Genomic DNA, 55,382 nt, shown 5'->3' with positions numbered 1-55,382 from the left:
GCCGACCAGCTGCAGTGGCAGTAAGCGACGCAGCTTAAACTCGCTGAAAAACTGTCTTGACCGATGGGTCCACTTTACAGATTGGTTACAAGACAGCGGGTGACTGGGCGAACCGCCAAGCGATCCCAGTGGCTCTTGGAGATGACCACAAGGCTGGTCTGACGTACCACTCATTCCGCCATTCCTTGGCTTCGCTGATGCAAGTCAAGGGCGTTTCGACAGTGCACGCTCAGGCTCTTATGGGACACGCCTCGGGGACTATTACGTTTGACACATATGGTTCTGGGGTGCCCGTCGAGGTCATTGCTGAGATGTTAAGTGGTTTGCTTGGCGGACGCTTTGGTGCTCGCTGAGGTTTTCGAGTGTCACTCCTACGTGCAATTCATTCAATTCATAAGGGCCTGACCCTGCTTCATGAGCTTGGGCTGCTTCCTGAGTCACTTGAGTTACGGCTGTTCTTGTTGTCATCCGCTGTACCGAAAAGTGCCTTCGCGGTCAAACGCAAACGTTGCGTGACGTCAACAGTACTAAAGCCACCAATCACAGCTATACCTAACCACCAGAACGAGTCGCTGCCTTGTTGGATTTCAGTGGAGGTTAACAGCTTCGACTTCAGCAATATTACGAGTAGGAACCCGAGTATCGCTCCAACGATTGGACGCGTAGCGTAGAGGGGCCACCAATGCATCAGGTCGAGTTTATCGGTGTAGCAGGCGTGCCCAACGAAGTCGACAAGCGATCTCAGGATGGCGCCGAGAATTCCGCCCATAAACCCAAGAAGCAGCAGTAATTGAATCTGGCCGATCTGCGCAGCGCCTGCTTGGTACGCAAGGTTGTCGATTGCTGCTTGGTACGAACGAATGGTCGTATTGATCGCTGAAGGAGTAATGGATGGCGCAGAGCCCGTGTCACTGGATTCCGAATTAAACTCGAGCAGGTCCCTTAGCAGCAGTTGCTGCTGTGCATCCACCGGTCCACGGTGATTTAGCGTGTGACGTTCTGGATCATAGTGGAAGTTGACAGGGCTATCCTTGAGGTGTGCACCGTTCGGCATTTCCCATGATGTCGAGCTCTCTACGAAGGTGACCTCGTTATAATTCTGGATAGTAAAGTACGCCCAGATGATCATGCCGAGCGCGAGCACAAAATGGGTCCCAACGAGAAAAATCTTCTGCTTTTGAGTAGCCAATTGCGGGGGGCGATTACCTGGTTGAGAAGTTGCTGCAGTCTTCTCGGGCGCCTGGGGTAGGTCCTGCTTTGTATCGGTCATGTTGTGCTCCTTGCGGTCGGGTCAGCAGTTCGCGGCTAATCGCCGCAAGGCCGGTATGATGCCCGGTACGATATGGACCAACGGATCGCGCGGACGCCCGGTTGGTAGTGGTAAGTGCGCATAGCGGCCAAGCCTTAGCGCCCGTAGGAGAGTGTACCAAGCGACGAGATTTTCCTCGTCTTCCGATAGAGTCCGTGGCCAAGCCTGCTGTAACTGTGAGAAGAACGGTTCAGTTCCGTGGACAGCAGCAGCGTAACCCAGTGTCGCAAGTGGGTCTCCGCTCAAACAGCCCTCGAAGTCAATTAGGCCGGCAACACGGCCGTCTTCCCTGACGAGTATGTTGCCGAAATTTATGTCGCCCCACACGAGTCGCTGCGTCGTGCTCGCTTGAGCCGGTGCCCCGGCGCAAATGACACGTTCGATCTCGCTCGTGAGAGAAGGCTCAAGCAGCATATGGTCCTTAATTGACGCCAGACCGGTACACATAGCGTCTTCAACGAAAGTGTCCCACGAGGTGTTTCGTGCTGCCATGCTCGTGACGATCTCCCCTGCCCCCTCGATTGTCAGATCCTGTAGCCGGTAGAGATGCGAAGCGAGATCTTCTGCCGCTACGCGACGACGCGCGTTGTCGAAACTTGGCAGCCTGTCAGCCAGTGTCTCGCCACTGATACGGCGATAGACCACGTAGCTAAGTGGAGCAGACGGTCCTGAGCGCGAGTCACTAATCGGCTTTGGCACCGACATGCCAGCACGATAACAGCGCAGCAATAGGTCGGGTTCCTGAAGCACTATGCCCGACCGGCTCGCGGGGTAAAAACGTACGATTACATCGTCATCGTTCTCGGTGCGCACGCGACATTTGAAGGTCATCATGCCCTGATGCAGGAACTCGACGGCGAATACACGTGTACTCAACAATTCTTCGACGATACGTGCCGCAGCTTTGTTTAGTACGTAAGGCATCGAATTGTCCATTGCTTCAATCATGCATTGTCTCCAGCGCGCTCAAGTCAGGCTGGAAAAAAAGTGATGCAAAGTCGTCAAGCTGCGCTTTGTAATCGCGGCGAGCCCAAAGCCATTCCCGTGTCAGCGGCTCGAGTGCAAGTTTGAGCGAACTTGTGTAGTGAATAATACGGAACCAGAGCACAACATTACGGTTTAGGGTTGCGGATGGTGCGTAGGGCCCTTCAGGGTAATCGAAACGCACCATTTTCATCACGTGTCGAGCTGCATCACGAGCGCCATTCTGTGGGTCGAAAGCTTCGCCGGTTCGCAAGTCGAAGGCGACAGCATTGGCTGTGAAGTCAAACTGGCCGAGGACGTCAACGATGTCTTCGCAAGCCCAGAGGCCGGGGGAAAAATCTGCGACAGGAATTAGATCAGCGTACGTCTTTTCATGACTCGCGGGATACCAGCGTGGTGAGCCGTAAGGAGTAGCTTGCAGGCGACCGTTAAGCCCGAGATAGTCGATCGCATCCTTGACGTGTGTACCCTGCAGGAAGAAGTCGAAGTCCTTGGGGACTGCAGAGATTCCCATTAGTGCGTTACGGACTACTCCTCCTGCCACGTATACCTGCAGGTCCTCAAAGGCTCGCATTGCCTCCACCAGAATGGGGTAGCCGCACCAAAGTTCGAGGCTGCGTTTGATGTCGGCATAAGCGTTAGCGAGAATCATGGTTTTACGTGTCTTCAGCGGAATAGTAGAGCTCAAGTATACAGAGCTAAGGGTTTGTGGCAGGACAGGTGCGTAGACATCCGATGAAGATCTGCGCGAGTGCAGAGATTTAATGATTATTTCTGGACTGTTCTCTGAAACTGAATGTCTTCATGGTTCATCTGACCATTCGCAAGACTGGCAAGTGCAACGCTGAGAAATCCAGCAACCCGATTGCCCAGAGTCTGATCGACCAGCGCCCAGAAGTGATACCTGAGGAGCTCAGAGCTGATTTCGCTGAGATGCCTTAGCGGTCCATGCCAAAGCGTTCCCACGTGAGTTCTGTTCGACTCGCTGGGGCCTGGTCTGGCCTGGCCTTGCTATGCGAGCGTAGGAGCGCGATAGAAACTGTCCGGATGCCTGGAAAACCCGTGTCTACCGGGTCGAAGTTCGTTGTCTAAAAACCCTCACTGTTGCCACCACACAACATGAGGACCTCCCAATGACTGGCATCCCCGCCAACCTGCCACACCGCCATGTCGACCACGAGACCGGGCACATACTTCACGTTGATCCGATCACCGGCGAAATCATCGCTCGCAAGTACATGATCCGGCGCAAGGGTACAGAAGCACAGTATCAGGTATGGGCTGCCCAGCGTCGTGCTGATGCGAACCTGACCACCGACCACGCCACCGCTCAAGCATCCTTGTCGAAGATCGTCCCAGTTGTCGATCCAATTACCAAGAAAAGCCGTGGCCGACCAAAGACCATCTTGAAGAACCCTGCCGCTGCCTTCATGCCGTTTCTTGTTGGACCCTTTGTTGAGCAGCTGACTTGTACTGGCGACAACCAAGATGAAGAAGACGATGACCCTACAGCTACACAGGCTTGGGTGGACGACATCATTCACGGTTCAATCTTGACCAGTGCCAAAACCAGCAACGGGAAGATCAACGTGAAAGCCCGAGCGGTGATCCATGCGCTTTTCCTCTCGGAGATCTCAGCGGAAGCCTGCCAGACCTGCGAGTACACGTTGCGCACTGCCCAGCGCATTGCCAAGGCTGCCCGACATGCTGCCCATGGGATCTCATCGTATGTCGAGAGACACCCGAAGTTGAAATCGGAACTGGTATCCAGTATCGAGGCGGAGGCTCTACTTTAGGCCACTCGGACTTAACGACGGATAATAGAGAAAAACTCTCAGACCACCTTCCAGCTCATCGATACCGGATCGACCAGACCCAGAGGGAGAGGGGTAATTATAAATACAACCCCCCTCCTCGAAAAGTCATCTTAACGATCGTCTCCAAGGAGAACTCATGACCTCTCTCGTCACCTTCCCAGCTCGCTGAAGCCGACCTCATCACCCTGTCATGGGTCTTCCCAGCACCTTCACAACCTCAACCGATTGAGCTTCGCCGTGTCTTACCATTCGAGATGCATCCTTTCGAACTTACGAATCTGGAGTCTTTACCTTCGACAAAAATCGCCGTGCTCCATTAGGTCGTCTTGAAGTACTCCGCAAATACTGTCGAACGGGTATCCAATTTAGTCGCCGATGGAGCCTTTGTTGGCAACTGAGCCAATCAGAGTCAGGGGTTAAGGTGTCGCTTAAATACCCTCACTATTGCCACAGCAACCCTCGACTTCACCATCTCGCCCGTCGCAAGGCAAACCATCCAGCTTGTTGTGATGGTGCCTCTCACGCCACACGGGCTCCCTTATCTGGGGGCGGATGACCGGCTATGGGAGCGACCTGTAGAACGCTACAAAAAGGAGAAAAATAATGCTCATGACCAACACCACTGCAACCACCTTCGAGAGCATCTCAAAGGCTGGAGCGATTAGCCCGACGACTCTCAACGGCATGCCTGGTATGTCGTCATTGGAGATCGCAGAAATCACCGGTAAGCGCCACGACCATGTTCTACGGGACATCCGAAAGATGCTCACAGAACTGGAAACTGACGCCCCAGATTTGGGGAGTGAGATCAAATATGCCGAGACCACTTACCAGACAAACCGAGGTCGGTTCGAGCCTCTCACGGTCCTCGACAAAGAACTGACCTTTACGCTGCTCTCCCGATACTCCTTCAAGCTCTCCAACATGATCGTCAAACGCTGGCTTGAACTGGAAGGCTCAGGCTTTGAACGTGTGTCTATTCAAGACTCTGTGGTCCATCTTGGAGAGCGCGAGAAGGACATCCGCAGTGCTGCTCTCGTGGGTATCAATAGAGGCCGCACCAAGAGATTTCTTAATCTCGCTGAAAAGGAACAACTGAAGTGGATGCGTGAGGCTAAGCGGTACGCGGACGCTAACCCAATGCGCTAAGCGTATGGTGTCCGTGATGGTTGATCTTGTTGCGCTATAGGCGCTGTGCCAACGTCTGGTAATCAGGTAGCCTCCTCAATCAACAATTCCCAAGGAAGGAACAGCCAAACTATGGCAGTCCAGAATGATCTTTTGCATACCATTACTGAAATCCTTCAATCACCTTGGTTTACGATCGTTTTGCTGCCTTTAGGCTACGGCATGGGCCGTTTAATACAGCACGCTATTACACGCAAAATGGAAGGGAAGCCTGAAAGTGAGAAGCTGGATCAATACCATAAATTGGTAGATCTCCACGAAAAGCTTAAAAAGGCCGGGGCGTCTATGGCTGATCTTGATGCTCTCCGCGCGCATGCTTTCGGTGAGGTAGCCGATAACGCAATTACCGTAGCGCAAACTTATACAACTTTTGCCCAACGATTGGTCTCTGACTACGAAGCTGCACGGGATAATGACGTAGGCTTACTTGATGGGGCGGATGGCGAGCTTACTCAGGCAGAAATGAATTTGCTATCCGGTAGAAAGGCAGCCCAGGCAGACGACGAGCTTGCTACGGTAATTGCAACAAAGATTAGGGGAATGGATCAACAGACAAGCCAAGCACTGCTTCAGTCGCAAGCCGCTTGGGACTCTTTCCGCCAAAAGGAAGCTTTAAGAGAGTCGCTACGATGGGAAGGAGGTTCTATAAGTCCCCTTATGGCTAACTCAAGGTATGAGGCGCTTACTCGGGAGCGGATAGCCATGCTCTCTTCCGAGGAGGAGGGGGGCGATGGGCAAACTGATATTGTCGTCGTCTCTCCTAAAACGCCGCGTAACCTCTTTGATATCGTTGAGTTATCAGTACCTTTCGAAAAAGTCCGAGAGTGGTTGGGCACTCCCAGCTATCAGCATGGCCGCAGTTGCCAGTATCGGTACGAAGAAACGCAGGTCGAGATTTCATTTGATGACAATAATGCGGTCAAGGAGATGGTCATAGCGCTTATACATGGGCAAGTTTATGAGGGGGCATCACCAGCCTACGCAGTGGATGTTCCTCTCGGCGCATTGACCTTACATGATGTGCTGGCTATTGATGATAACTTGGTCGTCGAGCACTTCTTTAGTGCGAGAACAGAAGAGGTTTCGGTGCGAGGAAGAATGGGCCCGCCTGGGGCGTGGACACCGTTTCGTTTTGGAGCGCTTAAAGTTTTCAGCGGAGCTGGACAACTTCAGGACACCGATTTCGAGTGGGATTACGAGTCGCAAAAACTGCTCACTGACCCGAAAAAGGTGCTCATCAATTGGATGGCCTTCGGTTCTGAGGAGTTTACGGGGTTCAGCTGGTTCATTAGGTAGCCTGCTGCTTTGAGGTTTTGACAGAAAAATCTGAACGACCACCTCATTGTTTAATAACGTGCAGCTTTCCCCCGGTACGCCCTCGCGTAGGTGACCATTCTGATGCCCATATGGGGTCCTTATCGTGCGTGTGTATGCCACTGTAAGAACCCTTTCGACTGTCACAAACTCTGTACCAACCCCTGTCACAAACCGTTGCCAAACGCCTGCTGGCCTCGTTACGATGTGTCTTCCTTTCTTCCTCCGACGTTCAGTCGTTAAACCGCAGTTCCCGGCTTTCGCCCAGCAACAACGGGCCATTGAGCTCAGTGACCGAACGGATGTAATCCCACAACAGGTTGATCCGCTTGAGCTTGCGCAGGTCCTCCCGGCAGTACATCCAGAACTGCCGGGTAATCTCTATTTCCTGCGGCAGGATCGGTACCAGGCGCGGATCCTGTGCGGCCAGGAAACACGGCAAGATAGCCAGCCCGCGGCCCTGTTGAGCGGCCACGTACTGAGCGATCACGCTGGTGCTGCGCAGGTTGGCGCTGGCTGCGGGCAACAGGTTGGCCAGGTACAGCAGCTCGGAACTGAAGGCCAGGTCATCGACGTAGCTGATAAACGAATGATCGGCCAGATCACTGACCCGTTGAATCGGTGCATGGTTGTCCAGGTATTCCTGGGTGGCATACAGGCGCAGTCGGTAATCGCACAGTTTGCAGCACACATACGGTCCGTGTTCCGGGCGTTCCAGGGCAATGACAATATCGGCCTCGCGTTTGGACAGGCTGATGAAGTGTGGCAGCGGCAGGATGTCCACTGAAATGGCCGGGTAGTGGTCGAGGAAGTGGCTCAACTGCGGGGTCACGAAAAAGCTGCCGAAGCCTTCGGTGCAGCCCATGCGTACATGCCCGGAGAGGGCGACGCCGGAGCCTGAGACCTGCTCGCAGGCCATGTGCAGGGTACTCTCAATGGACTCGGCATAGCTGAGCAGGCGCTGGCCTTCTGCGGTGAGCACGAAACCACTGGTACGTGATTTCTCGAACAGTAATGTGCCCAGCGCCACCTCCAATGAGGCGATTCGCCGCGACACGGTGGTGTAGTCCACGCCCAGCCGCTTGGCTGCGCTGCTGGCCTTGCGGGTACGGGCCACTTCGAGGAAGAACTTCAGGTCATCCCAGTTCAATGAACCGAGGGAGGTGATGTTTTTTTGCATGTTGGACCGGATTTTATGTGCGTTCTTATTAGAAGTTTGCACATCTATACTCCAAATCAGCCCCTTGACCAAGTGCCCGTCGCGCTTGACGCGCCGAAGGCGATCTCTCCCTAACAACAAATTCAGGAGAAGCCCCATGAACGCATCCCTTACGCCCAACCAGACCAAGGTCGACCAGGTTCGCCTGCTGATCGACGGCCAGTGGGTCGAGTCGAAAACCACAGAATGGCGTGACGTGGTAAACCCTGCCACCCAGCAGGTGCTGGCACGGGTACCCTTTGCCACTGCCGATGAAGTCGATGCGGCCATTGCGGCGGCTCAACGTGCGTTCAAGACCTGGCGTGATACGCCGATTGGTGCGCGGATGCGCATCATGCTCAAGCTGCAGGCACTGATTCGCGAGCATTCCAAGCGCATCGCGCTGACCCTCAGTGCTGAGCAGGGCAAGACCATCGCTGATGCTGAAGGCGATATCTTCCGCGGCCTGGAAGTGGTCGAGCACGCATGCTCCATCGGCACCTTGCAGATGGGCGAGTTTGCCGAGAACGTTGCCGGTGGTGTTGATACCTACACCCTGCGCCAGCCGATCGGTGTCTGTGCCGGCATTACCCCGTTCAACTTCCCGGCGATGATCCCGCTGTGGATGTTCCCGATGGCCATCGTGTGCGGTAATACCTTTGTCCTCAAGCCGTCCGAGCAGGACCCGCTGTCGACCATGATGCTGGTGGAGCTGGCCATCGAAGCCGGTGTGCCGGCTGGCGTACTGAACGTTGTGCATGGCGGCAAGCAGGTGGTTGATGCCCTGTGTACTCATCAGGACATCAAGGCCATTTCGTTCGTCGGTTCGACCGAGGTCGGTACCCACGTCTACAACCTGGCGGGCCAACACGGCAAACGCGTGCAGTCGATGATGGGCGCTAAGAACCATGCCGTCGTGCTGCCGGATGCCAACCGTACGCAAACCCTCAATGCACTGGTGGGTGCCGGTTTTGGTGCGGCCGGTCAGCGCTGCATGGCCACCTCGGTTGCCGTGCTGGTGGGCAAGGCGCGTGAATGGCTACCCGAACTCAAAGAGCTGGCGTCCAAGCTCAAGGTCAATGCCGGCAGTGAGCCGGGCACTGATGTCGGCCCGCTGATTTCCAAGCGTGCCAAGGAGCGCGTACTGGGCTTGATCGAGAGCGGTATCCGCGAGGGCGCGAAGTTGGAACTGGACGGTCGCGACGTCAAGGTTCCTGGCTACGAGGAGGGCAACTTCATTGGCCCGACCCTGTTCTCCGGCGTGACCACCGACATGCAGATCTACACCCAGGAAATCTTTGGCCCGGTGCTGGTGGTGCTGGAGGTCGACACCCTTGATGAGGCCATCGCCCTGGTCAACCGCAACCCCTTTGGCAACGGCACTGGCCTGTTTACCCAAAGTGGCGCAGCGGCACGCAAGTTCCAGAGTGAAATCGATGTTGGTCAGGTTGGTATCAACATCCCAATCCCGGTCCCGGTTCCGTTCTTCAGCTTCACCGGTTCGCGCGGTTCCAAGCTCGGTGACCTGGGCCCTTACGGCAAGCAAGTGGTGCAGTTCTACACTCAGACCAAGACCGTCACTGCCCGTTGGTTCGATGACGACAGCGTCAACGACGGTGTGAACACCACCATCAGCCTGCGCTAAGGAGATCGTCATGCGTATTGCATTTATCGGCTTGGGCAACATGGGCGCGCCGATGGCGCGCAACCTGATCAAGGCCGGGCATCAACTGAATGTGTTTGACCTGAACAAGACCATCCTGGCCGAGCTTGCCGAGTTGGGTAGCCAGGTCAGTGCTTCGCCACGGGAAGCAGCAGAAGGCAGCGAGCTGGTGATTACCATGCTGCCAGCCGCCGCCCATGTGCGCAGCGTGTACCTGAGTGAAGATGGCGTGCTGGCGGGAGTGCGTGCCGGTACCCCGGTAGTGGATTGCAGCACCATCGACCCGCAGACGGCCCGTGATGTTGCGGCCGCCGCCGCCAAGCAGGGTGTCGCGCTGGCCGATGCGCCGGTTTCCGGTGGCACGGGCGGCGCCCAGGCGGGCACGTTGACCTTCATGGTGGGCGCGAGCGCTGAACTGTTTGCCACCTTGCAGCCGGTACTGGCGCAGATGGGCCGCAACATCGTTCATTGTGGCGATGTCGGCACCGGGCAGATCGCCAAGATCTGTAACAACCTGCTGCTGGGTATCTCGATGGTGGGGGTGTCTGAAGCCATGGCGCTGGGCAATGCCCTGGGTATCGACACCAAGGTTCTGGCGGGGATTATCAATAGCTCCACTGGGCGTTGCTGGAGCTCGGATACCTATAATCCGTGGCCGGGCATCATCGAGACGGCACCGGCTTCGCGCGGCTATACCGGCGGTTTTGGCGCCGAGCTGATGCTCAAGGACCTGGGGTTGGCGACTGAGGCGGCACGCCAGGCTCACCAGCCGGTGATTCTCGGCGCGGTGGCGCAGCAGTTGTATCAAGCGATGAGTTTGCGCGGTGATGGCGGCAAGGACTTCTCCGCGATCGTCGAAGGTTACCGCAAGCCTGAATAGCAAGCTGCGTTGATCACGGGCAGGCCGGCTCCTATGCAGGAGCTGGCCTGTCGGCTTTGCTTACGCAAAGACGAAGTACTTGCGTACGGTCTCCACCACTTCCCAGGTGCCGCGCATTCCCGGTTCGACGATGAAGATGTCTCCTGCCCGCAGGTGGATCGGCTCTTGGCCATCAGGCGTGATCACGCAGTAGCCTTCCTGAAAGTGGCAGTATTCCCACTTCTCGTAATTGACCCGCCATTTGCCAGGCGTGCAGATCCAGGTACCCATGATCTTGCTGCCATCCTCGCTGGTATAGGCGTTGAGGTTGACGGTGTGCGGGTCTCCGGCGAGTTTCTCCCATTTGCAGGCATCAAGTACCGGTAACGGGTGGGTGTCGCGCAGAACGACGATCGATTTCGACATGAGGGCTCCAGGCAGGCTGAGGAAGTGAACCCGCAGCCTAGCGGGCGGCTCAGCCCCCCGGTTGTCTGGACTCGACATCAAGCTGTCCAGAAGCGCACAAGTCATGAGCCCTGCAATAGATACGCGACTGCAATAATTCGCGTTCAATTCGTGCGCTCCAGTCAAAAGCGTTTTGCCGTCGAGGTGGTTTTTCCGGGCTTTGTTCGTCGTTAACCTGCCCGGCATTCAATTCCATCCGGTTCGCCATCCCAATGGCGTCGACCGGGCACCCGATGAGGCCCCGATGAAAAAAGTCCTGTTGCTCAATGGCGGCAAGAAATTCGCCCACTCCGATGGCCGCTTGAATGAAACCCTGCATGAGGCAGCGCTGGCGTTTCTGGATCGTGCCGGCTTTGACATCAAATCCACCTACATCGACGGTGGTTATGACAATGCTGAAGAGGTGCAGAAGTTTCTCTGGGCGGACGTGATCATCTATCAAATGCCCGGCTGGTGGATGGGCGCGCCCTGGACCGTCAAGCAGTACCTTGATGAGGTCTTCACCGCCGGTCACGGCAGCCTCTATGCCAGCGACGGTCGAACCCGTTCCGACGCGTCGCAGAAGTACGGCAGTGGCGGCCTTGTTCACGGCAAGCACTACATGATTTCGGCCACTTGGAATGCGCCGCAGCAGGCGTTCGATGACCCTGACGATTTCTTTGAAGGCAAGGGTGTGGACGCCGTGTACTTCCCGTTTCACAAGGCTAATCAGTTCCTCGGCATGACGGGGCTGCCGACTTACCTGGCGGTGGATGTGATGAAGCGCCCTAACGTTGCTGCTGCCGTCACTGCGTATGAGCAGCATCTGGCCCGAGTATTCCAGATCCCGGCTTGATGGGTGCTTGCACAAGCCCGTGCAAGCCGCTATCAATCAGCGTTTGGTTGCTGCACAAGGTGTTCGCGTGAAAGCCAGGTCCGATGAGTTACAGGTGTTCGTCTCGGTGATCGAGTGCGGCTCGATTTCCGCTGCGGCCGAGCAGGTCGGGCAGACCCCATCGGCGATCAGTCGAACCTTGTCACGCCTTGAAGCCAAGCTGTGTACCACGCTGATCAATCGCACCACCCGGCGCATGGACCTGACCGAGGAGGGCCGGTTTTTCTTCGAGCGGGCCAAGGCGATTCTTGCGCAGATGGATGAGCTTGAAGAGCGTTTGTCGTTGCACCGTCAGACGCCGTCCGGGCGGTTGCGGATCAACGCGGCGGCGCCGTTCATGCTGCACGCCATCGTCCCGTGGGTGGAGGAGTTCCGTGAGCGCTATCCGGACATCCAACTGGAGTTGAACACGGACGACCTGATCATTGACTTGCTGGAGCAGGGTACCGATGTGGCGATCCGCATTGGCGAGCTGTCAGACTCCAGCCTGCATGCCCGTTCGCTGGGCTGCAGCCCGCTGCAGATCCTGGCCAGCCCCGAGTACCTGGCGCGGCATGGCACGCCACGGCAGGTTGAAGACCTGGCCGGGCACTCGCTGTTGGGCTTCAGCCAGACCGAGACGCTCAACCACTGGCCTTTGCGCCATGCTGAAGGCGATCGTCTACCCATTCGTCCGAGCCTGTCGGCATCCAGCGGCGAAACCTTGCGCCAATTGGCCTTGGCCGGGGCAGGCATCGCGTGTCTGTCGCACTTCATGAGCCACGAGGACGTGCGTGCCGGACGCCTGCAGGTGATCCTTGCCGATGCCAACAGCGGCTATCGCCAGCCGATCCATGCGGTGTACTACCGCAATACGCAACTCGCCCTGCGCATTCAGTGCTTTCTCGATTTCATTCAGCAGAAACTGGCGGTCTACGCCTGCTGAGATTTCTGGCGGCGACAGAGGCTGTCTAAACGCGGCTGTTTTCGCTTCGGTGTTTGATATGTCGTTCGACATCAGCCTTAATGGGTGTTCAACGAAAACAACACTAAGGAAGCTTTCATGCGCGTTGTGATGTTCCGACTCCTGACCCTCAGTGCCGCGATTATCGCCAGTTCTTCGGCCTACGCCGTGACCCTGGACGGTGGTGCGGTCGCCGCGCCCGATCAATATGGTGCACAGGTCGCCGCCGAAGTCCTGAAAAAAGGCGGTAACGCGGTGGATGCTGCCGTGGCTACTGCATTCACGCTGGCGGTGACTTACCCCGAGGCTGGCAATATCGGCGGTGGTGGTTTCATGACCCTGTACATGGACGGCAAGCCCTATTTCCTCGACTACCGCGAGATCGCCCCGAAAGCGGCGAACCGCACCATGTACCTGGACGATAAAGGCGAGGTCATCGAGAACCTCAGCCTGGTCGGTGCACGTGCCGCTGGTGTACCGGGTACGGTGATGGGGTTATGGGAGGCGCATCAGAAATTCGGCAAGCTGCCTTGGGCCGAGCTGCTGACCCCAGCAGTCGGTTACGCCAGGAATGGCTTTAAAGTGGCCTCCAAACAGTACCAGTACCGTGAGGACGCCCTGGGTCTGTTCAAGGACAGCACCAACTTCAATGACTATTTCGGCAGCATGAAGGTCGGCGAAACCTTCAAGCAACCCGAGTTGGCGCAAACCCTGGAGCGTATTGCCAGCAATGGCGTCAGTGAGTTCTATCAGGGCAAGACCGCCGACCTGCTGGTGGCTCAGATGCAGGCCGACAAGGGCTTGATCAGCAAGGATGACCTGAAGGATTACAAGGCTGTCTGGCGTGAGCCGATGCGTATCGACTGGCGCGGCAACACGGTCTACACCGCGCCGTTGCCAAGCTCCGGTGGTATCGCGCTGGCGCAACTGCTGGGCATCAAGGAAAACCGCGCTGCCGACTTCAAGGGCGTTGAGTTGAACTCGGCTCGTTATATCCACCTGCTGGCCGAAATCGAGAAGCGGGTGTTTGCCGACCGTGCCGACTACCTCGGCGACCCTGCCTTCAGCAAGGTGCCAGTAGAGCAACTGGTTGCCAAGGACTACCTGGTCAAGCGTGCCAAGGAGGTCAATCCGACGGCCATCTCTGAGACGGAGAAAGTCCGCCCGGGCCTGGAACCGCATCAGACCACGCACTTCTCCATCGTCGACAAGCAGGGTAACGCCGTCAGCAACACCTACACCTTGAACTGGGACTATGGCAGTGGCGTGGTCGTCAAGGGCGCGGGCTTCCTGCTCAATGACGAGATGGATGACTTCAGTTCCAAGCCTGGCGTGGCCAACGCCTTCGGTGTGGTCGGCGGCGACGCCAACGCCATCGAGCCGGGTAAGCGCATGCTTTCGTCAATGAGCCCAACGCTGGTAACCCGCGACGGCCAGGTCACCCTGGTTCTGGGCACGCCGGGTGGTTCGCGGATTTTCACCTCGATCTTCCAGGTGCTGAACAACCTCTATGACTACAACCTGCCGCTGGAGAAGGCCGTTGCTGCGCAGCGTGTGCATCATCAGTTGCTGCCTAAGGACACTATCTATTACGACGCTTATGCGCCGTTGAATGGCAAGGTGGCCGATGATCTGAAGAAGATGGGGTATACCCTGGAAGATCAGGGCTGGGAGATGGGGGATATCCAGGCGATCCGGGTCAATGGCACGGCGCTGGAAACCGCTTCCGATCCACGTGGCCGGGGTGTGGGTCACGTGGTGAAGTAACCGGCCTTATCGCTGGCACTGTCGACGCCTACTGGTGTCGGCAGTGCCAGCGGTGTTTTTCAGGTCAGACGCGGAAGTGGCTGACCATCATCTGCAACTGGTTACCCAGCCGCGCCAGCTCGACGCTGGACGCCGCGGTTTCTTCACTGGCTGCGGAAGTCTGCTCCGAGACATCGCGTACATTGAGGATGCTGCGGCTTATTTCCTCGGCTACGGCGCTCTGCTGCTCGGCGGCTGCGGCGATCTGCTGATTCATCGACTGGATGTTCGACACCACGCGGGTGATGTTCTCCAGTGATGCACCGGCTTTACGCGTCAGTTCAACGCTGCTGTCGGTCAGGTTACGGCTGTTCAGCATGACATTGGCGACCTGTTGGGTACCGCTTTGCAGGCCTGCTACCAGTTCTTCGATCTCTTCGGTGGATTTCTGCGTGCGCTGGGCCAGGCCGCGAACCTCGTCAGCGACCACGGCAAAACCACGACCGGCTTCGCCTGCGCGGGCCGCTTCGATGGCGGCATTCAGGGCGAGCAGGTTGGTCTGCTCGGCGACCGACTTGATTACGTCCATGACGCTGCCGATCTTCTGGCTTTCCTGTTGCAGGTGCCCCATGGCGTCGGTCGAGCGCTTCACTTCTTCGGCCAGACGTTCGATTTGGGCAATGGCCTGGGCGACGACCTCATCACCCGCACGGGCCTGACCGTCAGCATCGGTTGCCGCTTCTGAGGCCAACTCGGCGTTGCGCGCCACCTCCTGCACTGTCGTCGCCATTTCATGCATGGCGGTTGCCACCTGATCGGTTTCGACCTTCTGGCTGTTGACTCCGGCATTGGTTTCCTCGGTGACCGCCGAGAGTTCTTCCGCTGCGCTGGCGATCTGGGTGACGCCGTCACGGATGCCTGTGATCAAGTCACGCAGGGTGCTGCCCATGCGCTGTATGCCTTGCTGCAAAACGCCCAACTCGTCTCGGCGGGTCACGCGTAGCTCATGGGTCAGGTCGCCTGCAGCGATTTTCTCGACCACCTTGAGGGTGTCTTGCAGCGGGCGGGTAATCTGGCGGGTAATGATAACCGCGGCCATAACGCCGAACAGCAGTGCCAGCAGGGTGCTGATGAGTTGCAGTGCACGCGCCTGGGCGCTTTCGTCATCACGACGATCCAGTTGGATCTTATAGAGCTGATCGCTGTATTTGACGATATCGGCGCCTTGTACGGTCATTTCCTGGCGAGCTACGGCGATCTCGGCAATGGCGCTCTTGAAGGTGAGTACGGCGTCACGGTAGGCGAGGACGGCGCTTTCGAACTGCTTCGCGCGGGTGGTTTCGCGTGGCAGGTGATCGTTCAGTTGGCGCACTTCAGCCAGGGCTGCATCCAGTTGTCGCAGCGCTGCCTGCTCGGTCGAAGTACTGAGGTCGGCAATGTAGCTGCGCACTTCCAGGCGCACCATCATCAGTTGTTCCTTGACCCGTGTAATGGCCTGGAATTGCTCAAGACGACGAGGGTCGCTCTCTGGCAAGGCCAGGACATCGCGGTTGATCGACTCGATCAACTCGATGGCGCTGGCGGCGGCTACACCCATCGCATCTCGGGCGGCCAGGGTGGTTCTATAGCCGTTGCGCATCTTGTTCAGTGATACCTGATACGCGCTGATGGTCTTGGCCTGCTGCTGCAGCAGTTTGATGTTCTCGGGGCTCTTGAAGCTGTTCAGCAGTTTCTGCTGTTGCGCGCTGAACGTGTCGAGTTTGGCTTGAACATTGGCGGCGCTGGTGTCATCGCCGTTGGTCAACATGTATTGCAGGCGCGCAATGCGCATGTTCGTCAGGTCGCTGTTGAGCTGAGTGATGTCGCTCATCCAGTTGCTACGGTCGATCAGGCCACCAAGGCTGGTCCAGCCTGTCAGCGCCAGAAGGCCTGTCAGTAACAGCACCAGGCCGAAGCCCAGGCCGAGTTTCACATTGACGCTGATATTGGCAAACCAGCTGTTCATACCATCCCTCCAGGAACGTTTTACGGTCTTGATCCCGATCGCTGGAAGGTTGTTTTTCTTGGTGCCAGGCGATCCATACGCTGGCTTTATCGGCGGCAGTTCGGGTAGCTGAAACGCTTTTTCAGCAATTCCTACGAAATTGATCAACAAAGTGTTTGGCGCATGTTTCTGCGCCGTTCAGGGCTTCTTCAACGTCTCCTGAATCAAGCCTGCCAGCGCTTGGCCGGTGGAGCCGTGCGTATCCCTTTTCGCCATAGCCTATGAAAATTCTTGGGTTAGGCGACGTGAGCGCGCTGCGCTATACATAACCAATTGGTTATGTTTCCCATGGTTCTTTTCAGTTCCCGTCGAAGCCGTCTTGGCCGACACTGGGTGCTCGCCTGCTCCTCCCGGGCTTTTCCACATCCAATAACAAGGAGAACGGCATGTCCGCCACAGACGACAGTCGCTTCGCTATCCGTGATCGCAATTGGCACCCGAAAGCCCTGACCCCCGACTACAAGACCTCTGTTGCCCGGTCGCCGCGTCAGGCACTGGTGAGCATTCCTCAGTCGATCAGCGAAAGCACCGGTCCAGACTTCTCTCACCTGCAGTTTGGTCAGCATGACCATGACCTGTTGCTGAACTTCAACAACGGCGGCCTGCCGGTTGGTGAGCGCATCATCGTTTCCGGTCGAGTGTGTGACCAGTACGGCAAGCCGATCCCGCATACCCTGGTGGAGATGTGGCAGGCCAACGCCGGTGGCCGTTATCGGCACAAGAACGACCGTTACCTGGCGCCTCTGGACCCTAACTTCGGCGGTGTTGGTCGAGCCTTGACCGACCGTGATGGCTACTACAGTTTCCGCACGATCAAGCCCGGTCCTTACCCATGGCGTAACGGGCCGAACGACTGGCGTCCGGCGCATATCCACTTCTCTATCAGCGGCCCGTCGATCGCTACCCGGTTGATTACCCAGTTGTACTTTGAAGGTGATCCGCTGATTCCGATGTGCCCGATCGTCAAGTCGATCGCCAATCCTGAAGCGGTACAGAGCCTGATCGCACGCCTGGACATGACCAACGCGAACCCGATGGATTGCCTGGCCTATCGTTTCGACATCGTGCTGCGCGGCCAGCGCAAGACGCACTTTGAAAACTGCTAAGGAGCCCCGCCATGCCTACTCAACTGCTGCCGGAAACCCCTTCGCAGACCGCCGGTCCTTACGTTCATATCGGCCTGGCACTGGAAGCCGCCGGTAACCCGACTCGCCCTCAGGAAATCTGGAACCGTATGGCGCGTGCCGATGCCCCGGGCCAACAGATCCTGGTGTTTGGCCATGTATACGATGGCAACGGCCATCTGGTGCGCGACTCGTTCCTGGAGTTCTGGCAGGCTGACCATGAGGGTCACTATCAGCCAGATTTCAACCTGGAAAAGCCATTCAACAGCTTCGGTCGCACAGCCACGACCTTTGATGCGGGCGAGTGGAACCTGCACACCATCAAGCCGGGTGTTGCGCTGAATGCCGCCGGTGTGCCAATGGCACCGCACATCAACGTGAGCCTGTTTGCCCGTGGTATCAATATCCACCTGCAGACCCGCTTGTACTTCGATGATGAAGCCGAGGCCAACGCCAAGTGCCCGGTACTCAACCTGATAGAGCAGCCGCAGCGTCGCGAGACCCTGGTTGCCAAGCGTTGTGAAGTGGACGGTAAACTGGCCTACCGCTTCGACATTCGTATTCAGGGTGAAGGCGAAACGGTGTTCTTCGACTTTTAAGCCTGTAGCGCCATAAAGAAGCCCGCCAATTGGCGGGCTTTTTTATGGGCTGCTGTTTGTAGTGGAGTTACTCGTAGGCTGTTGCGCCGGCAATGTGGCGTCCAGCGATGTAACCAAAGGTCGCGGCCGGTCCCAGGTTTATGCCGCCTGCCGGGTAGTGGCCGCCCATGATGCTGGCCATGTCGGTACCTACCGCATACAACCCGGCAATGGGCTGGCGTTGCTCATCAAGCACCTGGGCGTGCTCGTTGGTCTTGAGGCCAGCGAAGGTGCCGAAGCAGCCCGGTTCGACTTTAACTGCATAGAAGGGGCCTTTCTCGATCGGCGCGACGCAAGGATTGGGGCCATGCAACGCATCCCCTTGTTTACGGTTGTAGGGTGTAGAGCCACGGCCGAACAACGGGTCTTCGCCGTTGCGCGCATGGCGGTTGTATTGCTCGACGGTCGTACTCAAACCCTGGGGTTCGATACCGCAAGCCTGGGCCAGCGCTTCAAGGGTGTCGCCTTTCTTCAGGTAGCCGGAGCGTACGAAGGGTTCGACCGGCAGTGGGAACGGGCGGGAAATCCCCAGGCCATAACGGCGCTGGAAGGCATGGCTGCAGATCAGCCAGGAGGCCACCTCTTCACCCGGCGCCGCAGCGACCATGGCAGTGACATAGTCATAGTAACCGCCGGCTTCGTTGACGAAGCGCTTGCCGTTCGCCAGTACACCGATAATGCCTGGCTTGCCACGTTCGATGATGTGCGGGAAGTGACCGAACGTGCCGTCCATGTATGGCACCCTGGAGACCGGTGCCCAGGCGACCGGGCTGAGCAGGTCGTCAGCCATCCGGCCGCCGACGCTTTCGCCCAGGCGCAGGCCGTCGCCGTTGGCGCTCAGTGGCGGCAAGGCCAGGTGTTCGTTGCCGGTGGGCGTACGCGGGAACAACGCCTTGCGACGTTCGATATCGTTGGGGAAGCCGCCTGCCGCCAGCACTACCGCATGACGCGCGCGGATCTTAACGGGGCCGTTGCGTGTTTGCACGACGGCGCCAGCCACCCGGTTGTTTTCGTGAATCAGTTCGCTGGCCGGGGCCGACTCCCAGAGCAGTACGCCGAGGTCTTCGGCAGACTTGGCCAGCCTGGCCACCAGTGCAACACCATTGACCAGGTGCATGGCCCGACCGTTGAGCGCCAGGTCGAGCAGGTGCCGGCTGAAGCGCTTGGTCACGTGGAGCAGCGAGCGCCAGGAACGGGTCAGGGTCAGGAAGGCCGCGAGGTCTTTGCCGGCCATGATCGGCATGCCCATGAACGAGGTTTCGCGCATGGTCTTGCGCAGGCGTTTGAGCAACTTGCCGACTTCGCGAGCATTGTAGGGGGCGGCGATAACCGAACGTCCGCCCGTTCCGGCACCGGGTGTGTCGCCATGAATATCGGCGATAGCGTTGCCATCGGAAAACTGCAGGGCAGTATGGCGTTCGAAGAACGAGACCATGTGAGGCGCGGCCTCCAGAAACGCATCGATCATTACGGGATCGAAGCGCTCGCCCAGTTCGTGCTCAAGGTAGGTACGGGGCAGTGAACGGTCTTCAATGATACCGGCGCGTTGTGCCAGTGGATTGCAGGGCACCCACATCCAGCCACCGGACCAGGCAGTGGCGCCGCCGAACACCGGGTCTTTCTCGACCACGATGACCTTTTTACCGTGCCAGGCGGCTGTCACGGCGGTGGATAAACCGGCAGCGCCGGAACCGATGACCAGGACATCGCAGTCCACCGTGGTGTGCAAAGAGGTGTCGGCAGGCATTTGAGATCTCACGTTCAGGGTCGAATAGTTTTGTTTTTGGAACTCAATTCCATATTCTATGGTTGCTGTCCGATATCGCCAAGTGCAAAGCGGGCAAAATGGGCGAAGATCGAACAGTGGTTTGCGCTTTCGCCGACGCTCTTTAGAATCGGCAAAATTTTTAGGGACCGTGACCATGGCCGGCAGTCAGATTGAACGTGCGTTAAGCCTTCTCGAAAGCCTCACCAGCGCCCCGCGCGGCCTGCCAATGCAAACGCTGGCTGAGCAACTGGACATCCCCAAGAGTGCTACCCATCGCATGTTGGCCGAGCTGATACGCCTCGGGTATGTGCGGCAAAACCCGGAAAACAGTCGTTATCTGCTGAGTACCAAGCTGGTCGCTTTGGGTTTTCGTTACCTCTCCAGCGCTGGCGCCGATGTGGTTCAACCCGTCCTTGATCAATTGGCCCAGCAAACGGGTGAGCTGGTGCGTCTTGGAGTGATCGACGGCGAGCGCCAAACCTGGATCGCCAAAGCTCAGGGGGCTCGCTCGGGGTTGCGTTATGACCCCGATATGGGCCGGGATGCGCCATTGTTTTACACCGCTTCCGGGCATGCCTGGCTGGCCAGCCTGAGTGATGCGCAGGCCTTGCTGCTGGTGGAGCGCCAAGGGATTGCCCAGCGGGAGGACTTTGGCCCCAATGCCCCGGCTTCCAATGCCGATTTGCTCGAGCGTCTGCGCATTGCCCGTGAGCATGGTTATGCCTGGGTCGTTGAGAGCTCTGCGGTAGGCACCTCGGCACTGGCGGCAGTGGTGCGTCACCCGCTGGACGGGCATGTGGTCGGGGTGCTCAGCGTCGCCGGGCCCAGTGCCCGTATGAGTGAGGCGCGTATGCATGAACTGGCCCCTGCATTGCTGGCTGCGACGGCAGAGTTGTCGGCAGCCTGCCCCGCTTCGGAGTTGTTCCTCTAGCGTTTCTGCAGCGCCATAGCGAATGGCAGCCCTCAGGGCTGCCATTTTTTTTGCTTGCAAGAAAAGTGGAACTGAGTTCTAAATAAAATGCGAATAACAACAACTCACCACGAGGAGCTCGGGCTTGAATCAGCCATTGCGAATTGCCTTGATCGGGGCAGGGGTCATGGGCCGTCAGCACTATCAGCACTTACGAACACTCGACCAGGCACAGCTGTGCGCGGTGGCCGACCCGAATGAAAGTGCGGCTGAGTTTGCTGCCGAGTGCGGTGTGGCGCACTACGCCGATTACCGGCAGATGCTTGCTTTCGCCCGGCCTGAGGCCGTCATCGTCGCCAACCCGAACGCGCTGCATGTGAGTACGGCACTCGACTGCCTGGCGGCAGGGGTGCCTGTGTTACTGGAGAAACCGGTAGGGGTGCAGGTAGGGGAAGTGCGCGAACTGGTCGCGGCCTCGAAGGCTACCGGGGTGCCGGTTCTGGTTGGGCACCACCGTCGACACAATCCCTTGATTGCCCGCGCCCATGAAGTGATATCGCGTGGCGTTTTAGGGCGTTTGACCACCGTCACTGCGCTCTGGCAGTTGCGCAAGCCAGACAGCTACTTCGATATCCCGTGGCGGCGCGAGGCTGGCGCGGGGATGTTGCTGACCAACTTGATCCACGACCTCGACCTGTTGCGTTACTTGTGTGGCGAGGTTCGCCAGGTGCAGGCGATCACCAGCAACGCGGTACGCGGCTTTGGCAATGAGGACTGCGCGGCGGTGTTGCTCCAGTTCGATAACGGCGCGCTGGGCAGCCTGACCGGCTCTGATGCCGTGGCCGCGCCCTGGAGCTGGGAGCTCGACAGTGGCGAGAACCCGGTCTACTCGCGTCAGGCCGATCAACCCTGCTACCTGTTGGCAGGTACCGCGGGTGCCCTGAGCATTCCTCAGCTCAAGCGCTGGCACTACGCCGAAGCCGGGGAGGGTTGGCATCAACCACTGCTGCAGGTACAGGAGCCGTTCACTGCCGATGAGGCCCTGCGCCTGCAACTGCTGCACTTTATCCAGGTCGCCCGTGGCCAGGTTCAGCCGCTGGTCAGTGCGGCTGATGCTGGGCGTACGCTGGCACTGATCGAAGCCATTCGCGAGGCTGCGCGTACTGGTCGCGCCTGCGCCCCTGCCTGTCTTTAATCCCTGAAGGAGTCATCATGAATCAACGCGTTATGTCGCTGGCGGCCTTGACGGTGCTGGAGTTGTCCCCGGTGCAGATGGTTGAAGTGGCCGCACGGGCCGGTTACAGCCATGTTGGCTTGCGCCTGGAGCCCGCCACGCCAGAAGAGCACCATTTTCCCTTGGTGCGTGACGCCGAGCTGCGTCGTCAGACCGCTGCACGCCTGCGTGACAGCGGTATCAAGGTGCTGGATGTGGAAATCCTGCGGCTCAAACCCGATACCCGTGTCGGGGATTTTGAAGCCTTGCTGAGCGTTGGCGCCGAGTTTGGCGCCACGGAGCTGCTGGTGGCCGGTAACGATCCCGATGAGCAGCGCCAGACCGATAACTTCGCCGCCCTGTGTGACCTTGCCGCTCGCTATGGCCTGCACCCCCATCTGGAATTCATGCCATGGACTGATGCGAAGAACCTTACCCAGGCGCGGCGCATTGTCGAGAACGCTGGGCGCGATAATGGTTGCGTGCTGATTGACGCCTTCCACTTCGATCGCTCGGGGTCGTCACTGGAAGCGCTGCGACAACTGCCGCGTTCACGCATGCGCTATGCCCAGTTGTGTGACGTGGCGGGGCCGCGCCCTGACGATATGGCTGAAATCCTGCGTCAGGCGCGTAACGAGCGGCGCTTTCCGGGCGATGGCGATTGCGATCTGCAAGGGTTGTTGCGCTGCTTGCCCAGTGACCTGCCGCTGAGCCTGGAAATTCCTACACGGCAGTTGCTTGAGCAGGGCGTCAGTGCTCTAGAGCGTGCAACGCTGGCGCTGGAAAAGACCCTTCAGGTGTTGAGCCTCCGTTGACCTGCGAGCATTGTTGATGACCCGTCCCGCTGCATTAGGTGATGTCACTCGGCCGTTGAAAGGCATTGTTTTGGTTGTGGTGGCGACGTTTCTGTTTGCCAGTCACGATGCTTTGTCGAAGTACCTCTCAGGGTTTTACCCGATTCTATGGGTCGTGTGGGCTCGCTACCTGGTTCATACCCTGTTGATGATGGCCATTTTCCTGCCGCAGTCGGGGCTGCGCCTGTTGCGCACGCGTCGACCGGCGCTGCAGGCACTACGGGCGCTGTGTCTGCTGGCGACCAGCCTGCTGTTCACCACGGCACTGCAGTTCATCCCGCTGGCCGAAGCGACTGCGGTGAACTTCCTGGCGCCTTTGCTGGTGACGGCGCTGTCTGTGCCGTTGCTGGGGGAGCAGGTTTCCCGAGGGCAATGGCTGGCCGTTCTGGTCAGTTTTGTCGGGGTGTTGGTGATCGTTCATCCGGGAGGCAATCTGTTTACGCCTGCGGTGTTGTTACCGTTCTGTTCGGCGCTGGGTTTTTGCTTCTATCAATTGCTGACGCGCAAGCTCAGTGAAGTCGACAGCCCTAGCGCCAGTAACTTCTTTACCGGTGTCGTGAACACGTTGGTGATGAGTGCGTTGGTGCCTTTCTTCTGGCACACGCCAACCTGGGAGCATGCTGCGCTGGCCGTGGTGCTTGGCGCGTTCGGAATGATTGCGCACCTGTTCCTGACCCAGGCGTTCAGGCATGCAGCACCGGCCATGCTGGCTCCGTTCAGCTACTGCCAGGTGGTGTTTGCGGGCGTATTGGGGTTTGTTCTGTTCGGACACAGCCCGGACAAGGCCGGGCTGGTGGGGATTGCACTGATATGCCTGAGCGGGCTGTGCGCTGCGTGGTTGCAGCGCAAACCCTAGATGCCCTTAGTCAGTGACGGTAGGGATCTTGCGTGGCGCCATGAAGTACATCCACAGCAGGGCGCAGAAGTACATGGCGGGGATCATGGTGAACAGTACGGTGTAGTTGTTTTGGGTGACGGTCAGAACGTAGCCCACCAACTGCGTCATGAACATGCCGCCGATGGCTGCACACATGCCGCCGAAGCCGAACACCGTGCTCATCATGTGCTTCGGTGTGTAGTCCATCACCAGGCTCCAGATGTTGGCCGTCCAGGCCTGGTGTGCGGCGATGGCCAGGGAGATGGCCAGTACCGCGACCCACAGGCTGCTGGCGCCCGCGGCGAAGATCACGCTGACGATGGTGCCGGCGAACAGCAGCATCGAGAGCAACCGCGCCTTGATGGGGGCCATGCCGCGACCAATCAGGAACGAAGACAGGATGCCGCCACCGACACTGCCGAAGTCGGCACTCAGGTAAATCACGATCAACGGGATACCCATTTGGGTCACGTTGATGCCCAGGCTGTACTGCTGATTGAGAAACGGTGGCAGCCAGTACAGATAGAACCAGAACACTGGCGCGGTCAGAGAGTAGGCCAGGGCAAAGGCCCAGGTGCCACGCATGCGCAGGATACGAGAGAACGGCACGCGGGCTTGTTCAGGCTCGGTAGCATTCTGGATGTAGGCCAGTTCGGCCTGGCTGACTGTCGGGTGGTTTTCCGGGTTGAAGTACTTCAGCGCCCAGAATGTCACCCAGACCAGCCCGAGCATGGCCATCGCGATAAATGCAGCCTGCCAACCCCAGACGCTCAGGATCAGTGGCAGTAGCATCGGCGTGAGCATTGCCCCCACGTTGGTGCCGGCATTGAAGATGCCGGTAGCAACGGCGCGTTCGCCAGCCGGGAACCACAGGCGTGTGGTCTTGACGCAGGCCGGGTAGTTGGCCGCCTCGGTCAGGCCGAGGATGAACCGGCAGACCATGAAGCCGACAGCAGAGGTCGCCAGGCCATGTGCGCCTGTCGCGATACTCCAGAGGAGTACGGCGCAGAAGAACACACGCTTGACGCCGACCCGGTCAATCAGCCGTCCTTGCAGGACGAAACCGATGGCGTAGCCCACCTGGAACCAGAAGTTGATGTTGGCGTAGTCCATCGCTGTCCAGCTCATTTCCTTGGCCAGGATGGGCTGCATGACACCGAGTGCGGCGCGGTCGATGTAGTTCAGTGTGGTGGCGAAGAACACGAGGGCGAGCATGTACCAGCGGGTCTTGCCCACGGCCATGGCGCCACGAATCTTGTCACCGATACCAGCATGCGGGGTGTTGCCCAGAGGCTGGGCCGAACGGGAGCTTTGTGTGTGGATCATTGTGGGTTACCCGTATTTTTTATGTTTATGGTCAAGCCAGGGTATTGGGTGACGCGCGGCGGTCGCCGAAGTACGCGGCGGTCGATTGATTGGCAGTGGTCGAGAAGCTTTTGGCTTTTTGAGCACGACTGCCCCGTGACGAAATGGTGCGCTACTGCCCGAAAATGGGTCAATTCGTCGAATGCTAATTTGTTCGATAATCGAACACAAAACTAACCAGTTCGTACCTTTTGTGTTGAGCTGCTAAAGTGGGTTGCCAATAATTCGTTCATTGCGCCATGCCTGCCTATCGGAGCCAGAAAATGCAGCGTTCGATTGCCACCGTATCCTTGAGCGGTACCCTGCCGGAAAAACTTGAAGCGATTGCCGCCGCCGGTTTCGATGGCGTCGAAATATTCGAAAATGACCTGCTCTATTACGCCGGCAGCCCTCGCGAGATTCGTCAGCGATGCGCTGATTTGGGGCTCGCGATCACGCTGTTTCAGCCGTTTCGGGACTTTGAAGGGTGCCGCCGCGATCGCCTGGCGCGCAACCTGGACAGGGCCGAGCGCAAGTTCGACCTGATGCAGGAACTGGGCACCGACCTGGTGCTGGTCTGCAGTAACGTTGCCAGTGACTCGTTGGGCGAGCGGCAGATACTGGTCGATGACCTGCGGCTGCTGGCCGAACGTGCGGGGGCTCGTGGCCTGCGTATCGGCTATGAGGCGCTGGCCTGGGGCCGCCACGTCAATACCTGGGAGCAAGTCTGGGATATCGTCAGGGAGGCCGATCATGCCAGCCTGGGGATGATTCTCGACAGTTTCCATACCCTGTCGCTCAAGGGCGACCCACGGGGTATTGCGCAGGTGCCGGGCGAGAAGATTTTCTTCGTGCAGATGGCCGACGCGCCAATCCTGGCCATGGATGTGCTGGAGTGGAGCCGTCATTTCCGCTGCTTCCCTGGGCAAGGTGAATTTGATTTGCCGGGGTTTCTTGCTCCGATTCTTTCGACAGGGTATCGCGGTCCGCTGTCGCTGGAGATCTTCAACGATGGCTTCCGGGCTGCGCCGCCACGGGCCAATGCGGCCGATGGCTTGCGTTCGCTGTTGTACCTGGAAGAGAAGACGCGGCTGTTGCTTGAGCAGTCTGGCCCGTTGCCGGATGACAACCTGCTGTTCACGCCGCCAGCGGCCAGTGCCTACGACGGCATCGAGTTTCTTGAGTTCGCGGTGGATGACGCACTGGGCGCCAAACTCTCGCATTGGCTGGAGCGCCTTGGGTTTACCAAGGCCGGTGAACACCGTTCGAAGAATGTCAGCCTGCTGCGTCAGGGCGATATCAACCTGATCCTCAATGCCGAGCCTTACTCCTTTGCGCACAACTTTTTCGAGAGCCATGGGCCTTCGCTCTGCGCTACGGCCATTCGAGTAAAAGACAGCACGCAAGCGCTGGCACGGGCGGTGGCGTATCACGGGCAGCCTTACCGCGGCCTGGTAGGCCCCAACGAGCGCGAGTTGGCGGCGGTGCGTGCGCCCGATGGCAGCCTGATCTATCTGGTCGACCAGGATGCCGAAGGGCGGACTATCTACGACACTGATTTCAGCCTGGTGCAGCAACCTGCCACGTCCCTGGGCCTGACCCGTATCGATCACATGGCGCTGGCGTTGCCGGCCGATGGCCTGGACAGTTGGGCGCTGTTTTACAAGAGCCTGCTGGACTTCAGTGCCGATGACGAGGTCGTGCTGCCCGACCCTTACGGCCTGGTCAAGAGCCGTGCGCTGCGCAGCCGTTGCACTTCGATCCGCTTGCCCTTGAACATCTCGGAGAACCGTAATACCGCGATCTCCCATGCCCTGTCGCATTACCGTGGTTCGGGCGTGCATCACATTGCGTTCGATTGTGATGACATCTTTGCCGCAGTGAAGCAGGCCAAGGAAGCCGGTGTTGCCCTGCTCGACATCCCGCTCAACTATTACGACGATCTGGCCGCACGCTTCGACTTCGATGACGAGTTCCTCAGTGAACTGGCCTATTACAACGTGCTGTACGACCGTGATGCCCAGGGCGGTGAACTGTTTCACGTGTACACCCAGCCATTTGAAGAGCGTTTCTTCTTCGAAGTGCTGCAACGACGCAACGGATACAGTGGCTACGGTGCGGCCAACGTAGCGGTGCGTTTGGCGGCGATGGCCAAGGCACGCAGCGGCAGCCAGGCACAAGTTAAACTTTAGGGGAACAGGCTTCGACTTCCTTCTCAGGCATGCGGGCCTCATAATCACGATGTTCACAGATGGCCATGAGTCCCGTATGACGACAACCCCAGCACTTTGCGCCGCCCCTACCGAGGCGGTGCGCAGAAGCCGCAAGAACAACCCTGAAAAGACGCGGGAGAGCATTCTTCAGGCGGCAATCTGCGAGTTTGTCCAGCAGGGGCTCGCAGGGGCCAGGGTCGATGCGATTGCCGAGCGCACGCATACCTCGAAGCGCATGATCTACTACTACTTCAGCAGCAAGGAGCAGTTGTACATCGAAGTGCTGGAAAAGCTCTACGGCGACATTCGCAGCACGGAAAGCAGTTTGCACCTGGCAGAGCTGGAGCCGCGTCAGGGCATTCGTCGGTTGGTCGAGTTCACCTTCGATCACCACGACCGCAATGTCGACTTTGTGCGAATCGTCTGTAACGAAAACATGCACCACGGTGACTACGTCAAACGCTCATCGGCCATCAGCTCGATGAACAAGACGGTGCTGATGGCGCTGGATGAGATTCTGCGCCGCGGTGCTGCTGAAGGGCTTTTCCGCCAAGGCCTGGAAGCCCTGGACGTGCATTTGCTGATCAGTTCGTTCTGTTTCTATCGGGTCTCGAACCGACATACGTTCGGTGAGATTTTCCAGGTCGATTTCGAGGACAGCGCAGTGAAGGCGCGCCACCGCGAAATGATTTGCGAGTCGGTGCTGCGCTACCTGCAGGCATGAGCCAGGTGCCGCTGCCGGTTGGCAGCGGCTACACGGATCAGTTCTGAAAACTGCTGAAGTGCTCGATCATCCGCTGGGCATCGGCCGGTACGCCGCTGAACAGCTCAAACGCCTTGACCGCCTGAAACACGGCCATCGTTCCGCCGTTCAGTGTCTGGCAGCCCAGCGCTCGAGCTTCGCGAAGTAAATCGGTCTCCAGTGGGAAATACACGATTTCAGCTACCCACAGGTTGCTGCGCAGCAGCGCTTTGGGCACCGGCATGCCGGGTAGTTTGGCCATGCCCATCGGCGTGGTGTTGACCAGGCCGTCGGCCTCTGCCATTGCCGCTTCCAGGTCATGCCCAACACGAGCGGGAGCTCCGGGGAAATGCTGGTTGAGGTTATCCACCAGCGCCTGGGCTCGAGCGGCCTCGACATCGAAGATGACCAGTTGCGCAACGCCTTCGCCCAGCAAGGCATGAGCCACTGCGGCGCCAGCGCCGCCAGCACCCATCTGCACCACCAGCCGACGCTGTACACCTGTGAGGCCACGGCGAAACCCTTCGGCAAAGCCCAGGCAGTCGGTGTTGTGGCCGATGCGTTTACCGTCCTTGAGCAGCACGGTGTTGACCGCGCCAATGCCCCGTGCCTCTGGCGACAGTTCGTCGAGCAGCGGCAAGATGGCCTGTTTGCACGGGAAGGTGATGTTCAGCCCGGTGAAGCCCATGTGCTCGGCGGCTGTCAGCAGTTCTTCAAGGGCACTGCTGTCGAGCTTCAAGACGTCAAGGTCGATCAGGCGATAGAGGTAGTTAAGACCTTGTGCCGCCCCTTCATGCTCATGCAGTGCAGGGGTGCGTGAAGCCTGGATGCCGGCGCCGATCAGGCCGGCGAGAACGCTGGGTTTACGGTTCATGCCGATTGCTCCTGAGTCGACAGCCATTGAGCGAGATGTTCCAGGGCCAAGCGGTAGCCGTTGATGCCGAAACCGCAGAGCACGGCAACAGCAATGGACGAGACATAGCTGTGATGGCGGAACGACTCACGGGCATGCACGTTGGAAATGTGTACTTCGATAACCGGAAGCTCCACGGCTACCAAGGCGTCGCGGATGGCGACTGACGTGTGGGTCCAGGCTGCCGGATTGATCACGATGGCCGCATATCGACCACGGGCCTGGTGAATCCAGTCGAGTAGTTCGCCTTCATGGTTGGTTTGGCGAAAATCGACTTCCAGCCCCAGTTGGGCGGCACTGCGGCTGCACAGGGCGGACACATCAGCCAGGGTTTCGCGGCCATAGGTAGCCGGCTCTCGGGTGCCTAACAGGTTGAGGTTGGGACCATTGAGGACCAGGACGGTACGACTCATCGGTGGGCTCCGTTGTTGTTCTTGAGTGAGGAAACGCTGTCTCGAGCAAATTGTACTAACTGGTTAATTTGGTCAATTGGCGAGAGCCGGGTTGGCGCTTTTTCTGTTCGCTGATCGAACAGGGTGTGCTAAACCTGTTGTTTAACAACCTGACCACGGAGGGAAATATGGCGGTGCAGAGGGAAGAGAGGCCGTCACTGGAGGCGACTTGGCCGGGGCTTGCTCACCTCACCCAGTCGATTCTGGCGTCATTGGGGGGGAGGGCGTTCAACAACACCTTCAGGTTGGAGGCGGCTTCGGCAACCTGCCTGTTGTTGATCGACGGTCTGGGGTGGCACTTGCTGCACGAGCATGCGCACCGAGCACCATTTCTCGCTGCGTTGATGCACCCTGACGGGTGTTTTCGCGTCGGCTTTCCTGCGACTACCGCGACCAGCCTGGCCTCTATCACTTCGGGCCTGGCCAGTGGCGCCCACGGAATCGTGGGTTGCAGTTTTGCCCTTGATGCGCAGACGGCGCTCTCTCCGCTGACCTGGAGCAGTTCGGCGCTGCAGGGGGAGGGCGCATGCAGCCCTGTACCTGCGCCCGACGATTTCATCGTTCCGCGCATGGCCTGGTCAAAGGCGGCAGAGCAGGGGATCGCCATCAGTACACTGATGCTTGGCCGCTACGCCACATCGGACTTTTCCAGAGCGATCTACCGTGCTGGCGAGATTCTTCCGGCAGTGGCATACGAGGCTTATCCGGCATTGGTGCGCAAGGCCCTTGAGGCAGAGCGTCCGGCCTTGTGTTTCGCTTATTTTGGTGACCTGGATTTTGCTGGGCACGTGTATGGGCCGGGCTCCGAACCGTGGCTCAAACAGCTGGAGATTGCTGACCAATTGGCCCAGTCGATTGCCCTGTACCTGCCCGCGGGTGCCGATCTGAAGGTCATCGCGGACCATGGCATGGTTCGGCTGGACAGCGCACGGGTGGTCGATTTCGATGAGGATGCAACTCTGCAGCAAGGCGTACATGCCGTGGCTGGGGATATACGGGCGCGTCATGTCTACGTGGCGGAGCATCAGCTGGACCGGGTGCTGGCACGCTGGCAAGAGCGCCTCGGCGACGCCTATACGGTGCTGAGCAAGGCCCAGGCAATCAAGCAGAGTCTGTTCGGTGACGTGGTGCTGAGCGGGGCCGAAGCCCGTATTGGCGACCTGATCGTGATACCCCGTGGGCATGGGGGGATCATTCGCAGTCAGGTGGAGAAGCACGCCAGCCAGTGGTTGGGCCACCATGGCGGGCTGGCTGACGAGGATCAATGGGTGCCCTTGTTGCGGTACACCCCCTGACCCTCTTGCCATCAGGATGGCTGTCGATCAACGTCGTACCAACAACACCCCGCTTTCCATGTGGTGGGTGTAGGGGAACTGGTCGAACAATGCACAGCGCTCGATACGGTGTGTGTCGTGCAACTGGGCGATGTTGGCCGCGAGGGTCTCCGGGTTGCAGGAGATGTACAGGATGTTGTCGAAACGTCGTGTCAGCTCACAGGTATCCGGATCCATGCCCGCACGCGGTGGATCGACGAAGACGCTGCCAAACTGGTAGCTCTTCAGGTCGATCCCTTCCAGGCGACGGAAGGGGCGCACATCATTGAGCGCTTCAGTCAGTTCTTCGGCGGACAGGCGCACCAGGCGTACGTTATCCACAGCGTTGTCATCGAGGTTGTGCAGGGCGGCATTGACTGACGTCTTGCTGATCTCGGTGGCCAGTACCTTGCGAACCCGGGTAGCGAGCGGCAAGGTGAAGTTACCGTTGCCGCAGTACAGCTCCAGCAGGTCGTCCTGGCGCTCACCCAGCGCGTCATAGGCCCAGTTCAGCATCTTCTGGTTGACCGTGCCGTTGGGTTGGGTGAACGCGCCCTCGGGCTGACGGTAGCGGAAACTGCGTCCGGCCACCTGCAGCTCTTCGACCGCGTAGTCGCGACCGATTACCACACGCTTGCCCTTGGAGCGACCGATGATGCTTGCATTCAGGTCGCTGGCCAACTGCCGCGCTGCAGCCTCCCAGTGCTCGTCCAATGGACGGTGATAGCACAGGGTAATCATCGCGTCACCGGCCAGGGTGGTGAGGAACTCCACCTGGAACAGTTTGAAGCTCAAGGCCGAGCTGGCTTGCCAGGCGGCTTTGAGCTTGGGCATCAGTTCGTTGATACGCAGGCTGGCGATCGGGAAGTCTTCGATCAGGATCGGCGTGTGCTTTTCGCCAGGGGCGAACATTGCATAGAAGCGCTGCTCGTTTTCACGCCAGAGGCGGAACTCGGCACGCAGGCGATAGTGCTCGCGCGGTGAGTCGAAGACGGCCGGTTCCGGTGCTGCGAAAGGCGCCAGCAGCTCGCGCAGGCGAGCGACCTTGGCGTCCAATTGTTGGCTGTAAGTTGCAGGATCGAGGACAGCACTCATGCGTTGAACCAGCCCAGTTTGATGACGAACAGAATCGACAGGACCACCAGCGCCGAATTGACCTCGCGGCCACGGCCAGAGATCAGCTTGATGACCGTCCAGGAAATGAAACCAAAGGCGATGCCGTTGGCAATCGAGTAGGTCAGCGGCATCGCCAGGGCCGTAATGACCACGGGTGCGGCTTCAGTGATGTCGTCCCAGTTTATTTCAGCCAGGCCCGACGCCATCAGCACGGCGACGAACAGCAGCGCCGGCGCCGTAGCATAGGCGGGCACGCTGCCGGCCAACGGTGCAAAGAACAGCGCCAGCAGGAACAGCACGGCGACCACGACTGCTGTCAGCCCGGTACGTCCACCGGCGCTGACGCCAGCGGCCGACTCAATGTAGCTGGTGGTGGTCGAGGTACCCAGCAGCGAACCGGCCATGGCTGCAGTACTGTCGGCGATCAGGGCGCGCCCCATCTTCGGCATGTGGCCGTCCTTGCCCATCAGGCCTGCACGTTTGGCAACGCCAATCAGGGTGCCCGAATTGTCGAACAGGTCGACGAACAGGAAGGCAAAGATCACGCTGATCAGGCCAATGTCCAGGGCACCCTTGATATCCAGCTGCAGGAAGGTTGGCGCCAGTGACGGTGGCATCGACATTACCCCACCGAACTCGCTGAAGCCCAGCGTGATGGAGGCCAGGGTGACGGCGAGAATGCCGATCAGTACGGCACCACGCACTTTCAGTGCTTCCAGTGCGACGATCAGAAAGAAGCCCAGGGTGGCGAGTATCGGTGCGGGTTGCTTCAGGTCGCCCAGGCCGACCACGGTTGCCTTGTGGGCGACTACGATGCCAGCGTTGTGCAGGGCGATCAGTGCCAGGAACAGACCGATACCGGCGGCAATGGCCGAGCGCAGCGGCAGCGGGATGCTGTTGACGATCCATTCGCGGATACGAAAAATCGACAGCAGAAAGAACAACACGGCGGAAATGAACACTGCCCCCAGCGCGACTTGCCAGGTGTGGCCCATGTTCAGGACGACGGTGTAGGTAAAGAAGGCGTTCAGGCCCATCCCTGGTGCCAGCGCGATCGGGTAGTTGGCGATCACGCCCATGACGGTCGAGCCGATGGCGGCAGCCAGGCAGGTGGCGACGAAGACCGCGCCTTTGTCCATGCCGGTTTCGCCGAGGATGCTGGGGTTGACGAACAGAATGTAGGCCATCGCCAGGAACGTGGTGACGCCCGCCAGGATTTCGGTGCGCACGTTGGTGTTGTGTGCTTTTAGTTGAAACAGCCTTTCCAGCATGCCTGCTCCCGTGGCGCGCGCTGGCGCCGTGAATGATCGACCCAACTAGCAAAGCACAGACCATACCGGGAGGCTGTGTATTTTCCTTGGGTCGGGAAAAAGCCGCGCATCATACCAGCATGATCGACGAGGAGTAATGCAGATACGCCCATCTTGGGCGCTGGCATGGTATCCGCAGGAAGGCGTGGCGTTGTCTATAAGGGTTCGACCGTGTGCAAGTGATCGCGGCTGGCCAGGCTTGGGAACAGTTTTATCCACAGCCTGGTCACCAGCAGCGTTCCAACACCGCCCCGGCGGCACCCAGTACGGCCAACACCGCCAGGTCGAGGTCAAGCACGCTGCCGGTCAATGGATAGAGGTGCCAACCGATGGCCACGGTGAGCATTTGAAAGCCGCTGGCAGTGAATACCTGAGCGAACCAGAAAGCCCGAGAGTGGGCTGTTAGCGCACCAAACAGTTACCTCGTAAAGGGGGTGAGGCAACCGGTCACGCGGCAATCGACCACATAACCTGCGCAGGCGTTCGGGACTATTCTGTTTTTCATACGTTGATCTGCGTCAATAGTTGCAGATGCAACGAATCGGCCCCGTGGCCGTAAATCCCTACGATTGCTGTTTCCAGAACAACTCCAATGTGTGGCACTCAATAGCCGTGGGGGCAGTTGGCGCAAAGGCATTCGCCGCGCGCCAGATTACCTGACAGAGGAAGCACTATGTTCGGTTTGGAGGCACTCGATCTCGCCCGAATCCAGTTCGCGTTTACCGTCTCGTTCCATATCCTGTTCCCGGCCATCACCATTGGCCTGGCGAGCTACCTGGCGGTGCTCGAAGGCCTGTGGCTCAAGACTAACAACAGCGTTTACCGCGACCTGTATCACTTCTGGTCGAAGATCTTCGCCGTGAACTTCGGTATGGGCGTTGTATCCGGCCTGGTCATGGCGTACCAGTTCGGCACCAACTGGAGCCGTTTCTCCGATTTCGCCGGGGCCGTCACTGGGCCTTTGCTGACCTACGAGGTATTGACCGCCTTCTTCCTTGAGGCCGGTTTCCTTGGCGTCATGCTCTTCGGCTGGAACCGTGTAGGCCGCGGTCTGCACTTTTTCTCCACCCTCATGGTCGCCCTTGGCACCTTGGTCTCGACCTTCTGGATCCTTGCCTCGAACAGCTGGATGCAGACCCCACAGGGTTACGAGATCATTGATGGTCGAGTGATTCCGGTGGACTGGCTGGCCGTGATCTTCAACCCGTCCTTCCCTTATCGTCTGGCGCACATGGCGACCGCGGCGTTTGTCGCGACGGCATTCTTTGTCGGTGCTTCGGCGGCCTGGCATCTACTGCGTGGGCGTGACAACCCGGCGATCCGCAAGATGCTATCGATGGCCATGTGGATGGCCTTGATCGTCGCGCCGGTTCAAGCGGTTATCGGCGATTTCCATGGGTTGAACACCCTCAAGCACCAGCCGGTGAAAATCGCTGCCATTGAAGGGCACTGGGAAAACGTCGGGGACGAGCCGACCCCCTTGATTCTGTTCGGCATCCCCGACATGAAAGCCGAAACCACCCATTTCAAGCTGGAGATCCCGGCACTGGGCAGCCTGATCCTGACCCACAGCCTGGATAAACAAGTGCCGGCGATGAAGGAGTTCGCCCCTGAAGACCGGCCGAACTCGACCGTAGTCTTCTGGTCGTTCCGGATCATGGTCGGCCTCGGCATGCTGATGATTGCGGTCGGCCTATGGAGTGTCTGGTTGCGCCTGCGTGGCAGCCTCTACAGTTCGCGGCCATTCCTCTACCTGACCCTGTGGATGGGCCCGTCCGGTTTGATCGCAGTACTCGCCGGGTGGTTCACCACTGAAGTCGGTCGTCAGCCGTGGGTGGTCTATGGCCTGATGCGTACCGCCGACGGTGCGTCGAATCATAGTTACACCCAGTTGGGCGTGACGCTGGTGATGTTCGTGGTGGTGTATTTCGCGCTGTTCGGCGCAGGTTTGGGCTACATGATGCGCCTGGTGCGCAAGGGGCCGAAAACTGACGAAGGCAAGGAAGTCAGCACTGGCGGTCCTGGTCAGCAACGCACTCCGGCACGGCCGCTGTCTGCTGCGGGTGACGATAACCACGACGGCGAAAACCTCAGCCTGAACAAGGGGAACTGAATCATGGGTATCGATCTACCGCTGATCTGGGCCGTGATCATCATCTTCGGGATCATGATGTACGTGATCATGGATGGTTTCGATCTGGGGATTGGCATGCTCTTCCCCTTCATCAAGGACGACCGTGACCGCGACGTGATGATGAACACCGTTGCGCCGGTCTGGGACGGTAACGAAACCTGGCTGGTGTTGGGCGGCGCGGCACTGTTCGGCGCCTTCCCGCTGGCCTATGCCGTGGTGTTGTCAGCGCTGTACCTGCCGTTGATGCTGATGCTGGTCGGGCTGATTTTCCGTGGTGTGGCCTTCGAGTTCCGTTTCAAGGCCAAGGCCGACAAGCGTCATATCTGGGACAAGGCGTTCATTGGTGGCTCGCTTGCGGCCACCTTCTTCCAGGGGGTCGCGTTGGGTGCCTTCATTGAAGGCTTCAAGGTGGTCGACCGTTCCTACGCCGGTGGTAGCCTGGACTGGCTGAGCCCGTTCAGCCTGTTCTGTGGCGTGGGCTTGGTAGTCGCCTACACCTTGCTGGGCTGTACTTGGCTGATCATGAAAACCGAAGGCAAGTTGCAGAAGCAGATGCACGATCTGGCGCGGCCGTTGGCGTTGGTGCTTCTGGCGGTGACCGGCATCGTCAGCCTGTGGACGCCGCTTGCGCACCCGGACATCGCCACGCGCTGGTTCAGCCTGCCGAATCTGTTCTGGTTCCTGCCGGTACCGATCCTGGTGCTGGTGACCCTCTATGGCCTGCTCAAGGCAGTGGCGCGTAATGCCCACTACACCCCGTTCCTGCTGACCCTGGTGTTGATCTTCCTGGGCTACAGCGGGCTGGGTATCAGCCTGTGGCCAAACATCATCCCGCCATCGATCTCTATTTGGGATGCTGCTGCGCCACCACAAAGCCAGGGCTTCATGCTGGTCGGCACCTTGTTCATCATCCCGTTCATTCTGGGGTACACCTTCTGGAGCTACTACGTGTTCCGCGGCAAGGTGACCCACGAAGACGGCTACCACTAGGGTTTGAATGGAGGGTGTGAAATGGCTGTTAAAGAAACCGTTAACGCCGAAAACAAACCGCTCTGGCAACGCTTGGGTTGGTTGGCGGTGATCTGGGCGGGCAGCGTCGTGACCTTGGGGATATTCGCCTGGCTGATGCGCCTGTTCATGAGCGCTGCCGGCCTTAGCACCCATTAGGCAAACTCCCATTACCGCCTTGCGGCGGCCTCTCACCCTTCGTAGCGGTTCGCTACGAAGGGTTTTTTTTGCCTGTTCACTTGCGCGCTTTCAACACCACGAACTTGGGGTTGGCCCCGACTTGTTCGACGCCACGGAACAGCCGCGCCAGTTTGCTGTGGTAACCCAGGTGGCGGTTACCGACGATGTAAAGTGCACCGCCGGGGACCAGTACTTCGCGGGCCTGCTGGAACATGCGCCAGGCCAGAAAATCGCCGACCACCTGCTGCTGATGGAATGGCGGGTTGCACAGCACCACGTCCAGTGAGCGCTCGGGCTGGCTGGCCAGGCCATCGTCGGCGCGTATTTCCACGTCACGCTCACCCAGCGCCGCGTGCCAGTTTTCGCGGGCCGACTGAACCGCCATATAAGACTCGTCGACCAGTGTGTACTGTGCCTGTGGGTTGGCCAGCGCACTGACGATCGCCAGCACGCCGTTACCGCAGCCAAGGTCGGCGACCCGCGCTTGCCCGAGGTTCTTTGGCAGGTGGGGAAGGAAGGCCCGTGTGCCAATGTCCAGGCCTTCGCGGCAGAACACGTTGGCATGGTTGAGCAGGTTCAACGCCGGTTCGTCCAGACGATAGCGGGTCGGGTAGGGCGAGGTGAAGGGGGCTTTGCTTTCTGCTGTGGCAATCAGCAAGCGTGCCTTCTTGCGCGCCAGGGAGGCCTGCACCGGGCCGATGTACTTTTCCAGCAGATCGCCAGCGGCACGTGGCAAGTGCTTGATCATCGCGCCAGCGATGACCTGAGCGCCTGGAGCCAGATGCCCCTGCAGGCGAATCAACTGCTCCTCAAGCAACGCCAGGGTTTTGGGAACGCGCACCAGCACGCGTTCGAACGGGCCTTGCCACGCGGCACTGGCCGGAACGAAGGTGACACTGTCAAAGGGCTGACCGTTACGCGGCAGGTTCTTTTCCAGACCAAGCCTTGCCAGGTATGAGTCGCCACTGCTGACCACCTGTACATGACGGCTCAAACTGATGGCCAAGGCACCAAAACTGTCATTCAGTACCAGCACCCGAGCACTGCTCGGCAGCGCCTGTTCGGCCAGGTGCTCAAGCAGGTACTCGTCGGCGGCATCAAACGCTTGTAGGGGGTCGTTGGCTTGTTCGGGTTGGCGGATCAGGTCAAGTTCGGCAAAGGGGTTGATCAGCAAGGGCATGGCATAAGGCTCTGGGGCATCGGCGGCCGTCGCGGCGAGCGACGGCAAGTTGACGACGATTCTACAGGGTTTACACCGCACTGACTGGCGCTTGGCGCGTCATAAAAGACCATTCATGGCGGCCCGGACAACCGCACTGGTCTTGTTATTGGTATTCATCTTCGCCATGACGCTACGGATATGGAAATTAACGGTGCTTTCAGACAAGGCCAGAATACAGGCGATGTCGGCCGCGGTTTTGCCCTCGGCGGACCACTTGAGCACTTCGATTTCCCGAGCAGACAATTCATATGTCAGGCGTTTGGGTGGGTGAATGCGCTCCACGATCAGGGTGTGTATCAGGTTACATAGCCATAAGGTATGGCAGGCCTTGTCAAAGAACTCGGCAGTCGTTACAGGGCCGTTCGCCCGAAGCACGCTGAGCATGCTCTGATTGCCGCGAGCGTCGTGTATGGCCAGGCTCCAGCCGAAACGCAGGCCAAAGGACTGTGCTTCCTCCCAGTATTCGGGAACCTCGGCAAACGCGTTTTCATCCCAGAGAATGGCGGCAAGTGATTGCTGACAATGGGTTGCTATGGGGTCAATCTTTATGTAATCGCCCTGTTGGTAGCGTGTGTTCCATTCACTTGGAAAGTTGTTCAGGAGTATGTACTGAGGGGATTGGGTCGCAACGTGCCTGCGGATCGTGAACCCCAGGAAGTCCATGCCGAGTTGCTTTGCCAGGGACAGTGCAATTTCAAACAGCTGCTGTTCGTTGTGTTCATTGAGCAGCTGTTGCATCTGCTCCTGGTTCCAATAGGGCATGGCAAGTCACCTCCTTTTGATGGATCCAAACTCCGTGTGTTTTTGATTGTAGGAAAAGTCCTAGTATTTGCTTGGGTTATTTTGCGATAGCAGGTGCAGGTATCGCTTACTAATCGTCCGTGTTTATGCGGCGCATTTTGCGAGACACTGGTCTTAATCGACGATTGGAGCAGGTCATGACTGCCAGTGAGGAGAAGTTCACGCGTCAAACGCTGCTGGATGTGCAGCCGCTGACCCCGAGTCTGTTCAGTTTGCGGATTACGCGTGACCAGGGGTTTCGTTTCCGTGCCGGGCAGTTCGCGCGCCTGGGCGTGACACGGGCTGATGGCAGTGTGGTCTGGCGTGCGTACTCAATGGTCAGCGCCCCGCACGATGAGTACCTCGATTTCTTTTCCATCGTGGTGCCGGGAGGGGAGTTCACAAGCGAACTCAGCCGTTTGCGTCAGGGTGACAGCCTGCTGATTGATCGCCAGGCATTCGGGTTTCTGACCCTGGACCGCTTCGTGGGTGGACGTGATCTGTGGTTGTTGGCAACCGGCACGGGTATCGCTCCCTTTCTATCAATCCTGCAGGATTTTGAAGTATGGGAGCGGTTTGAACGCATCAAGTTGGTGTATTCGGTGCGTGAGGCCCGGGAGCTGGCTTATCAGCCACTGATTGCGGGCCTTGAACAGCGCGATTACCTGGCCGAATACGCGGGTGCGTTGCAGTTCATTCCCATCGTTACCCGTGAGCAACACCCGGGGGCACTCAACGGGCGTATCACTCGATTGATCGAGAATGGCGAACTGGAGCGTGTTGCCGGTGCAGCACTGACGCCCGAACATTCACGGGTGATGATCTGTGGTAACCCGCAAATGATCGATGACACCCGAGCGCTACTCAAACAGCGCGACATGCAATTGAGCCTGAGCCGTCGGCCCGGCCAGGTTGCAGTGGAAAACTACTGGTAGCAGCATCAGGCGCTGGCGCACGCGGGCGCCAGCGTTGTGTCGCTTACGGCTTGTTGCTTTGGTTCTTGAGCAGGTCACGAATCTCAGTCAGCAGCTCTTCTTCCTTGGTAGGGACAGGGGGCGCGCTGGGTGCAACGGCTTCTTCGCGCTTGAGCCGGTTGATCGCCTTTACCCCCATGAAAATGGCGAAGGCGACGATGATGAAGTCGATGACGGTCTGGATGAACTTCCCGTAGGCCATGACCACTGCGGGCACATCACCTTCGGCGGCTTTCAGGGTGACTGCCAGGTCGCTGAAGTCCACCCCACCAATCAGCAGCCCAATGGGTGGCATCACTACATCACCGACAAAAGATGAAACGATTTTGCCGAAGGCTGCGCCGATAATGATACCGACCGCCATGTCGACCACGTTGCCCTTGACTGCAAAGGCTTTGAATTCACTGAGCACGCCCATGGTTTATTCCCTGTAACAGATGAGATTGGTGAAAACAGTGTAAATCAGCTATGCGAGTCATGCTTATCGCTGCGGCTACAGACTGTGGTTATACCGAAAAGTTTTGTCTTCCAGGGTTGGCCCCATGGGCTTGCCTGCTCGGCTATCATGGCGGTTTTTCCAGGAGACCGCCCCATGGCCAAAGCCAAGCGCATGTACGGCTGCACCGAGTGTGGTGCGACCTTTCCGAAGTGGGCCGGGCAATGCGGTGAATGCGGCGCCTGGAATACCCTGGTCGAAACCGTGTTGGAAAGTGGTGCAGCCGCAGCGCCCAGTGGCCGCAGTGGCTGGGCGGGGCAGCAGGCGCAGATCAAGACCCTGGCAGAAGTCAGTGTCGAAGAAATTCCGCGTTTCACCACGGCCAGTGTCGAGCTTGACCGTGTACTCGGTGGTGGGCTGGTGGATGGTTCGGTGGTGTTGATCGGCGGCGACCCGGGTATCGGCAAGTCGACCATCCTGCTCCAAACCCTTTGCAACATTGCGACCCGCCTTCCGGCGCTTTATGTCACGGGCGAGGAGTCGCAGCAACAAGTGGCCATGCGTGCGCGCCGCCTGGGTTTACCGCAGGACCAGTTGCGGGTCATGACCGAAACCTGCATTGAGAACATCATTGCTACTGCCCGGGCGGAAAAGCCCAAGGTGATGGTTATCGACTCGATCCAGACCATCTTCACCGAGCAATTGCAGTCGGCCCCTGGCGGTGTCTCGCAGGTGCGCGAAAGTGCGGCCTTGTTGGTGCGTTATGCCAAACAGAGCGGTACGGCCATTTTCCTGGTCGGTCACGTGACCAAGGAAGGCGCCTTGGCCGGGCCGCGCGTGCTGGAGCATATGGTCGATACCGTGCTGTATTTTGAAGGTGAGTCCGATGGACGCCTGCGTTTGCTGCGGGCAGTGAAGAACCGTTTTGGTGCCGTCAATGAACTGGGCGTGTTCGGCATGACCGACCGTGGCCTCAAGGAAGTCTCCAATCCTTCGGCCATCTTCCTCACCCGTGCCCAGGAGGAGGTTCCCGGCAGCGTCGTCATGGCCACCTGGGAGGGAACTCGGCCGATGCTGGTTGAAGTTCAGGCGCTGGTTGACGACAGCCACCTGGCGAATCCTCGGCGAGTGACGCTTGGTCTGGATCAGAACCGGCTGGCAATGCTCCTGGCGGTGCTGCACCGCCATGGCGGCATCCCGACCCATGACCAGGACGTGTTCCTCAACGTAGTCGGAGGTGTGAAAGTGCTGGAAACCGCCTCCGACCTCGCACTGTTGGCGGCGGTGATGTCGAGCCTGCGCAATCGACCCTTGTCCCAAGACCTGCTGGTGTTCGGTGAGATTGGCCTGTCGGGTGAAGTCCGTCCGGTTCCCAGTGGGCAGGAACGCCTCAAGGAAGCCGCCAAGCATGGCTTCAAGCGCGCCATTGTTCCCAAGGGTAATGCACCAAAGGAAGCCCCTGCAGGCTTGCAGGTCATTGCGGTCACGCGCCTTGAGCAGGCGCTGGATGCGTTGTTCGAGTGACGCATCAGGCCTGCAAATGAAAAGGGCCGACGATTCCTCGTCGGCCCTTATGCTGCTCAGTGCATCAGTGCATCAGTGCATCAGTGTTCAGCCGCAGCGGTTCGTCGTTCTGACGGTGCGCCGTGGTCGTGGTCGTGTTCGCTAATGACCGGAATCTCCTTGCCGTCGGCATCGAACAGCTTGCCGTCCTCGAAGTAATCACCGTCGCGCAGGGCGGAAATATCCGAGTAATTGATCGTGCGCTCGTAAGCGGCAGCAAACACCGACTGCTGGTCCGAGTTGCCAGTCGTGAAGTGGTTGAACGTCAGGTTCAGAAGAATCGCCATGATCGCCGCCGAGCTGATGCCGGAGTGGAAGATGGTTTCAAACCAGCTTGGGAAATGGTCATAGAAGGTCGGTGCAGCGATCGGGATCATGCCGAAGCCCAGCGAGGCGGCGACGATGATCAGGTTCATGTTGTTGCGGTAGTCCACTTTCGACAGCGTGCGAATACCGCTGGCAGCAACGGTGCCGAACAATACGATACCGGCACCGCCCAGTACTGAGGTTGGTACGGCGGCAATGATGCGCCCCATGATTGGCAGAAGCCCCAGCACCACCAGAATCACCCCGCCGGTTGCCACTACGTAGCGGCTCTTGACGCCCGTCACAGCCACCAGGCCAACGTTCTGGGCGAAGGCGCTCTGGGTGAAGGAGCCGAAGATGGGGGCAAGGATGCTCGACGCCATGTCGGCGCGCAGGCCATTGCCCAAGCGCTTGGAGTCAACCTTGGTGTCGATGATTTCGCCAACCGCGAGAATATCCGCCGAGGTTTCTACCAAGGTCACCATGATCACGATGCACATCGACAGAATGGCGGCGATGTGAAAGGTCGGCATACCGAAATGGAACGGTTCAGGAAAGGCCACCAGCGGGCCGTCCAGGACCTTGGAGAAATCCGCCATGCCCAATGACCAGGCAATCAGTGTGCCGATGACCATGGCCAGCAGGATCGACAGGCGAGAGATCGCTGCGCTACCGAGTTTGCTGAGTACCAGCACGATGGCGAAGGTCAGGGCCGCCAGGCCGATGTTGGCCATGCTGCCAAACTCTGGCGATTTGCTGTTGCCCCCCATGACCCAGCGCGCCGCCACGGGCATCAGTGTCAGGCCGATGGTGGTGATGACGATACCGGTGACCAACGGCGGGAAGAACTTGGTAATGCGTGAGAAGACGGGCGTGATCAGGAAGCCTATCAGCGATGCGGCCATGACCGCACCCAACACGCCAGGCAGACCTCCACCGCCTTCACTACTGAGAATGGCGCCCATGGTTGCCACGCCTGCGAATGAAACGCCCTGTACCAATGGCAACTGGCAGCCAAAGAACGGTAAGCCGAGGGTTTGTAGCAGTGTTGCAAGACCACCTGCGAACAATGAGGCCGCAATCAACAAACCGATATCAGCCGGCCCCAGTCCCGCGGCCTGGCCGAGAATCAAGGGAACCGCAACGATACCGCCGTACATGGTCAATACGTGTTGCAGGCCGTAAGCCAGGTTGGCGCCGAGGCCCAGGTTTTCGTCTTCGGGACGTTGCGCTGAAGACGTGCTAGCGGAGGACGTATTCATGAGGAGCAGGGTCTCTGTTTTATTGTTGTGGGCCTACTGTAGACAACAAGTGGCAATCATTGCCAGAAGAATTGTATACAATTTTTAGATAGCCCGAGCAGAGCCATTGCACGCAATCGGTGTGCCATATTCTTCATGAATGGTATGCAGGGCGTTTGGCGGGCGCGCCAACAAGGCCTTGTAGCGACCGCTAAAGGCTCTGGTGGGAATTAGGTAGTTGGCTAAACGTTTCTACGCTTCGATCAGTTGCCGCAGTTCGCGCTCAAGTTCTTCCGGGTTGGCCAGGTTCAGTTCGATCAGTCGCCGCAGGTGCGAAATGGAGTCCAGGTCAATGAACTGGCAAACGAAACCCATCTGGTTGCCTTCCTCATGACGCAGTTCCACGTGCATCTTCACTTCGTCGTGGTCATTGAGGTGTATCGAAGCATCGAAACCCTGGATAGGGTCGCCTTCCCAGCCCTCGGGGCATTCGATCAACAACCCCTTGAGCGACAGATCCAGCAGTTTGACGGGCCATCGTTGATCACCTTGCACCAGCTCGGTGCGGGCATCGAAGGGAACACGTTTGAAAAGCCGACGTTCGTGATGGTCGCTCATGGCCAAGCCCTCCGGGGTTCGCACTCAACTATAGTCCAGTGCTTGTCAGGTACGCGTGTTAGGTGCATAACAGAGCCATGAGTTTCCTGCTCGGGAGGCTCTAGAACGTAGCAGGTATGGCAATGTGCGATGACTCGCCCTAGACTCGTCGGGCAGTCTTTCAATCCACTAGCTGGAAGCTAATCATGAACAACAATAATAGCCTGCTGCGCCACTTGCCGTGGCTAGCGCTGGCAATCATCGGAGCCTGTGCGTTGGGTGTGGTTGCCCTGCGTCGCGGTGAAGCCATCAATGCCTTGTGGATTGTAGTCGCGGCGGTGGCTATCTACCTGGTTGCCTACCGTTACTACAGCCTGTTCATCGCCACCAAGGTGATGCAGCTCGATCCACGTCGGGCGACACCGGCGGTACTTAATAACGATGGTCTGGACTATGTCCCGACCAACAAGCACATCCTGTTCGGCCACCACTTTGCCGCGATTGCTGGCGCAGGGCCGCTGGTCGGACCGGTTCTGGCTGCGCAGATGGGCTATCTGCCCGGTACGCTCTGGCTGATTGCCGGTGTGGTGCTGGCAGGTGCGGTTCAGGACTTCATGGTGCTGTTCCTGTCCACCCGTCGCAACGGCCGTTCGCTGGGCGACATGGTCCGTGAAGAGATGGGCCGGATTCCGGGCACCATTGCCCTGTTCGGCTGCTTCCTGATCATGATCATCATCCTCGCGGTGCTGGCGCTCATCGTGGTCAAGGCCCTGGCCGAGAGCCCATGGGGCATGTTCACGGTGATGGCGACCATCCCGATCGCGATGTTCATGGGCGTTTACATGCGCTACATCCGCCCGGGGCGTATTGGCGAAATCTCGCTGATGGGTGTTGTCCTGCTGTTGCTGTCGATCTGGCTGGGCGGGCAGGTTGCTGCCGATCCGACCTGGTCCAAGGTCTTCACCTTCACCGGCGTACAAATCACCTGGCTGTTGGTGGGTTATGGCTTTGTGGCTGCCGTACTGCCTGTGTGGCTGGTGCTGGCGCCCCGTGACTACCTCTCGACCTTCCTCAAGATTGGCACCATCGTAGGCCTGGCGATCGGTATTCTGGTCATCGCGCCTGAACTGAAAATGCCTGCACTGACCCAGTTCACCGACGGTACTGGCCCTGTCTGGAAAGGCACCCTGTTCCCGTTCCTGTTTATCACCATCGCGTGTGGTGCGGTATCGGGCTTCCACGCCCTGATCTCCTCGGGCACCACGCCGAAGCTGCTCGACAACGAAACCAACGCCCGCTACATCGGTTACGGCGGCATGCTGATGGAATCGTTCGTAGCCATCATGGCCATGGTCGCTGCTTCGGTGATTGAACCGGGTGTCTACTTCGCCATGAACAGCCCGCCTGCCGTAGTCGGTAGCGATGTGGTCGCGGTGGCGCAGACGGTCAGCAACTGGGGCTTTGCCATCACGCCAGATGTGCTTGAGGGCGTAGCCAAGGACATCGGTGAGCACACCATCCTGGCCCGTGCGGGCGGTGCCCCGACCCTGGCGGTCGGTATCGCGCAGATCCTGCACCAGGTGCTGCCGGGTGAGAACACCATGGCCTTCTGGTACCACTTCGCGATCCTGTTTGAGGCGCTGTTCATCCTCACGGCGGTAGATGCGGGTACCCGTGCCGGACGCTTCATGTTGCAGGATCTGTTGGGCTCCTTCATTCCGGCGCTCAAACGCACTGAGTCGTGGACTGCCAACCTGCTGGCAACAGCCGGTTGTGTGGCCATGTGGGGGTATCTGCTGTACCAGGGCGTGATCGATCCGTTGGGCGGGATCAACACCTTGTGGCCGCTGTTCGGTATCTCCAACCAGATGCTGGCGGGCATTGCGCTGATGCTGGGTACTGTGGTGTTGATCAAGATGAAGCGCCAGCGCTACATCTGGGTCACCCTGTTGCCTGCTGTCTGGCTGCTGATCTGCACCACCACCGCGGGCTTCATCAAGCTGTTCGATCCGAGCCCGGCGGTCGGTTTCCTGGCGCTGGCCGACAAGTACAGCGCGGCACTGGATGCCGGTCAGGTACTCGCACCGGCCAAGGATATCAACCAGATGCAACACGTTATCTTCAACGCCTACACCAACGCGGCGTTGACCGGCCTGTTCCTGTTCGTGGTGTTCAGTATCCTGTTCTTCGCACTGAAGGTCGGTATTGCCGCCCTTGGCAAGAAAGAGCGTAGTGATAAGGAAACCCCGTTCCACCCTGTGCCGGACGCGTAAACACTGAGGAATGCAGTCATGTTCAACGACCTTGGTCGACTGGGTAAGTACCTGGGGCAGGCAGCCCGCCTGATGGTCGGTATGCCCGACTACGACACTTACGTCGAGCATATGCAAACCAAACACCCGGACAAGCCGGTGATGAGCTACGAGGCGTTCTTCAGGGAACGTCAGGAGGCGCGTTACGGGGGGAAGGGTGGGCCCAAGTGCTGTTAACCTTGGCTGACGGCCTGTAATAAACCTGTGGGAGCACGGTACGCCGCGCTCCCACAGTCATTTTTAGCGTTCAGGAGATTTTGCGCGTGCTACCTCCAATCCCCGTTACCGTGCTCAGTGGTTTTCTCGGTGCAGGCAAGACCACCTTGTTGCGCCACCTGCTCAAGGCCGAGCACGGCCTGAAGATCGCCGTGATCGAAAACGAATTCAGCGATGCAGGTATCGACACGCAGCTGCTGGGTGACGAACCGGTGCAGGTCATGACCCTGGCCAATGGTTGTGTTTGCTGCAGCATCCATACCGACCTGACCAAGGCCCTGTTCCTGTTGCTGGAGCGCCTGGACAGTGGCGAGATCGCCTTCGACCGTTTAGTGATCGAATGCACCGGCCTTGCCGACCCCGCACCCGTGGCACAAACCTTCTTCATCGATGAAGAACTGCGTGAGCGCTACATCCTTGATGGCATTATCACCTTGGTCGATGCGGCGCATGCCGACCTCCACCTGACCCAGACCATTGCCCAGGCCCAGGTCGGTTTTGCCGATCGCCTGCTGGTGAGCAAGACCGATCTGGTCGATGCCGCCCAGTTCCAGGCCTTGAGCGAGCGTCTTGGACGGATCAATCGTCGTGCGCCGATTCATGTGGTCGAGCACGGCAAGATCGACCTGTCCGAGTTGCTGGATGTGCGCGGCTTCAATCTCAATGCCGACCTGGGTGGCGGTCTGAGCTTGCGCCCGGTTGCACAAGGCAATAGTGGTGACCGCATAAGCAGCATGGTACTGCGTACCGAGAAGCCCCTGAACATCGATCAGCTCAGCGATTTCATGAATCGTCTGCTCGAAGACCATGGCCGACAGCTGTTGCGGTACAAAGGTGTGCTCAATATTGAAGGCGAGCCACGCCGGCTGGTGTTCCAGGGTGTCTTGAAGTTGTATGGTTTCGACTGGGACCGCGTCTGGGAGCAGGACCAGACGCGGGAGAGCGTCGTGGTGTTCATCGGCGACGATTTGCCTGAAGAACAGATTCGCTCAGCGTTCGAGCAGCTGTAGGCCGCTTGTTAACTGGCGCTCAACCAATCGACGTCGCGGGCAAGAATGTTCAAGCGCAATTGGGTGCCCGACGGTGCATCATAGAGGAGCGAGAACCAAGGTAATTCCCCAAAGCCTGTGAGGGCAGGAGGAACAATGCCCTGGTGGTCGTACCATGGGGCATCGCGGTTCTATCCTCAGAACTCATCCGGGTAGCTCAGCCAGGGTGCATTGCGCTCCTGGATATCCAGAATGAAACCCAGTGGGCTCCCTCCCGCAGTGTTGAGGTAGGTAGGCTCTGCGTCATGTCGGCTGCTCCGATGCACGAATCCTTTACCTGCACGCTGCAAAAACATGCCAACACGATCGCGTTTTATATGCTCAAGTGACGTTTCGCCGCGTTGTGGATGGATCAGCTTGAAGGGGACGGGCTCCCGCTCGGCGATGATAAAAGCGCCAATGTGGCCATTATCATCGGCACTGATGCCTCGGCCAAAATACGGGCCAAGTGAGCGGACATACAGGTAGTAACCTTCTTGGGTATGCCTGAAGTACAGGGTCAAGGGCTCCACGGTGTTGCCGTTGGCAGGTGGTTGATGGCCTAGCAAATGGGCGTCACTTCGGGGTTGCAACGCCCCGGCCAAGAAGCCTTCGCCGCCGAACGGGGCGATGACTTCTGCCGGAGTTCCCCGCAGGACATCAAGGCAATGAATGGGGTATGCCTGAGTACGCAGGTGGGCGAGGAACGAGTTCTGTCGATGGGTGGGCATGGTGTTCGCCTTGTAGTTCATTGAGTGACAAAGGCGCATGGGCCTTCGTATTCGCTGAACCTAATGGCAAGGCGGTTGCCCGCTGCGTTAATTAATTACGCAGGCGAAAAAAAGCCCGGCTCAAGGCCGGGCTCTTCATTCAGCGAACTGCGATCAAGCGCCGTATACCGGCAGCTTGGCGCAGATAGCCTTGACCTTCTCACGAACGGCGTCGATCACCGCTTCGTTGTTCAGGTCGTCCAGGATGTCGCAGATCCAGCCAGCCAGTTCCTTGCACTCAGCCTCTTTGAAGCCGCGAGTGGTCACAGCCGGGGTACCGAAGCGCAGACCGGAGGTGACGAACGGGGAGCGTGGATCGTTTGGTACCGAGTTCTTGTTGACGGTGATGAAGGCTTTGCCCAGTGCAGCGTCAGCGTCTTTACCCGAGATTTCCTGCTTGATCAGCGAGAGCAGGAACAGGTGGTTCTGAGTGCCACCGGAAACGACGTCGAAACCGCGCTCGATGAAGACGCTGGCCATGGCCTGGGCGTTTTTCACCACTTGCTGCTGGTAAGCCTTGAACTCCGGCTGCAGCGCTTCCTTGAAGCAGATGGCCTTGGCGGCAATCACGTGCTCCAGCGGGCCGCCTTGGGCACCCGGGAATACGGCCGAGTTCAGCTTCTTCTCGATCTCTTCGTTCTTGCGAGCGAGGATCAGGCCGCCACGTGGGCCACGCAGGGTCTTGTGGGTAGTGGTAGTGACCACGTCAGCGAACGGAACCGGGTTCGGGTAAACGCCAGCGGCAACCAGACCGGCAACGTGAGCCATGTCGACGAACAGGTAGGCACCGACCTTGTCGGCGATTTCACGGAAGCGCGGGAAGTCCAGCACTTGCGAGTAGGCGGAGAAGCCGGCAACGATCATCTTCGGCTTGTGTTCCAGGGCCAGACGCTCGACTTCGTCGTAGTCGATCAGGCCGTTGGCATCGATACCGTACTGAATGGCGTTGTACAGCTTGCCCGAAGCGCTGACGCTGGCGCCGTGGGTCAGGTGACCACCGTGTGCCAGGCTCATGCCCAGGATGGTGTCGCCAGCTTGCAGCAGGGCCAGGTAAACGGCGCTGTTGGCTTGCGAACCTGCGTGTGGCTGAACGTTGGCGTAGTCTGCGCCGAACAGCTGCTTGGCGCGGTCGATGGCCAGTTGCTCGACCACGTCGACGTACTCGCAACCACCGTAGTAACGCTTGCCTGGGTAACCTTCAGCGTACTTGTTGGTCAGAACCGAACCCTGGGCTTCCATCACGGCCGGGCTGGTGTAGTTTTCCGAGGCGATCAGCTCGATGTGCTCTTCCTGGCGCTGAGCTTCTTGCTCCATGGCGGCAAAGAGATCGGCGTCGTACTTGGCAATGGTCAAATCACGGCTGAACATGGCGGTCCTCAAGGATCGGGCTGGAAAAGGGAGGCATTCTACCTCATCGGCTTTTGTCTGGCATATGAAAGGGCATCATGTCGCAGACAAGTGGGGCTCATTTGCCGCTGTTTGTGTTGCCCGGCGCCATCCCCGAGCCTGTACAAGGGGGGGATGCGCAGGGTTACTGGAACATGAACAGCGTTTCGTTGCTGAACTGGGCTTCAAACTGGTGGGCCGGCATTGGCCGACCGAACAGGTAGCCCTGAACCTCATCACAACCGTGTTCTCGGAGGAACTCCAGCTGTTCATGGGTTTCCACACCCTCGGCGATTACTGCCAGGTTCAGGCTGTGGGCCATGGCGATGATCGCACGGGCGATCTGGCCATCCTGCTCGCCTTCGGGCAGGCCATCGACGAAGGTGCGGTCGATCTTCAGCACGTCGATCGGGAACTGCTTGAGGTAGTTCAGTGACGAATAGCCAGTACCGAAGTCGTCGACCGCAATGCTCAGGCCGAGGTTTTTCAGGCTGGCGAGTATCTGCATGGCCTCGTTGACCTCGCGCATCAAGATACTTTCGGTCAGCTCCAGTTCCAGGCACGCCGGTGGAACGCCGGTTTCGTTGAGGATCGTGGCGATGCGGGTACCCAGTTGCCCATCGGAAAACTGTCTCGCAGAAATGTTCACCGAAACTTTCGGTACCCGTACCTTGGCCTGGTGCCACTCTTTGAGCTGACGACTGGCTTCACGCAGTACCCAGTCACCGACATCGACCACCAGCCCCAACTCCTCAATCACCGGAATAAAGTCGCCCGGCGGTACCAGGCCACGGGTTGGGTGGCGCCAGCGCAGGAGCGCTTCGGCGCCGGTCAGGCGTTTGCCGTCGCCGCTGAACTGCGGTTGGTAGTACAGGATGAACTCGTTCTGCTCCAGTGCATGGCGCAGGTCGCTTTCCAGTTCCAGGCGCTCCAGCGCACTGGCGTTCATATCCGCCTGGTAGAACTGGAAGTTGTTCTTGCCGCGCTCCTTGGCGTGGTACATCGCGGTGTCGGCGTTTTTCATCAGTTGGCTGAGTTCGCTGCCATCCTGAGGGCTCAGGGCAATACCGATACTGGCGGTGACGAAGAACTCGCGGTTTTCCAGCACAAAGGGACGAACCAGGCTGTTGAGGATCTGTTCGGCCACATTGATGGCGCGGTTCAGCGCCATCTCGCGGGTTGCGCGTGGTTGCAGCAGCAGCGTGAATTCGTCGCCGCCCATGCGCGCAACGGTGTCGTCAGTGTCGACACAGTCGAGCAGGCGTTCGGCCATGTCCTTGAGCATACGGTCGCCGGCCGCGTGGCCAAGGGAGTCATTGATCGGCTTGAAACGGTCCAGGTCGAGGAACATCAGCACCACCCAGGCCTTTTGACGATCAGCTTGCTGCAGTGCGGTGTGCAGGCGGTCCTGGAACAGCGTGCGGTTCGGCAGGTGCGTCAGGGCGTCGTAGTAGGCCAGACGGTGAATGCGTTGTTCGCTGGCCTTGCGCTCGCTGATGTCGGTAAAGAAACACACATAGCTGGCCAGGTCGCCTTCGTCGTCGAGCACAGCGGTAATGCCGACCCAGGCCGGGTAATGCTCGCCGGTGCGACGTTTAAGCCAGACTTCACCTTCCCAGGTGCCGCGGATGTGCAGCTGTTTGACCACGTAGCGCAGGTGCGCTTCCTGCTGTTCGTCGACCGTCAGCATATTTGGCAGTTGGTCGAGCACTTCGGCTGCGCTGTAGCCGCTGACGCGGCTGAAGGCTTCGTTGGACTGGACGATATAGCCCGCCGGGTCGGTGATCAGGATGGCCGAAGTCGAGTGCTCAAACACTGTCGCAGCCATGCGCAGGTCTTTTTCAGCGCGGCGCTGCTGGCTGATGTCACGGCCGACGCCGAGTATGCCCTCGAACCGATTGTGCTCATCCCAGACCAGTACCAGGCGCAGTTCGATCGGGATCTTGCGACCATCGGCGCGCAGGCAGTCGAACAGGAACAACTGAGTGGGAAGCTGGGTACGCAATTGCTCCAGTTGTTCTGGAACGTGCAGGGCACGGTTGAGGCGTTCGATCAGGCTGTAGATGCCGGTCAACTGTGCCGGGTTGGCAATGGTCGATTGCCAGCCGTTCTCGAAAATCCAGTCGACCTCGTAGCCCAATACCGCCTGTACCGAGGGGCTGACATAGTTGGGCTTCAGCATGCTGTCGGTGGAGAAGATGACGTCGCTGATACTTTCGGCAAGCATGCGGTAACGCTGTTCGCTGTCACGCAGCGATTCGCTGGCCTCTATCTGCTCGGTGACGTCTTTGGCCACGCCAATGATGCGGGTGACGTTGCCGTCGTTGTCGCGGGTCAGGACCTCTTCGCGAATATCATAACGACGCCAACCCTGGTCACGGTGACGGAAACGTAGCTGGCAGTGCAGTTGTTCCAGGTAGCCACTCTCGCGCTGTTGCTGACGCATCCGGTTGTAGAGTGTGGCGTCTTCAGGGTGCAGAAGGATTTCCCAGAATCGCTCGCCCATCGTATCCAGTTCGGTACGGGAGTAACCCAGGGTCTGGCCCAGGTGCCGATTGCTGAAGATCATCCGTTGGTTTTGCACGTCCTGCACGTAGAGTTGATCCGGTACGGTACGGACCACGTTCGACCAGAAACTTTCACGCTCCAGCAGCGACAGCTCGACCTGCTTGCGGCTGGTAATATCGCTGATGCTGAGGGTTACCGCTTGATAGTCAGCGCGTTGCTCGGGGAAACGCACCGTCAGCCACAGGTGCAGCTCCTGGTCATCGGCACCACTGAGGCGAACCTCCAGCTCAAGCTGATGTTGATTGTTCAGGACGGCTTCGACCAGTTGCAGGCCAATCCCTTCGTTGCGTGTATCGCCAGCAATCAGGCGTTGCCAGGCACCGTTGCGGCATTCAACCCCCAGCAGTTGCAGGGCGACTTGATTGACCTCGGTGACTTTCAACTCCTGCAGCAACGTGTTGCGCAGGGACCGGTCAAGCAGCAGGCGGTGCTCAAGCTGGTCTTGGCCACGAAGGCGCAGTCGTTCAAGCGTATTGATCAGGCCGGACAAGTCCAGCACACAAAGGGCGACCCCTGTCCCTTCAAAAATATCCTGGTAGCGTCGGCGTCCTTCTTGCAGTGCGCGTTGGCGCTTGCGCATGCTGGCCAATGCCAGCAGCGGCAGCAGGGCGCAGATCAGGCCAAGCAGGCATTTACTGATCAGAGCAGGCAACAGTTGCTGACGACTCAATTCGGCATCGTAGAGGCCGCGCAGTTGCCAGTCGCTGTTATCGAGGAATGTCAGCAGTACGCTCTGCAGTGGCTCGGCGTTGGCTGGCCGTGGCGTTTCAGGTGAGCGATGTTGATTGATGATTTCAGCCGTTCGGCTGTTTTCCAGCAGCCACAAGGGGCGGGTGGGGTTGTCCAGGTGTTCGGCCAGCGCGCTGTAATACTCAGGGCTCAGGCGCAGCAGCCAGTAACCGCTGGTCGGCCGATCTGATTGGCGTAGCAGCAGGTAGATGTAACTGTTGTCACTGTTGTTGCTGAAGTAGTACGGGTGGCCACTGCTCAGCCGTATCAATTCTTCAATGGCATGCTGGTCAGGCGATTCGCCGAGGCTGTCGCGCAACGGGCGTGCCTGGCTGTCGAACCAGGCGATGCTGCGCAGTGAGGGCAGTGCGCGCTGCAGATTGGCCACCACCTTCGGTAGCGCGCGGTCGTCCGGGGGCAGCGGATAGGGTTGGACCTGATTGAGTGCGGTCTGAGCCTTGAGGGCCATGTTCAGGCTCAGGTGATCGGCCAACTCGTTGCTGGAATCCAGGCTGTGTTGGCGCTCATCGGCAAGGGTATGGTGGTACTGATCAATCAATAGCCAGAACAGCAGGCCGAGCAGCAGCAATACCAGGATGGCCAACACCCCTTTCAACGAACCGCGCAACAATGAACCCGAGCTGGAGGGGGCGGTACGCAGGGAGGACGGCTGAGTAAGATTGGTCAAACGTTGATCCTGCGGTATGGCTGGCTGTGGCAGGTTTGAGCTGCTTATGGGGTGCGCACCCTCACGCTCAGCCGTGCAGGCCGATGCGTACTCATAAGCTGGACGCCCGAAGGGCGCTTAGCATGCCTTGAGTTGTGGCGAAGTGCCAGTCCTGTTCGCAGATCCCGACAAAGTGCCATGTCGGCGGCCCAGGCCTGCCTGGGCCAGAGCTTGGGCCTGACGGTTGTCGGTTGGCCAAGTTAATAGTCGCTTTTACTTTTTTACGTCATACAATTGGCCCCTTGAATTTACTTGCTTACAGGAGCTCAACGTTTTGGCTCAATACGTCTACACCATGCATCGGCTGAGCAAAGTTGTTCCGCCGAAGCGGGAAATCTTGAAGAACATCTCCCTGTCGTTTTTCCCCGGCGCCAAGATCGGCGTGCTCGGCCTCAACGGTTCGGGTAAATCCACCCTGTTGAAAATCATGGCGGGTGTTGATACCGAGTTCGACGGTGAAGCACGGCCAATGCCGGAGCTGAATGTCGGTTACCTGCCGCAGGAACCACAGCTCGACCCAACCAAAACCGTGCGTGAAGTGGTCGAAGAAGCGGTCAGCGTGATCAAGGATGCCCAGGCTCGCCTGGATGAGGTCTATGCGGCGTACGCCGATCCTGATGCCGACTTCGACAAGCTGGCCGCTGAACAGGCCAAGCTTGAGGCGATTCTGCAGGCCAGCGATGGTCACAACCTGGAGCGTCAGCTGGAAGTGGCGGCCGATGCCCTGCGCCTGCCTGCCTGGGACGCCAAGGTCGAACACCTGTCGGGTGGTGAAAAGCGTCGTGTAGCACTCTGCCGCCTGCTGCTGTCGGCACCGGACATGCTCCTGCTCGACGAACCGACCAACCACCTGGATGCCGACTCTGTCGCCTGGCTCGAGCACTTCCTGCACGACTTCCCGGGTACTGTGGTAGCGATTACCCACGACCGTTACTTCCTCGACAACGTCGCCGGCTGGATCCTCGAACTCGACCGTGGCGCCGGTATTCCGTACGAAGGTAACTATTCGGGCTGGCTGGAAGCCAAGTCGGATCGTCTGGCCCAGGAATCCAAGCAGCAGTCGGCCCATGAAAAGGCCATGAAGGAAGAACTGGAGTGGGTGCGCAAAGGCGCCAAGGCACGCCAGTCGAAATCCAAGGCTCGTCTGCAGCGCTTCGAAGAAATGCAATCGCAGGAATTCCAGAAGCGCAGCGAAACCAACGAGATCTATATCCCGGCAGGCCCGCGCCTGGGCGACAAGGTCATCGAGTTCAAGAACGTCACCAAGGGTTATGGCGACCGTGTACTGATCGACAACCTGTCGTTCAGCATGCCTAAAGGCGCCATTGTCGGTGTGATCGGTGGTAACGGTGCCGGTAAATCGACCCTGTTCCGCATGCTGATGGGCAAGGAAACACCAGACTCGGGCACCATCGAGATCGGTGAAACCGTGCAACTGGCCTGTGTCGATCAGAGCCGCGAAGACCTGGACGGCAACAAGACCGTGTTCCAGCAGATCTCCGATGGTTCCGACCAGATCCGTATCGGTAACTACGAAATTCCTTCGCGTACCTACGTGGGTCGCTTCAACTTCAAGGGCGGCGACCAGCAGAAGTTCGTCAAGGACCTCTCCGGTGGTGAGCGTGGCCGTCTGCACCTGGCCCTGACCCTGAAGGAAGGCGCCAACGTCCTGCTGCTCGACGAACCGTCCAACGACCTGGACGTGGAAACTCTGCGTTCGCTGGAGGAAGCCCTGCTGGACTTCCCGGGCGCTGCTATCGTGATCTCTCACGATCGCTGGTTCCTTGATCGCGTGGCCACCCACATCCTGGCCTACGAGGACGATTCCCAGGCGGTATTCTTCGAGGGTAACTACACCGAGTACGAAGCCGACCGCAAGAAGCGTCTTGGCGAAGCTGCTGCCCAGCCGCACCGGGTACGGCACAAAAAACTGGCATAACCGCTCGCGGTTTTGCACTGGAACGGGGCCTTCGGGCTCCGTTTTTTTTTTGCCGAAAAATGTGGCGTACCTGTT

46 protein-coding genes and 1 pseudogene are annotated in these 55,382 nt (G+C 58.7%); 26 read left to right on the top strand and 21 right to left on the bottom strand.

The window, feature by feature from the left end; all coding sequences use genetic code 11:
• Positions 1–412 precede the first annotated feature (412 nt).
• The 3 genes from EKA13_RS10450 to EKA13_RS10440 are packed head-to-tail and all read right to left on the bottom strand — an operon-like array spanning position 413 to position 2,945.
• Entirely contained in the window at positions 413–1,270 is an 858-nt protein-coding gene (locus tag EKA13_RS10450; protein WP_065759313.1) for a hypothetical protein, read from the bottom strand.
• Between the two features lie 21 nt (positions 1,271–1,291).
• Entirely contained in the window at positions 1,292–2,257 is a 966-nt protein-coding gene (locus EKA13_RS10445) for a phosphotransferase family protein (protein ID WP_065759312.1), read from the bottom strand.
• Complete coding sequence (locus EKA13_RS10440; protein ID WP_065759311.1) at positions 2,250–2,945, bottom strand: Gabija anti-defense Gad2 family protein; 696 nt, start codon at positions 2,943–2,945, stop codon at positions 2,250–2,252. The genes EKA13_RS10445 and EKA13_RS10440 overlap by 8 nt, the downstream gene beginning before the upstream one ends.
• Before the next feature lie 481 nt (positions 2,946–3,426).
• Between EKA13_RS10440 and EKA13_RS10435 the strand changes: the two genes are divergently transcribed.
• The 3 genes from EKA13_RS10435 (at position 3,427) to EKA13_RS10425 (ending at position 6,594) form a co-directional block, all read left to right on the top strand.
• Positions 3,427–4,089: a hypothetical protein gene (locus tag EKA13_RS10435; RefSeq protein WP_065759310.1), complete on the top strand. Its 663-nt coding sequence runs from the start codon at positions 3,427–3,429 to the stop codon at positions 4,087–4,089.
• A gap of 624 nt (positions 4,090–4,713) precedes the next feature.
• Positions 4,714–5,259 carry a Rha family transcriptional regulator gene (locus EKA13_RS10430; RefSeq protein ID WP_083199783.1) on the top strand — a complete coding sequence of 182 codons (546 nt, stop codon included), beginning with the start codon at positions 4,714–4,716 and terminating at the stop codon, positions 5,257–5,259.
• 111 nt (positions 5,260–5,370) lie between these two features.
• Entirely contained in the window at positions 5,371–6,594 is a 1,224-nt protein-coding gene (locus EKA13_RS10425; protein WP_065759309.1) for a lysozyme inhibitor LprI family protein, read from the top strand.
• Between the two features lie 250 nt (positions 6,595–6,844).
• Here EKA13_RS10425 and EKA13_RS10420 read toward each other — a convergent pair whose 3' ends face one another.
• On the bottom strand, positions 6,845–7,792 hold the full coding sequence (locus EKA13_RS10420; RefSeq protein ID WP_065759308.1) for a LysR family transcriptional regulator: 948 nt from the start codon (positions 7,790–7,792) through the stop codon (positions 6,845–6,847).
• Between the two features lie 136 nt (positions 7,793–7,928).
• Here EKA13_RS10420 and EKA13_RS10415 point away from each other — a divergent pair, with 136 nt between their 5' ends.
• Entirely contained in the window at positions 7,929–9,455 is a 1,527-nt protein-coding gene (locus EKA13_RS10415) for a CoA-acylating methylmalonate-semialdehyde dehydrogenase (protein ID WP_065759307.1), read from the top strand.
• Positions 9,456–9,465: 10 nt separating this feature from the next.
• Positions 9,466–10,353 carry a 3-hydroxyisobutyrate dehydrogenase gene (mmsB, locus tag EKA13_RS10410; protein ID WP_065759306.1) on the top strand — a complete coding sequence of 296 codons (888 nt, stop codon included), beginning with the start codon at positions 9,466–9,468 and terminating at the stop codon, positions 10,351–10,353.
• 60 nt (positions 10,354–10,413) lie between these two features.
• On the opposite strand, the gene EKA13_RS10405 is transcribed toward mmsB, so the two are convergent.
• The gene (locus EKA13_RS10405) at positions 10,414–10,758 is read right to left on the bottom strand and encodes a cupin domain-containing protein (protein WP_065759305.1); all 345 of its coding nucleotides are present in this window, start codon (positions 10,756–10,758) and stop codon (positions 10,414–10,416) included.
• Between the two features lie 283 nt (positions 10,759–11,041).
• Here EKA13_RS10405 and mdaB point away from each other — a divergent pair, with 283 nt between their 5' ends.
• The 3 genes from mdaB (at position 11,042) to ggt (ending at position 14,381) form a co-directional block, all read left to right on the top strand.
• Positions 11,042–11,632 (top strand): NADPH:quinone oxidoreductase MdaB, encoded by a 591-nt coding sequence (gene mdaB / locus EKA13_RS10400; RefSeq protein ID WP_065759304.1) that lies wholly within the window; start codon positions 11,042–11,044, stop codon positions 11,630–11,632.
• Positions 11,633–11,699: 67 nt separating this feature from the next.
• Positions 11,700–12,596, top strand: a complete 897-nt coding sequence (locus EKA13_RS10395) for a LysR family transcriptional regulator (RefSeq protein ID WP_065759314.1) — start codon at positions 11,700–11,702, stop codon at positions 12,594–12,596.
• Between the two features lie 117 nt (positions 12,597–12,713).
• Positions 12,714–14,381, top strand: a complete 1,668-nt coding sequence (gene ggt, locus EKA13_RS10390) for a gamma-glutamyltransferase (RefSeq protein ID WP_065759303.1) — start codon at positions 12,714–12,716, stop codon at positions 14,379–14,381.
• Positions 14,382–14,445: 64 nt separating this feature from the next.
• On the opposite strand, the gene EKA13_RS10385 is transcribed toward ggt, so the two are convergent.
• Complete coding sequence (locus EKA13_RS10385) at positions 14,446–16,365, bottom strand: methyl-accepting chemotaxis protein (RefSeq protein WP_065759302.1); 1,920 nt, start codon at positions 16,363–16,365, stop codon at positions 14,446–14,448.
• Positions 16,366–16,790: 425 nt separating this feature from the next.
• On the opposite strand from EKA13_RS10385, the gene pcaH reads away from it, so the two are divergent.
• Together pcaH and pcaG are read left to right on the top strand one after the other, a co-directional pair.
• A complete protein-coding gene (pcaH, locus tag EKA13_RS10380) occupies positions 16,791–17,510 on the top strand; it encodes a protocatechuate 3,4-dioxygenase subunit beta (protein WP_065759301.1) in 720 nt (239 codons plus the stop codon).
• A gap of 11 nt (positions 17,511–17,521) precedes the next feature.
• A complete protein-coding gene (pcaG, locus tag EKA13_RS10375; protein WP_065759300.1) occupies positions 17,522–18,127 on the top strand; it encodes a protocatechuate 3,4-dioxygenase subunit alpha in 606 nt (201 codons plus the stop codon).
• Between the two features lie 67 nt (positions 18,128–18,194).
• On the opposite strand, the gene EKA13_RS10370 is transcribed toward pcaG, so the two are convergent.
• Complete coding sequence (locus EKA13_RS10370) at positions 18,195–19,913, bottom strand: FAD-dependent oxidoreductase (RefSeq protein WP_065759299.1); 1,719 nt, start codon at positions 19,911–19,913, stop codon at positions 18,195–18,197.
• 175 nt (positions 19,914–20,088) lie between these two features.
• Here EKA13_RS10370 and EKA13_RS10365 point away from each other — a divergent pair, with 175 nt between their 5' ends.
• The 4 genes from EKA13_RS10365 to EKA13_RS10350 all read left to right on the top strand — a co-directional run bounded on the left by EKA13_RS10365 (position 20,089) and on the right by EKA13_RS10350 (position 23,767).
• Positions 20,089–20,865, top strand: coding sequence for an IclR family transcriptional regulator (locus EKA13_RS10365; protein WP_065759298.1), 777 nt, complete (start codon positions 20,089–20,091; stop codon positions 20,863–20,865).
• A gap of 124 nt (positions 20,866–20,989) precedes the next feature.
• Positions 20,990–22,039 carry a Gfo/Idh/MocA family protein gene (locus tag EKA13_RS10360; protein WP_065759297.1) on the top strand — a complete coding sequence of 350 codons (1,050 nt, stop codon included), beginning with the start codon at positions 20,990–20,992 and terminating at the stop codon, positions 22,037–22,039.
• 17 nt (positions 22,040–22,056) lie between these two features.
• Positions 22,057–22,872, top strand: a complete 816-nt coding sequence (locus EKA13_RS10355) for a sugar phosphate isomerase/epimerase family protein (protein WP_065759296.1) — start codon at positions 22,057–22,059, stop codon at positions 22,870–22,872.
• A gap of 16 nt (positions 22,873–22,888) precedes the next feature.
• Positions 22,889–23,767 (top strand): DMT family transporter, encoded by an 879-nt coding sequence (locus EKA13_RS10350; RefSeq protein ID WP_065759295.1) that lies wholly within the window; start codon positions 22,889–22,891, stop codon positions 23,765–23,767.
• A 6-nt stretch (positions 23,768–23,773) separates the two neighbouring features.
• Here EKA13_RS10350 and EKA13_RS10345 read toward each other — a convergent pair whose 3' ends face one another.
• Complete coding sequence (locus EKA13_RS10345) at positions 23,774–25,114, bottom strand: MFS transporter (protein ID WP_065759294.1); 1,341 nt, start codon at positions 25,112–25,114, stop codon at positions 23,774–23,776.
• A gap of 302 nt (positions 25,115–25,416) precedes the next feature.
• Here EKA13_RS10345 and quiC point away from each other — a divergent pair, with 302 nt between their 5' ends.
• On the top strand, positions 25,417–27,324 hold the full coding sequence (quiC, locus tag EKA13_RS10340; RefSeq protein WP_065759293.1) for a 3-dehydroshikimate dehydratase QuiC: 1,908 nt from the start codon (positions 25,417–25,419) through the stop codon (positions 27,322–27,324).
• A 76-nt stretch (positions 27,325–27,400) separates the two neighbouring features.
• Positions 27,401–28,069, top strand: coding sequence for a TetR/AcrR family transcriptional regulator (locus tag EKA13_RS10335; protein ID WP_065759292.1), 669 nt, complete (start codon positions 27,401–27,403; stop codon positions 28,067–28,069).
• Positions 28,070–28,106: 37 nt separating this feature from the next.
• On the opposite strand, the gene EKA13_RS10330 is transcribed toward EKA13_RS10335, so the two are convergent.
• Together EKA13_RS10330 and aroQ are read right to left on the bottom strand one after the other, a co-directional pair.
• A complete protein-coding gene (locus EKA13_RS10330; RefSeq protein WP_065759291.1) occupies positions 28,107–28,961 on the bottom strand; it encodes a shikimate dehydrogenase in 855 nt (284 codons plus the stop codon).
• A complete protein-coding gene (gene aroQ / locus EKA13_RS10325; RefSeq protein WP_065759290.1) occupies positions 28,958–29,413 on the bottom strand; it encodes a type II 3-dehydroquinate dehydratase in 456 nt (151 codons plus the stop codon). Before aroQ ends, EKA13_RS10330 begins: the two co-directional genes overlap by 4 nt.
• A 167-nt stretch (positions 29,414–29,580) precedes the next feature.
• On the opposite strand from aroQ, the gene EKA13_RS10320 reads away from it, so the two are divergent.
• Positions 29,581–30,747 carry an alkaline phosphatase family protein gene (locus tag EKA13_RS10320; protein WP_065759289.1) on the top strand — a complete coding sequence of 389 codons (1,167 nt, stop codon included), beginning with the start codon at positions 29,581–29,583 and terminating at the stop codon, positions 30,745–30,747.
• Positions 30,748–30,774: 27 nt separating this feature from the next.
• Here the strand turns inward: EKA13_RS10320 and trmA are convergent, their stop codons facing one another.
• The 3 genes and pseudogenes from trmA to EKA13_RS28825 form a co-directional block, all read right to left on the bottom strand.
• A complete protein-coding gene (gene trmA / locus EKA13_RS10315) occupies positions 30,775–31,860 on the bottom strand; it encodes a tRNA (uridine(54)-C5)-methyltransferase TrmA (RefSeq protein ID WP_065759288.1) in 1,086 nt (361 codons plus the stop codon).
• Entirely contained in the window at positions 31,857–33,152 is a 1,296-nt protein-coding gene (locus EKA13_RS10310; RefSeq protein ID WP_065759287.1) for an NCS2 family permease, read from the bottom strand. The genes trmA and EKA13_RS10310 overlap by 4 nt, the downstream gene beginning before the upstream one ends.
• A gap of 310 nt (positions 33,153–33,462) precedes the next feature.
• Positions 33,463–33,609 (bottom strand): annotated as a pseudogene (locus EKA13_RS28825) (hypothetical protein); the annotation flags it as partial.
• Between the two features lie 255 nt (positions 33,610–33,864).
• Between EKA13_RS28825 and EKA13_RS10305 the strand changes: the two are divergent.
• From EKA13_RS10305 to EKA13_RS10295, 3 genes are read left to right on the top strand one after another with little or no spacing between them, the layout of a single operon-like run.
• Positions 33,865–35,304 (top strand): cytochrome ubiquinol oxidase subunit I, encoded by a 1,440-nt coding sequence (locus EKA13_RS10305; RefSeq protein ID WP_065759286.1) that lies wholly within the window; start codon positions 33,865–33,867, stop codon positions 35,302–35,304.
• A 3-nt stretch (positions 35,305–35,307) separates the two neighbouring features.
• The gene (cydB, locus tag EKA13_RS10300) at positions 35,308–36,315 is read left to right on the top strand and encodes a cytochrome d ubiquinol oxidase subunit II (protein ID WP_065759285.1); all 1,008 of its coding nucleotides are present in this window, start codon (positions 35,308–35,310) and stop codon (positions 36,313–36,315) included.
• 21 nt (positions 36,316–36,336) lie between these two features.
• Entirely contained in the window at positions 36,337–36,492 is a 156-nt protein-coding gene (locus EKA13_RS10295) for a DUF2474 domain-containing protein (RefSeq protein WP_065759284.1), read from the top strand.
• A 76-nt stretch (positions 36,493–36,568) separates the two neighbouring features.
• Here the strand turns inward: EKA13_RS10295 and EKA13_RS10290 are convergent, their stop codons facing one another.
• Together EKA13_RS10290 and EKA13_RS10285 are read right to left on the bottom strand one after the other, a co-directional pair.
• Entirely contained in the window at positions 36,569–37,693 is a 1,125-nt protein-coding gene (locus EKA13_RS10290; protein ID WP_065759283.1) for a methyltransferase, read from the bottom strand.
• Between the two features lie 99 nt (positions 37,694–37,792).
• Positions 37,793–38,473 carry a LuxR family transcriptional regulator gene (locus EKA13_RS10285; protein WP_245704318.1) on the bottom strand — a complete coding sequence of 227 codons (681 nt, stop codon included), beginning with the start codon at positions 38,471–38,473 and terminating at the stop codon, positions 37,793–37,795.
• Between the two features lie 200 nt (positions 38,474–38,673).
• On the opposite strand from EKA13_RS10285, the gene EKA13_RS10280 reads away from it, so the two are divergent.
• A complete protein-coding gene (locus tag EKA13_RS10280) occupies positions 38,674–39,450 on the top strand; it encodes a ferredoxin--NADP reductase (protein WP_065759281.1) in 777 nt (258 codons plus the stop codon).
• Positions 39,451–39,493: 43 nt separating this feature from the next.
• Here the strand turns inward: EKA13_RS10280 and mscL are convergent, their stop codons facing one another.
• Positions 39,494–39,907 (bottom strand): large-conductance mechanosensitive channel protein MscL, encoded by a 414-nt coding sequence (mscL, locus tag EKA13_RS10275; protein ID WP_065759280.1) that lies wholly within the window; start codon positions 39,905–39,907, stop codon positions 39,494–39,496.
• 174 nt (positions 39,908–40,081) lie between these two features.
• Between mscL and radA the strand changes: the two genes are divergently transcribed.
• Positions 40,082–41,449, top strand: coding sequence for a DNA repair protein RadA (gene radA / locus EKA13_RS10270; protein WP_065759279.1), 1,368 nt, complete (start codon positions 40,082–40,084; stop codon positions 41,447–41,449).
• A gap of 80 nt (positions 41,450–41,529) precedes the next feature.
• Here radA and EKA13_RS10265 read toward each other — a convergent pair whose 3' ends face one another.
• Entirely contained in the window at positions 41,530–43,056 is a 1,527-nt protein-coding gene (locus EKA13_RS10265; protein WP_065759278.1) for a nucleobase:cation symporter-2 family protein, read from the bottom strand.
• 231 nt (positions 43,057–43,287) lie between these two features.
• Positions 43,288–43,653 carry a PilZ domain-containing protein gene (locus EKA13_RS10260; RefSeq protein ID WP_065759277.1) on the bottom strand — a complete coding sequence of 122 codons (366 nt, stop codon included), beginning with the start codon at positions 43,651–43,653 and terminating at the stop codon, positions 43,288–43,290.
• Between the two features lie 185 nt (positions 43,654–43,838).
• Here EKA13_RS10260 and EKA13_RS10255 point away from each other — a divergent pair, with 185 nt between their 5' ends.
• The 3 genes from EKA13_RS10255 (at position 43,839) to yjiA (ending at position 47,170) form a co-directional block, all read left to right on the top strand.
• On the top strand, positions 43,839–45,905 hold the full coding sequence (locus EKA13_RS10255; protein ID WP_065759276.1) for a carbon starvation CstA family protein: 2,067 nt from the start codon (positions 43,839–43,841) through the stop codon (positions 45,903–45,905).
• An 18-nt stretch (positions 45,906–45,923) separates the two neighbouring features.
• On the top strand, positions 45,924–46,121 hold the full coding sequence (locus tag EKA13_RS10250) for a YbdD/YjiX family protein (RefSeq protein WP_065759275.1): 198 nt from the start codon (positions 45,924–45,926) through the stop codon (positions 46,119–46,121).
• Positions 46,122–46,207: 86 nt separating this feature from the next.
• Positions 46,208–47,170 carry a GTPase gene (gene yjiA, locus EKA13_RS10245; protein ID WP_065759274.1) on the top strand — a complete coding sequence of 321 codons (963 nt, stop codon included), beginning with the start codon at positions 46,208–46,210 and terminating at the stop codon, positions 47,168–47,170.
• 176 nt (positions 47,171–47,346) lie between these two features.
• Here the strand turns inward: yjiA and EKA13_RS10240 are convergent, their stop codons facing one another.
• From EKA13_RS10240 to EKA13_RS10230, 3 genes are all read right to left on the bottom strand, one after another.
• Entirely contained in the window at positions 47,347–47,919 is a 573-nt protein-coding gene (locus EKA13_RS10240; protein ID WP_125862925.1) for a hypothetical protein, read from the bottom strand.
• A gap of 153 nt (positions 47,920–48,072) precedes the next feature.
• Positions 48,073–49,326: a serine hydroxymethyltransferase gene (gene glyA, locus EKA13_RS10235; protein WP_065759272.1), complete on the bottom strand. Its 1,254-nt coding sequence runs from the start codon at positions 49,324–49,326 to the stop codon at positions 48,073–48,075.
• A gap of 163 nt (positions 49,327–49,489) precedes the next feature.
• The gene (locus tag EKA13_RS10230; protein WP_065759271.1) at positions 49,490–53,329 is read right to left on the bottom strand and encodes a sensor domain-containing protein; all 3,840 of its coding nucleotides are present in this window, start codon (positions 53,327–53,329) and stop codon (positions 49,490–49,492) included.
• A 313-nt stretch (positions 53,330–53,642) separates the two neighbouring features.
• On the opposite strand from EKA13_RS10230, the gene ettA reads away from it, so the two are divergent.
• A complete protein-coding gene (ettA, locus tag EKA13_RS10225) occupies positions 53,643–55,307 on the top strand; it encodes an energy-dependent translational throttle protein EttA (protein ID WP_065759270.1) in 1,665 nt (554 codons plus the stop codon).
• The last annotated feature ends 75 nt before the right edge of the window (positions 55,308–55,382 follow it).

Source organism: Pseudomonas defluvii (genome assembly GCF_001695625.1).
GTDB classification, from domain to species: domain Bacteria; phylum Pseudomonadota; class Gammaproteobacteria; order Pseudomonadales; family Pseudomonadaceae; genus Aquipseudomonas; species Aquipseudomonas defluvii.
The sequence above is the reverse complement of the archived record's forward strand: the minus strand, read 5'-3'. Positions and strand labels throughout refer to the sequence as shown.

Coding starts and splice junctions, on each gene's coding strand:
- EKA13_RS10450 (WP_065759313.1), bottom strand. CDS start 1,270: ATGACCGATACAAAGCAGGACCTACCCCAGGCGCCCGAGAAGACTGCA.
- EKA13_RS10445 (WP_065759312.1), bottom strand. CDS start 2,257: ATGATTGAAGCAATGGACAATTCGATGCCTTACGTACTAAACAAAGCT.
- EKA13_RS10440 (WP_065759311.1), bottom strand. CDS start 2,945: ATGATTCTCGCTAACGCTTATGCCGACATCAAACGCAGCCTCGAACTT.
- EKA13_RS10435 (WP_065759310.1), top strand. CDS start 3,427: ATGACTGGCATCCCCGCCAACCTGCCACACCGCCATGTCGACCACGAG.
- EKA13_RS10430 (WP_083199783.1), top strand. CDS start 4,714: ATGCTCATGACCAACACCACTGCAACCACCTTCGAGAGCATCTCAAAG.
- EKA13_RS10425 (WP_065759309.1), top strand. CDS start 5,371: ATGGCAGTCCAGAATGATCTTTTGCATACCATTACTGAAATCCTTCAA.
- EKA13_RS10420 (WP_065759308.1), bottom strand. CDS start 7,792: ATGCAAAAAAACATCACCTCCCTCGGTTCATTGAACTGGGATGACCTG.
- EKA13_RS10415 (WP_065759307.1), top strand. CDS start 7,929: ATGAACGCATCCCTTACGCCCAACCAGACCAAGGTCGACCAGGTTCGC.
- mmsB (WP_065759306.1), top strand. CDS start 9,466: ATGCGTATTGCATTTATCGGCTTGGGCAACATGGGCGCGCCGATGGCG.
- EKA13_RS10405 (WP_065759305.1), bottom strand. CDS start 10,758: ATGTCGAAATCGATCGTCGTTCTGCGCGACACCCACCCGTTACCGGTA.
- mdaB (WP_065759304.1), top strand. CDS start 11,042: ATGAAAAAAGTCCTGTTGCTCAATGGCGGCAAGAAATTCGCCCACTCC.
- ggt (WP_065759303.1), top strand. CDS start 12,714: ATGCGCGTTGTGATGTTCCGACTCCTGACCCTCAGTGCCGCGATTATC.
- EKA13_RS10385 (WP_065759302.1), bottom strand. CDS start 16,365: ATGAACAGCTGGTTTGCCAATATCAGCGTCAATGTGAAACTCGGCCTG.
- pcaH (WP_065759301.1), top strand. CDS start 16,791: ATGTCCGCCACAGACGACAGTCGCTTCGCTATCCGTGATCGCAATTGG.
- pcaG (WP_065759300.1), top strand. CDS start 17,522: ATGCCTACTCAACTGCTGCCGGAAACCCCTTCGCAGACCGCCGGTCCT.
- EKA13_RS10370 (WP_065759299.1), bottom strand. CDS start 19,913: ATGCCTGCCGACACCTCTTTGCACACCACGGTGGACTGCGATGTCCTG.
- EKA13_RS10365 (WP_065759298.1), top strand. CDS start 20,089: ATGGCCGGCAGTCAGATTGAACGTGCGTTAAGCCTTCTCGAAAGCCTC.
- EKA13_RS10355 (WP_065759296.1), top strand. CDS start 22,057: ATGAATCAACGCGTTATGTCGCTGGCGGCCTTGACGGTGCTGGAGTTG.
- EKA13_RS10350 (WP_065759295.1), top strand. CDS start 22,889: ATGACCCGTCCCGCTGCATTAGGTGATGTCACTCGGCCGTTGAAAGGC.
- EKA13_RS10345 (WP_065759294.1), bottom strand. CDS start 25,114: ATGATCCACACACAAAGCTCCCGTTCGGCCCAGCCTCTGGGCAACACC.
- quiC (WP_065759293.1), top strand. CDS start 25,417: ATGCAGCGTTCGATTGCCACCGTATCCTTGAGCGGTACCCTGCCGGAA.
- EKA13_RS10335 (WP_065759292.1), top strand. CDS start 27,401: ATGACGACAACCCCAGCACTTTGCGCCGCCCCTACCGAGGCGGTGCGC.
- EKA13_RS10330 (WP_065759291.1), bottom strand. CDS start 28,961: ATGAACCGTAAACCCAGCGTTCTCGCCGGCCTGATCGGCGCCGGCATC.
- aroQ (WP_065759290.1), bottom strand. CDS start 29,413: ATGAGTCGTACCGTCCTGGTCCTCAATGGTCCCAACCTCAACCTGTTA.
- EKA13_RS10320 (WP_065759289.1), top strand. CDS start 29,581: ATGGCGGTGCAGAGGGAAGAGAGGCCGTCACTGGAGGCGACTTGGCCG.
- trmA (WP_065759288.1), bottom strand. CDS start 31,860: ATGAGTGCTGTCCTCGATCCTGCAACTTACAGCCAACAATTGGACGCC.
- EKA13_RS10310 (WP_065759287.1), bottom strand. CDS start 33,152: ATGCTGGAAAGGCTGTTTCAACTAAAAGCACACAACACCAACGTGCGC.
- EKA13_RS10305 (WP_065759286.1), top strand. CDS start 33,865: ATGTTCGGTTTGGAGGCACTCGATCTCGCCCGAATCCAGTTCGCGTTT.
- cydB (WP_065759285.1), top strand. CDS start 35,308: ATGGGTATCGATCTACCGCTGATCTGGGCCGTGATCATCATCTTCGGG.
- EKA13_RS10295 (WP_065759284.1), top strand. CDS start 36,337: ATGGCTGTTAAAGAAACCGTTAACGCCGAAAACAAACCGCTCTGGCAA.
- EKA13_RS10290 (WP_065759283.1), bottom strand. CDS start 37,693: ATGCCCTTGCTGATCAACCCCTTTGCCGAACTTGACCTGATCCGCCAA.
- EKA13_RS10285 (WP_245704318.1), bottom strand. CDS start 38,473: ATGCAACAGCTGCTCAATGAACACAACGAACAGCAGCTGTTTGAAATT.
- EKA13_RS10280 (WP_065759281.1), top strand. CDS start 38,674: ATGACTGCCAGTGAGGAGAAGTTCACGCGTCAAACGCTGCTGGATGTG.
- mscL (WP_065759280.1), bottom strand. CDS start 39,907: ATGGGCGTGCTCAGTGAATTCAAAGCCTTTGCAGTCAAGGGCAACGTG.
- radA (WP_065759279.1), top strand. CDS start 40,082: ATGGCCAAAGCCAAGCGCATGTACGGCTGCACCGAGTGTGGTGCGACC.
- EKA13_RS10265 (WP_065759278.1), bottom strand. CDS start 43,056: ATGAATACGTCCTCCGCTAGCACGTCTTCAGCGCAACGTCCCGAAGAC.
- EKA13_RS10260 (WP_065759277.1), bottom strand. CDS start 43,653: ATGAGCGACCATCACGAACGTCGGCTTTTCAAACGTGTTCCCTTCGAT.
- EKA13_RS10255 (WP_065759276.1), top strand. CDS start 43,839: ATGAACAACAATAATAGCCTGCTGCGCCACTTGCCGTGGCTAGCGCTG.
- EKA13_RS10250 (WP_065759275.1), top strand. CDS start 45,924: ATGTTCAACGACCTTGGTCGACTGGGTAAGTACCTGGGGCAGGCAGCC.
- EKA13_RS10240 (WP_125862925.1), bottom strand. CDS start 47,919: ATGCCCACCCATCGACAGAACTCGTTCCTCGCCCACCTGCGTACTCAG.
- glyA (WP_065759272.1), bottom strand. CDS start 49,326: ATGTTCAGCCGTGATTTGACCATTGCCAAGTACGACGCCGATCTCTTT.